50 protein-coding genes and 1 other RNA gene (2 of these 51 running past the window's edge) are annotated in these 57,671 nt (G+C 45.1%); 17 read left to right on the plus strand and 34 right to left on the minus strand.

Going from position 1 to position 57,671, the window contains the following annotated elements:
• The 3 genes in view from cpdA to nudF are tightly spaced (at most 16 nt apart) and all read right to left on the minus strand, a layout consistent with a single transcriptional unit that may run on beyond the window.
• Positions 1-307, minus strand: partial view of a 3',5'-cyclic-AMP phosphodiesterase gene (cpdA, locus tag FKQ60_RS08510; RefSeq protein WP_154170148.1) — the start only. It extends 515 nt beyond the left edge of the window; the window shows 307 of its 822 coding nt (coding positions 1-307); its start codon is at positions 305-307; its stop codon lies beyond the left edge, outside the window.
• A 16-nt stretch (positions 308-323) separates the two neighbouring features.
• Positions 324-773 (minus strand): DUF1249 family protein, encoded by a 450-nt coding sequence (locus tag FKQ60_RS08515; RefSeq protein ID WP_154170146.1) that lies wholly within the window; start codon positions 771-773, stop codon positions 324-326.
• Between the two features lie 7 nt (positions 774-780).
• The gene (gene nudF / locus FKQ60_RS08520) at positions 781-1,410 is read right to left on the minus strand and encodes an ADP-ribose diphosphatase (RefSeq protein WP_154170144.1); all 630 of its coding nucleotides are present in this window, start codon (positions 1,408-1,410) and stop codon (positions 781-783) included.
• 318 nt (positions 1,411-1,728) lie between these two features.
• On the opposite strand from nudF, the gene tolC reads away from it, so the two are divergent.
• Positions 1,729-3,042, plus strand: a complete 1,314-nt coding sequence (gene tolC, locus FKQ60_RS08525; RefSeq protein WP_154170142.1) for an outer membrane channel protein TolC — start codon at positions 1,729-1,731, stop codon at positions 3,040-3,042.
• Positions 3,043-3,147: 105 nt separating this feature from the next.
• On the opposite strand, the gene hldE is transcribed toward tolC, so the two are convergent.
• The 4 genes from hldE to FKQ60_RS08545 form a co-directional block, all read right to left on the minus strand.
• Positions 3,148-4,578 carry a bifunctional D-glycero-beta-D-manno-heptose-7-phosphate kinase/D-glycero-beta-D-manno-heptose 1-phosphate adenylyltransferase HldE gene (gene hldE, locus FKQ60_RS08530; RefSeq protein WP_004394276.1) on the minus strand — a complete coding sequence of 477 codons (1,431 nt, stop codon included), beginning with the start codon at positions 4,576-4,578 and terminating at the stop codon, positions 3,148-3,150.
• A 141-nt stretch (positions 4,579-4,719) separates the two neighbouring features.
• Complete coding sequence (gene glnE, locus FKQ60_RS08535; RefSeq protein ID WP_004394277.1) at positions 4,720-7,563, minus strand: bifunctional [glutamate--ammonia ligase]-adenylyl-L-tyrosine phosphorylase/[glutamate--ammonia-ligase] adenylyltransferase; 2,844 nt, start codon at positions 7,561-7,563, stop codon at positions 4,720-4,722.
• A 105-nt stretch (positions 7,564-7,668) separates the two neighbouring features.
• On the minus strand, positions 7,669-8,925 hold the full coding sequence (locus FKQ60_RS08540) for a methyl-accepting chemotaxis protein (RefSeq protein ID WP_040903825.1): 1,257 nt from the start codon (positions 8,923-8,925) through the stop codon (positions 7,669-7,671).
• 514 nt (positions 8,926-9,439) lie between these two features.
• Positions 9,440-10,960: an inorganic triphosphatase gene (locus FKQ60_RS08545; RefSeq protein WP_170906302.1), complete on the minus strand. Its 1,521-nt coding sequence runs from the start codon at positions 10,958-10,960 to the stop codon at positions 9,440-9,442.
• A gap of 208 nt (positions 10,961-11,168) precedes the next feature.
• Here FKQ60_RS08545 and FKQ60_RS08550 point away from each other — a divergent pair, with 208 nt between their 5' ends.
• From FKQ60_RS08550 to FKQ60_RS08565, 4 genes are all read left to right on the plus strand, one after another.
• On the plus strand, positions 11,169-11,849 hold the full coding sequence (locus FKQ60_RS08550; RefSeq protein ID WP_161425902.1) for a TIGR00153 family protein: 681 nt from the start codon (positions 11,169-11,171) through the stop codon (positions 11,847-11,849).
• 146 nt (positions 11,850-11,995) lie between these two features.
• Entirely contained in the window at positions 11,996-13,255 is a 1,260-nt protein-coding gene (locus FKQ60_RS08555; RefSeq protein WP_158138894.1) for an inorganic phosphate transporter, read from the plus strand.
• A 230-nt stretch (positions 13,256-13,485) separates the two neighbouring features.
• Positions 13,486-14,094 (plus strand): TIGR04211 family SH3 domain-containing protein, encoded by a 609-nt coding sequence (locus FKQ60_RS08560; RefSeq protein WP_004394302.1) that lies wholly within the window; start codon positions 13,486-13,488, stop codon positions 14,092-14,094.
• A gap of 71 nt (positions 14,095-14,165) precedes the next feature.
• Positions 14,166-15,380: a multifunctional CCA addition/repair protein gene (locus FKQ60_RS08565; protein ID WP_170906303.1), complete on the plus strand. Its 1,215-nt coding sequence runs from the start codon at positions 14,166-14,168 to the stop codon at positions 15,378-15,380.
• A 99-nt stretch (positions 15,381-15,479) separates the two neighbouring features.
• On the opposite strand, the gene eno is transcribed toward FKQ60_RS08565, so the two are convergent.
• From eno to rlmD, 5 genes are all read right to left on the minus strand, one after another.
• The gene (eno, locus tag FKQ60_RS08570) at positions 15,480-16,781 is read right to left on the minus strand and encodes a phosphopyruvate hydratase (protein ID WP_004394305.1); all 1,302 of its coding nucleotides are present in this window, start codon (positions 16,779-16,781) and stop codon (positions 15,480-15,482) included.
• A 77-nt stretch (positions 16,782-16,858) separates the two neighbouring features.
• Positions 16,859-18,496 carry a CTP synthase gene (locus FKQ60_RS08575; protein ID WP_154170134.1) on the minus strand — a complete coding sequence of 546 codons (1,638 nt, stop codon included), beginning with the start codon at positions 18,494-18,496 and terminating at the stop codon, positions 16,859-16,861.
• 221 nt (positions 18,497-18,717) lie between these two features.
• On the minus strand, positions 18,718-19,521 hold the full coding sequence (gene mazG, locus FKQ60_RS08580; protein WP_154170132.1) for a nucleoside triphosphate pyrophosphohydrolase: 804 nt from the start codon (positions 19,519-19,521) through the stop codon (positions 18,718-18,720).
• Between the two features lie 122 nt (positions 19,522-19,643).
• The gene (gene relA / locus FKQ60_RS08585) at positions 19,644-21,863 is read right to left on the minus strand and encodes a GTP diphosphokinase (protein WP_004394308.1); all 2,220 of its coding nucleotides are present in this window, start codon (positions 21,861-21,863) and stop codon (positions 19,644-19,646) included.
• A 65-nt stretch (positions 21,864-21,928) separates the two neighbouring features.
• On the minus strand, positions 21,929-23,251 hold the full coding sequence (gene rlmD / locus FKQ60_RS08590) for a 23S rRNA (uracil(1939)-C(5))-methyltransferase RlmD (RefSeq protein WP_154170130.1): 1,323 nt from the start codon (positions 23,249-23,251) through the stop codon (positions 21,929-21,931).
• A gap of 223 nt (positions 23,252-23,474) precedes the next feature.
• Here rlmD and barA point away from each other — a divergent pair, with 223 nt between their 5' ends.
• A complete protein-coding gene (gene barA, locus FKQ60_RS08595) occupies positions 23,475-26,261 on the plus strand; it encodes a two-component sensor histidine kinase BarA (RefSeq protein ID WP_170904993.1) in 2,787 nt (928 codons plus the stop codon).
• Positions 26,262-26,283: 22 nt separating this feature from the next.
• Here barA and acpS read toward each other — a convergent pair whose 3' ends face one another.
• The 11 genes from acpS to rpoE all read right to left on the minus strand — a co-directional run bounded on the left by acpS (position 26,284) and on the right by rpoE (position 35,496).
• Positions 26,284-26,676 carry a holo-ACP synthase gene (acpS, locus tag FKQ60_RS08600; protein WP_154170125.1) on the minus strand — a complete coding sequence of 131 codons (393 nt, stop codon included), beginning with the start codon at positions 26,674-26,676 and terminating at the stop codon, positions 26,284-26,286.
• 6 nt (positions 26,677-26,682) lie between these two features.
• Positions 26,683-27,414, minus strand: a complete 732-nt coding sequence (pdxJ, locus tag FKQ60_RS08605; RefSeq protein WP_154170123.1) for a pyridoxine 5'-phosphate synthase — start codon at positions 27,412-27,414, stop codon at positions 26,683-26,685.
• Positions 27,411-28,136 (minus strand): DNA repair protein RecO, encoded by a 726-nt coding sequence (gene recO / locus FKQ60_RS08610; protein ID WP_004394321.1) that lies wholly within the window; start codon positions 28,134-28,136, stop codon positions 27,411-27,413. Before recO ends, pdxJ begins: the two co-directional genes overlap by 4 nt.
• 142 nt (positions 28,137-28,278) lie before the next feature.
• Positions 28,279-29,244, minus strand: a complete 966-nt coding sequence (gene era / locus FKQ60_RS08615) for a GTPase Era (protein ID WP_004394322.1) — start codon at positions 29,242-29,244, stop codon at positions 28,279-28,281.
• Positions 29,237-29,914 carry a ribonuclease III gene (gene rnc, locus FKQ60_RS08620; protein ID WP_154170121.1) on the minus strand — a complete coding sequence of 226 codons (678 nt, stop codon included), beginning with the start codon at positions 29,912-29,914 and terminating at the stop codon, positions 29,237-29,239. The genes era and rnc overlap by 8 nt, the downstream gene beginning before the upstream one ends.
• 37 nt (positions 29,915-29,951) lie before the next feature.
• Positions 29,952-30,848 carry a signal peptidase I gene (lepB, locus tag FKQ60_RS08625; protein ID WP_004394329.1) on the minus strand — a complete coding sequence of 299 codons (897 nt, stop codon included), beginning with the start codon at positions 30,846-30,848 and terminating at the stop codon, positions 29,952-29,954.
• 84 nt (positions 30,849-30,932) lie between these two features.
• Positions 30,933-32,726 (minus strand): translation elongation factor 4, encoded by a 1,794-nt coding sequence (gene lepA / locus FKQ60_RS08630; protein WP_154170735.1) that lies wholly within the window; start codon positions 32,724-32,726, stop codon positions 30,933-30,935.
• Between the two features lie 113 nt (positions 32,727-32,839).
• The gene (locus FKQ60_RS08635) at positions 32,840-33,310 is read right to left on the minus strand and encodes a SoxR reducing system RseC family protein (protein WP_040903838.1); all 471 of its coding nucleotides are present in this window, start codon (positions 33,308-33,310) and stop codon (positions 32,840-32,842) included.
• Positions 33,307-34,269, minus strand: coding sequence for a sigma-E factor regulatory protein RseB (rseB, locus tag FKQ60_RS08640; protein ID WP_154170117.1), 963 nt, complete (start codon positions 34,267-34,269; stop codon positions 33,307-33,309). Before rseB ends, FKQ60_RS08635 begins: the two co-directional genes overlap by 4 nt.
• Positions 34,266-34,892, minus strand: a complete 627-nt coding sequence (locus FKQ60_RS08645; RefSeq protein ID WP_161426007.1) for a sigma-E factor negative regulatory protein — start codon at positions 34,890-34,892, stop codon at positions 34,266-34,268. The genes rseB and FKQ60_RS08645 overlap by 4 nt, the downstream gene beginning before the upstream one ends.
• Before the next feature lie 31 nt (positions 34,893-34,923).
• Positions 34,924-35,496, minus strand: a complete 573-nt coding sequence (gene rpoE, locus FKQ60_RS08650) for an RNA polymerase sigma factor RpoE (protein ID WP_040903842.1) — start codon at positions 35,494-35,496, stop codon at positions 34,924-34,926.
• A 327-nt stretch (positions 35,497-35,823) separates the two neighbouring features.
• On the opposite strand from rpoE, the gene nadB reads away from it, so the two are divergent.
• Complete coding sequence (gene nadB / locus FKQ60_RS08655) at positions 35,824-37,428, plus strand: L-aspartate oxidase (RefSeq protein ID WP_170906304.1); 1,605 nt, start codon at positions 35,824-35,826, stop codon at positions 37,426-37,428.
• 5 nt (positions 37,429-37,433) lie between these two features.
• Here the strand turns inward: nadB and FKQ60_RS08660 are convergent, their stop codons facing one another.
• Positions 37,434-37,838 carry a protein YgfX gene (locus tag FKQ60_RS08660; protein ID WP_306695167.1) on the minus strand — a complete coding sequence of 135 codons (405 nt, stop codon included), beginning with the start codon at positions 37,836-37,838 and terminating at the stop codon, positions 37,434-37,436.
• A complete protein-coding gene (locus FKQ60_RS08665) occupies positions 37,807-38,067 on the minus strand; it encodes a succinate dehydrogenase assembly factor 2 (protein ID WP_004394337.1) in 261 nt (86 codons plus the stop codon). The genes FKQ60_RS08660 and FKQ60_RS08665 overlap by 32 nt, the downstream gene beginning before the upstream one ends.
• A gap of 147 nt (positions 38,068-38,214) precedes the next feature.
• Here FKQ60_RS08665 and ygfZ point away from each other — a divergent pair, with 147 nt between their 5' ends.
• The 3 genes from ygfZ (at position 38,215) to FKQ60_RS08680 (ending at position 40,420) form a co-directional block, all read left to right on the plus strand.
• Entirely contained in the window at positions 38,215-39,186 is a 972-nt protein-coding gene (gene ygfZ / locus FKQ60_RS08670) for a tRNA-modifying protein YgfZ (protein WP_170906306.1), read from the plus strand.
• Entirely contained in the window at positions 39,179-39,655 is a 477-nt protein-coding gene (locus FKQ60_RS08675) for a YbaK/EbsC family protein (protein ID WP_170906307.1), read from the plus strand. The genes ygfZ and FKQ60_RS08675 overlap by 8 nt, the downstream gene beginning before the upstream one ends.
• Positions 39,656-40,213: 558 nt before the next feature.
• The gene (locus tag FKQ60_RS08680; protein WP_040903845.1) at positions 40,214-40,420 is read left to right on the plus strand and encodes a DUF1107 domain-containing protein; all 207 of its coding nucleotides are present in this window, start codon (positions 40,214-40,216) and stop codon (positions 40,418-40,420) included.
• Positions 40,421-40,521: 101 nt separating this feature from the next.
• Here the strand turns inward: FKQ60_RS08680 and FKQ60_RS08685 are convergent, their stop codons facing one another.
• From FKQ60_RS08685 to FKQ60_RS08695, 3 genes are read right to left on the minus strand one after another with little or no spacing between them, the layout of a single operon-like run.
• Positions 40,522-41,769 carry an FAD-dependent 2-octaprenylphenol hydroxylase gene (locus FKQ60_RS08685; protein ID WP_154170734.1) on the minus strand — a complete coding sequence of 416 codons (1,248 nt, stop codon included), beginning with the start codon at positions 41,767-41,769 and terminating at the stop codon, positions 40,522-40,524.
• Between the two features lie 11 nt (positions 41,770-41,780).
• Positions 41,781-42,959, minus strand: coding sequence for a 2-octaprenyl-6-methoxyphenyl hydroxylase (gene ubiH, locus FKQ60_RS08690; RefSeq protein WP_154170109.1), 1,179 nt, complete (start codon positions 42,957-42,959; stop codon positions 41,781-41,783).
• An 11-nt stretch (positions 42,960-42,970) separates the two neighbouring features.
• Positions 42,971-43,546 (minus strand): YecA family protein, encoded by a 576-nt coding sequence (locus FKQ60_RS08695; RefSeq protein WP_154170733.1) that lies wholly within the window; start codon positions 43,544-43,546, stop codon positions 42,971-42,973.
• A 240-nt stretch (positions 43,547-43,786) separates the two neighbouring features.
• Here FKQ60_RS08695 and zapA point away from each other — a divergent pair, with 240 nt between their 5' ends.
• The 5 genes from zapA to serA all read left to right on the plus strand — a co-directional run bounded on the left by zapA (position 43,787) and on the right by serA (position 47,280).
• Positions 43,787-44,089 (plus strand): cell division protein ZapA, encoded by a 303-nt coding sequence (zapA, locus tag FKQ60_RS08700; protein WP_040903846.1) that lies wholly within the window; start codon positions 43,787-43,789, stop codon positions 44,087-44,089.
• Positions 44,090-44,111: 22 nt separating this feature from the next.
• A non-coding RNA gene (gene ssrS, locus FKQ60_RS08705) (6S RNA) lies at positions 44,112-44,295 on the plus strand.
• A gap of 1 nt (position 44,296) precedes the next feature.
• On the plus strand, positions 44,297-44,887 hold the full coding sequence (locus FKQ60_RS08710) for a 5-formyltetrahydrofolate cyclo-ligase (RefSeq protein WP_154170107.1): 591 nt from the start codon (positions 44,297-44,299) through the stop codon (positions 44,885-44,887).
• 163 nt (positions 44,888-45,050) lie between these two features.
• Positions 45,051-45,707, plus strand: coding sequence for a ribose-5-phosphate isomerase RpiA (gene rpiA, locus FKQ60_RS08715; protein WP_004394347.1), 657 nt, complete (start codon positions 45,051-45,053; stop codon positions 45,705-45,707).
• Between the two features lie 343 nt (positions 45,708-46,050).
• Positions 46,051-47,280, plus strand: a complete 1,230-nt coding sequence (serA, locus tag FKQ60_RS08720; protein ID WP_004394348.1) for a phosphoglycerate dehydrogenase — start codon at positions 46,051-46,053, stop codon at positions 47,278-47,280.
• A gap of 58 nt (positions 47,281-47,338) precedes the next feature.
• Here serA and ilvN read toward each other — a convergent pair whose 3' ends face one another.
• The 6 genes from ilvN to FKQ60_RS08750 all read right to left on the minus strand — a co-directional run bounded on the left by ilvN (position 47,339) and on the right by FKQ60_RS08750 (position 54,967).
• Positions 47,339-47,833, minus strand: coding sequence for an acetolactate synthase small subunit (gene ilvN / locus FKQ60_RS08725; protein ID WP_170906308.1), 495 nt, complete (start codon positions 47,831-47,833; stop codon positions 47,339-47,341).
• Position 47,834: 1 nt separating this feature from the next.
• Entirely contained in the window at positions 47,835-49,574 is a 1,740-nt protein-coding gene (locus tag FKQ60_RS08730; protein ID WP_154170105.1) for an acetolactate synthase 3 large subunit, read from the minus strand.
• Positions 49,575-50,091: 517 nt separating this feature from the next.
• On the minus strand, positions 50,092-51,897 hold the full coding sequence (locus FKQ60_RS08735; protein WP_170906309.1) for a long-chain fatty acid--CoA ligase: 1,806 nt from the start codon (positions 51,895-51,897) through the stop codon (positions 50,092-50,094).
• Between the two features lie 177 nt (positions 51,898-52,074).
• Complete coding sequence (leuO, locus tag FKQ60_RS08740) at positions 52,075-53,034, minus strand: transcriptional regulator LeuO (RefSeq protein WP_004394352.1); 960 nt, start codon at positions 53,032-53,034, stop codon at positions 52,075-52,077.
• A gap of 353 nt (positions 53,035-53,387) precedes the next feature.
• Positions 53,388-54,434: an MJ1255/VC2487 family glycosyltransferase gene (locus FKQ60_RS08745; protein ID WP_154170103.1), complete on the minus strand. Its 1,047-nt coding sequence runs from the start codon at positions 54,432-54,434 to the stop codon at positions 53,388-53,390.
• Entirely contained in the window at positions 54,431-54,967 is a 537-nt protein-coding gene (locus FKQ60_RS08750; protein WP_158138906.1) for a phosphatase PAP2 family protein, read from the minus strand. The genes FKQ60_RS08745 and FKQ60_RS08750 overlap by 4 nt, the downstream gene beginning before the upstream one ends.
• Before the next feature lie 449 nt (positions 54,968-55,416).
• Between FKQ60_RS08750 and leuA the strand changes: the two genes are divergently transcribed.
• The gene (gene leuA / locus FKQ60_RS08755; RefSeq protein ID WP_004394354.1) at positions 55,417-56,967 is read left to right on the plus strand and encodes a 2-isopropylmalate synthase; all 1,551 of its coding nucleotides are present in this window, start codon (positions 55,417-55,419) and stop codon (positions 56,965-56,967) included.
• A 65-nt stretch (positions 56,968-57,032) separates the two neighbouring features.
• Positions 57,033-57,671 carry the 5' portion of a 3-isopropylmalate dehydrogenase gene (gene leuB / locus FKQ60_RS08760; RefSeq protein ID WP_154170099.1) on the plus strand. The gene runs 453 nt beyond the window's last position, so 639 of the gene's 1,092 nt are visible here — the first part of the coding sequence; its start codon is at positions 57,033-57,035; the stop codon falls past the right edge of the window.

A 57,671-nucleotide genomic window follows, 5' to 3' on the forward strand; every position in this document is an offset into this window, starting at 1 on the left:
TAACACTACCCATGTTGGGTTTATAATCATGATTACCCGGTAACCAAAAGCACGCTTTTTGCAAGGCGCTGATCTCAGAAGCAAAACGCTGATAAGACTCCGCGCTATGATCTTGTGAAATATCGCCAGTAGCAAGCAGAGCATCAAAAGCAACCTTTTGCTCAATAATCGCTTGCACAATGGCATGAAAACTGTCTGCTGTATTCACACTAAGTAAACAACCGTCATCAGCCGCAAACAGGTGCGTGTCCGTGATCTGAACAAGCTTAATATTGTCTGATGGGTCTAAACTGGGCGACACGTTCAAATTGATAAACCTAATGCTATGAATAGTTAATATTAATCGGCGCTCGGCTAATGCCTTGTTTCAAACAGAAGGTGAGCCAATCACCTAAAAAACGGTTGATTTGTGCTTTCTCATCTTTTTGCACCATCTTATGGTTAGGATACTCATAACGAGCCGCAATACGCGTTAATTGATCGCTAGCACACACTTCAGCAACTCGTGCATCGTGATACAGCCTGACAGACATCACGGGTAATGAAAACGTTGAAATATCATCACTTTGACAAATTTCCACCAAAGTTGTGTACTTTGTGACCTCGAGCACTTGTAACTGATAAATCAGATCAGCCGCTTGATAACAACGGACTTCACCCACACTCGCTGGTTTTGGCAGCAGAGCATTGAGTTTTGCGTAATTGGTTTCATAAGTTCGCATCAGATCCGCAAGATCCACATGATACGGCTTAGTGGCTATCGATCTGCGCATGAGGTTATCAACTCCGCCATTGAGATTGTAATTGCTGATGATGCAACTCTAACCATTGTAGTGCGATTATTGAGGCACCATTCTCAATTTGGCCATCTTTGATCCATTGATAAGCTTGCTGACGACTGAGTACATGCACTTTAATATCTTCACCTTCAGTGTCCAAACCATGCACACCTCCCGCCAGTGTAGTATCTACTTCACCAATGTAGACATCGAGTTTCTCAGAACATCCCCCTGAAGAAGGGTAATAACTGGTGATTTTTTCTAATCTTGCCACCGAGATCCCAGCCTCTTCGAATGCTTCACGACGTACAACGTCCTGCGCATCCTCACCCGGTTCAATCATGCCTGCGATAATTTCTTTCTGCCATGGCTGATCATGTTCTAGTGCCCCGACCCGGATCTGCTCAATGATCACTACTTCATCACGTTGAGGATCATAAGCTAACAGCGCCGCGGCGTGACCACGCTCGAACATTTCTCGCTCGATCGTCTCACTCCACCCACCTTGGAATAATCGATGCTTAAATTGGTATTTAACCATGCGAAAAAAACCTTGGAACAGTGTCTTTTTTGAGACAATCTGCAGATCATTAACGCTAAAGTGGTCTTTTTCTTGGTTTGTGGGTTGCATAGCCATTCCTTCTCGGTGAATCTATTAGTTTACTCATGAAGGTTTACGACTGCCAACGACATTGCTCAACTTTTTGTATAAAAGTTATGTTTTTTTTTAAGTGATTGCTCTTTTATCATGATAGATAGCTGATTAAATAAACTTTTTTGTGTAATGAACCATTCGCAAGCTCTGTCACTGGTTGGTTAATACATTAATTTATATTGCACAAGTGGATAATTAAGTGTAAAAAAGTGCAAACTTTCGCATGAAATACCAACAATTTGAGTTACACTCTGTCAACGTAACTCCTTTCATATCTAGGCAGGAATAGGACCGATGAAAAAACTGCTTCCTTTTTTAGTGAGTGCAACCCTTGGTAGCTTTAGTATTAACGCATGGGCCGATGATCTTGCACAAATTTATGATCAAGCAAAACAAAATGATCCGCAATTGCTCAGTGCTGCTGCTCGTCGTGAAGCCGCTTTTGAAGCAATCAATTCGAGCCGTAGTTCGTTGTTACCACAGATTAATTTAACGGCTGGGTATAACCTCACTCGTAGCGATGTTGATGCGCGCGATAGCGATCGCCTATCAGCAGGCATCAGTTTTGCTCAAGAACTGTATAACCGCTCAAGTTGGGTATCATTAGATACTACTGAGAAACAAGCTCGCCAAGCCGATGCACAATACGCCGCCGTACAACAAGGATTGATGTTGCGCGTCGCTCAAGCCTACTTCGAAGTGTTGAGTGCACAAGATAACTTAGAATTTGTCCGTGCCGAAAAAGCCGCTGTGGCACGTCAGTTAGAACAAACTAAGCAGCGTTTTGACGTTGGGCTCTCAGCCATTACGGATGTCCATGATGCACAAGCGCAATACGATAGCGTTTTAGCGCAAGAAGTTTTAGCGGATAACACCTTAATCAATAGCTATGAATCATTAAGAGAAATTACTGGTCAAGGCTATTCACAATTAAGCATTCTTGATACTCAACGCTTTTCAGCCAGCCGTAATACGGAATCAATGCAGGCATTGATCGAGCGAGCTCAGCAACAAAACTTAGCCTTGCTTTCTTCGCGTATTGCTCAAGATGTGGCAAAAGATAATATCGCTCTCGCCAGTTCCGGTCATTTACCGTCGTTGAAGTTAAACGGTGGTTATAATTATGCGCGTGAGTCGAATAGCAATAATTCCGCGAATAATACCGATTTTAACGATTTTACCATTGGGCTAAATCTCAATGTTCCGCTGTATACGGGTGGTAACGTAACGTCATTAACCAAACAAGCCGAACATGCGTTTGTCACCGCAAGCCAAGACTTAGAAGCGACCTTCCGCAGCGTGGTCAAAGATGTGCGCGCCTATAACAACAATATCAACGCTTCAATTGGCGCATTACGTGCTTATGAACAATCGGTGATTTCCGCTCGTTCTGCCCTAGAAGCAACCGAAGCCGGTTTTGAAGTTGGTACTCGGACGATTGTTGATGTATTAGATGCAACGCGACGTCTGTATGACGCTAACCGTAATCTCTCTTCAGCGCGCTACGATTATATTTTGAATCGTCTACAACTTAGTCAAGCAATTGGCTCTCTCAGCGAACAAGATATTCTCGATATCAATGCTGGACTACAACGCGTGAGTCGATAAAGCAATCCCAAAATGAAATAAGGGGCTTCAATTGAAGCCCCTTATTTTTATGCGCTTACGCACTGAAAACACAGCGATTGGCTATCTCCATCGAGATCACCGTCGTTAACCTTTACCGCCTTTAATCGCCTTGATAATGTCTGTGGTCGAACAGCCTTCTTCGAAATTCAGTACTTTCACTTCACCACCCGCAGCAATCACTTCTTCACCACCAGCGATATCTTCAGGTTTATAGTCGCCACCTTTAACTAAAATGCTTGGTAACACTTCTGAAATTAAGCGCTGCGGAGTATCTTCGCTAAATGGAACCACCCAATCCACGGCACCTAGCCCGGCTAGCACCGCCATACGACGATCGGTTGGATTGACCGGACGCCCTGGGCCTTTCAAACGTTTCACCGACTCATCGGTATTAACCGCTACAATTAAGCGATCGCCAAGCTCTGCTGCATGGTTCAAATAAGACACATGTCCAGCGTGTAAAATATCAAAACAGCCGTTAGTCATGACAACTTTTTCACCGCGGGCTTTGGCTTTTTTGACCGCTTCAATCAGCGCACTTTCACCAATAATGCCAAAATCCGCCTCTTTGCTGCCATGAATGGCTTCAGCCAACTCAATCGTCGATACCGTCGAAGTTCCCAGTTTTCCAACCACAACGCCAGCGGCAGCATTGGCTAAAACACACGCTTCATCCAAAGATTTACCCGCAGCCACCGACGCAGCAAGCACCGAAATCACCGTATCACCAGCACCGGTTACATCAAAGACTTCTTTGGCTTGCGTTGGCAAATGGAAAGGCTCCATACCACGACGCAACAAGGTCATACCATGCTCACTGCGAGTCACCAACAACGCTTGTAGATCAAACTGTTCAATAAGCCCCAAGCCTTTTTCAACCAACTCTTGATCCGACTTAACTTTTCCTACTACCTGCTCAAACTCACCCATATTCGGTGTCAATAAGGTTGCACCACGATAGCGTTCAAAATCAGCCCCTTTAGGATCAATAAACACTGGGACATTGGCCATGCGTGCTTTTTGAATCAACTGCTGAACGTGCTCCAAAGCGCCTTTCGCATAGTCAGATAAAATCACCGCGTTCACGCTCGCCAGAGAACGTTCCATGCGCGACAGGATCAGCTGAGCATCAATATTCTCAAATTTGTCTTCAAAATCAAGACGGATCAATTGCTGTCCACGACTTAACACTCGTAATTTGGTGATGGTGGGGTAATCAGCTAAACCAACGAAGTCACACTGCACATTCAGCGAGGTTAATTTTTCTTGCAGCACTTGTGCTGGCTCGTCAATGCCAGTTAAACCTATGATATGCGCCAAACCACCTAAAGAGGCAATGTTCATCGCCACGTTAGCAGCGCCACCAGGACGCTCTTCGTTATGCTCAACTTTTACCACTGGCACTGGCGCTTCAGGGGAAATACGTCCCGTTGGACCATACCAATAACGATCAAGCATGACGTCACCAATGATAAGCACACCCGCTTTGCTGTAGTCAGGTAGGATTGGTTTCATTATCGATCTTCTCCACTATTAATCTATGGCGCAGTGTAACATAGCCCTCTATCGGCAAACTACTTTGAGTTACCGCTAAGCGGTGTCAGTACGACCAATCTTTATCGGGTTCAGTAGGCAGCGTTTCCTCGCTGACAGCGTTCAGCCTAACCAGTGATGCCAAGTTTCAATCACCCATTCTCGCTGAGCTACCCATTGTGCTTCATCCACATCCGCATCAAGATTCAATAAGTTACGATGATGGATTTGATCTCGCATCTCGGTATACGCGCGAGTTAATGCCTCAGCTGATGCGGGACCCAGTACCGCTTCGTTCATCAGCGATTCAAAAATACGCACATTATCCGACCAACGCGTTAACTTTGGATGCTGGTGACTATAACGTAAGACAAAATATTGCGCGAGAAACTCAATATCGGTGATCCCACCTTGATCGTGCTTTAACATGAAACGTCCGGCTTTTTTGCTGGCCAAGTGTTGACGCATTTTGTCACGCATCTCGACCACTTGCTGTTGCAAAGTGTTTGGATCTCGCGGCAAACAGAGTACAGAATGTCTGACATGATTAAATTTGGCTTGTAAATCCGCTTCACCGTAAATCATTCTTGCTCGGACCAAGGCTTGATGCTCCCACGTCCAAGCCTCTTGATGCTGATAATCGGCAAAAGCGTCTATCGAGCTGACCAATAACCCCGAAGCGCCGGAAGGACGTAGACGGGTATCGACTTCGTACAAAATACCGGAAGCGGTACGGGTCGAAAAAAGGTGAATGATCCGCTGAGCAAGACGCAGATAAAATTGTCGCCCATCAATCGGTTTGATCCCTTGAGTCATGGAAGAAGCCGGACAATCATGAATAAAGACAATATCTAAATCGGAGTTATAACCCAGCTCCCAGCCCCCCACTTTGCCATACCCTACCACAGCAAAGCCTTTACCAGCTTGTTGGGTTAAATGATCCGGCACACCATGTTTGGCACTGACTTGCAACCAAGCTTGATTAACGACGGCATCGACGATGGCTTCAGCTAAATACGTTAAATGATCACTGACTTTCATCACTGGCAACACACCCGCGATATCAGCAGCAGCGATTTTCAATATCCCGATCTGCTTAAATTGACGCAGCGCTTCCATTTGCTGCTCCATGTCCTCTTCTGGAATACGAGCAAGAAAATCACGCAGCTCGGTTTTATAACTACCAAGATCGATCGGATGATAAAGATGCTGCGGATCAATCAACTCATCCAATAAAATCGGGTAACGAGCCAGTTGCTCGGAAATCATCGGGCTGGCTGTGCACAAACGAACCAGTTGATGCAGTGCTGCTGGATATTCATCCAACAGCTCTAAATAGGTGGTGCGCGTGGCAATACTATTCAGTAAATGCAGCACTCGCGCTAAACCAAATTGCGCATCGGGATGAGAGAATATGGCTTGATAAACCTTAGGCATTAAGCGATTTAATACCTCTCGGCCACGTGGACCAATGGTTTTTTTAGCTAAATCCTGCTTAAACGTTAAGCAGCAATGCGCCAAATTCGAAGGATCTTCAATCGCCAACTCCTGCCTAAAAATAGGTACAATCACATCCAGCTTATCTGCCATGTCCCACAGTTCATGAAAATGCTCAGCCGTGGTGCTTTCTTCATCATCATCCTCACCAATCAAAGTGATGAACACTTGATGAACCTGCGTCATATGATGTTGTAACTGGCTAAGTAACGCATCCCAACATTCATAGCCCATCGCAATGGCCAGACGCCATTGATCGTCTTCTTTCTCTGGCAGCGTTTGCGTCTGTTTGTCTTCCATAGCCTGCATTAGGTTTTCTAATCGGCGCAAAAAACGATACGCTGCCACTAATTGCACGACTTGTTCGGTGGTTAATAGTTCAAGTTCGGCAATCGCCTGTAGTGTTTCTAACAATCCTCGCTGGCGCAAACTGGGCTCTCGTCCGCCACGAATGAGCTGGAAAACTTGGGCAATAAATTCAATCTCCCGAATACCACCAGCACCCAGTTTAATGTTATTACTCAATCCACGACGACGTACCTCACTACGGATCATCGATTTCATTCGCCGCAGCGATTGAATCGCACTAAAATCGATATAACGACGAAACACAAAAGGCCGCAGCATTTGCCGTAGTTCTTGATACTGATGATGCATTTCACGGCCCATCACCCGCGCTTTGACCATCGCATAGCGTTCCCAATCACGTCCTTGTTCTTGGTAGTAATCCTCTAATGCGGCGTAGCTCATCACTAAAGGACCACTTTCGCCAAACGGACGCAAACGCATATCAACCCGATAACAAAAACCATCGAGTGTCGGTTGATCAAGCATTTTTATGATCCGCTGGCCTAAACGGGTAAAGAACTGTCCGTTATCAATACTGCGCCTGACGCCTTGAGTTTGACCGTTTTCAGGATAAGTAAAAATCAGATCGATATCCGAAGAGAAATTGAGCTCCCCACCACCTAATTTACCCATGCCGATAATCAGCATCGGTTGAGCCTCACCTTGCGCATTGCATGGCGTTCCCCACTCTTGACAGCACAGTGAATATTGCCATTGATACGTCTCGACGATCAGCGCTTCCGCCAGTTCAGAAAGATGCTCAAGGCTCTGCTCGACAGGCCAAGTGGCTAAAAAATCACGCCAAGCAATATAGACCATCTCTCGATAACGAAACTGACGTAAAATCCGTTGTCCGGTTTGTTCATCAGGGCACGACGTTAATAAAGCCTGTAATCGCTCGCGATAAGTCTCTGCTCTCGATTCACTTTGTAACCAATTAGGAAATTCATCGACCAGCCACTCATCACGAGAGAAGGTCTGGGTGACAAAACGGCTCAACGTGGTCACATAACGAAGTGATTGCTGTAATTCAGACGGCCACTGACTCAGCTTAGGCTGCTCAGCAAGCAACTGTTGGTAGGCGTTATCGGCATGAGTCATTAAGTGTTCGGGGAGCTGCATAAATCATCCTTGTCTCTCATCATCGACTCACTCTATCGCAGTCTGAGATAAATAAAAACGCCCACTAAACAGTGAGCGTCGTTGATATCAATTAATCTGAACCGATCACACCTTGAAGACGGTGATTTTTCGATCCAGCTCTTCAGCATTATTTTGCATTAGCTCAGAAGTTTCCAGCAACTCACTGACTACCGTAACCGATGCTTCGACTAACTCTCTCACATTGGTGATATTTTGATTGATCTCCACCGCGACACTGCTTTGTTGCCCCGCTGCTGTCGCAATCTGTAAGTTCATATCATTGATGAGTTTGACTTGTTGGACAATACCGTCCAACTCTGTGCCGGCATTGGTGATTAATTCAACGCCATCAGCCGCTTCAACGACACTTTTTTCCATTAAATCCACTGCCGAGTTAGCACTGCTTTGTAGATGGCTAATCATATCTTGAATTTCAACCGTTGCCGTCTGAGTACGCTGAGCTAAGTTACGAACTTCATCGGCAACCACAGCAAAACCGCGCCCCGCCTCGCCAGCACGAGCGGCTTCAATCGCGGCATTTAACGCCAATAAATTGGTTTGTTCAGAAATACTTTGAATGGTACCGACCACACTGCCAATCGCAACGACTCGCTCTTCAACTTGGTTTACGGCTGAAGCTGAAGCGGCAATATCTTTTGATAACTGATCAATTTTACGAATGGTTTTTTGAACAAACTGCTGCCCCGTAGCCGCACTATGAGAAGCGGTCTCGGTCAATGAAGACGCACTTTGTGCATGATCGGCGACCGTTTGTACCGTTGACGACATTTGATTCATCGCCGTAGCAATTTGGTCAATCTCATGGAACTCTTCCTGCGCGGAGTCTTTCGTCTCTGACATACTGATCGTCATGACTTCCGTCAAGGTGGTTAATTCTTGTGATGTAGTGATCTGCACTTTAATTAAATCTTGCAGTTGGCGGCGAGTTTTCTCTAACTCACGAGCGACATCACCATACTCATCTTTACAGTCCATAAAAATAGGTTCAGATAAATCGCGTTCAGCCATCTGTTTGATTGACTGACTAAGAAATTGGGTTTGACGTAACATCACTCGCGCGGCAAACATCAGTAATGAAACAAAAGTGACGATCATAAACCCAGTTTGCCAAATGACCTGCACGATATAAGTGTCATAGTGCAATTTGGCAATTTCCGTACTTTGAGTCGCAGCAAGTAAAGAGTCATAGAACAAGCTCGCATCCCACAGTTGCTTGCCGATCACTAAAATCGTACTAAAAAACATTAGCATGACCATTTTAGGGATCAAACGTATGTCTGTGATCACCCGTTCCCACGGTTTAAATGCCATCCTCGCCATGACTGATTCTCCACTCTGTTTTTATGCTCGCCCATCATGGTGTGATGCCCACCTACCACGTATGAATTATTTCGAGCTTCGTATGAAATTAATACTATCAAAAACCAGCGGCTCTCGATGTGTATTACCTCGCGAATTTGCAGATTGATGGTGTGATTTGTCTAAGCCGATGGATTATGCATTACACACTCTTTAATGCAGTATATATCCAACCATCACCGTTTTTATCGGCGACACATCAAATGGCTACAATGGAATAAACCAGCGGTTACGCTATTTGTGAGTTAACTCTAGTTTTTTCAACAAAGAGAGAAGTAACGGAAAGATAGGATGAAAGTGGCACATTCCCGAAGTGAAAGTTCAGAAATGTGCTTGATGAGCGTATACCCAAACGACTTGAAGTTGCAGGTAGGCGGCAAGTGAGTGAATCCCCATGAGCATAGGCAAACGATGTGATTGGGGTGAACGAACGTAGCCAACACCGCTGCAGCTGCAAGTACGAAGGGGATAGGCACTATTCACGCCAATAAGGCGTCGCTTCTATCCCAATGCGACGCGTTTGCTCCATGGCGTGCAAAATCGAGTTTTCTTGACGATTAAGCCAACGGGTTAACTGCTCTTGATCTTGTTCATCTTGTAACAGATCAAGCAGTTGCTCTAACGTTTTTAAGGTTAATAAGTCATCGATACCATGTAATAAATCAATCCATGGCATCCGAAACGCTAAACGCTGCTCGGCATCATATAAACGCGCGAAACTGACCCCAGTATAAAGCGCGCGTATCAAACGATATTGCTGTTCAATGTAATCATCAGCTGAGAGTGCCTCCTCTGGCGGAAAGACCTCAACCAACTCCGCCCACGCTCGGTCAAGCTGTTTGACAGAAAAAGGCCCCACCAGTCGAGCCATTCGCTCACGAGCTTTATCATCCAAAAACGGCTGCCATCCGCGGGTTAAAATCCAACGGCTGAGATCCAGCAATAACGCAGTATAACGGGCACTGTGTAATAATTTTAATGACGCTTCACGTTGAGGTAAGGCTTCTTGGCGCTGCTTAAGCTCGTTGACTAAAAACTTACGGGCATCCAGCTTACGTAACGCATAGCCCTTATCTTTGAGTAAGTCTTCTAGATAGTCATACTGTTTTAACCACGCCAATTCACCATCTAACCATTTAAGTTCTTGACGTAAAATCGCACTGGTTCGGCGTGGAACAATACCACCGTATACGCTGAGTAATTGGCGAATAAAACTGATTGCATGACGAATCTCATGCAAAGCGGCTATCGAGTCTTGTTCGGTATAAATTTGTTCATGGCGATGCCAATGGGCAAGAGCGTGCTCGAGTGAGCGAATAAAGCAAGATTCAACGTTATCATTGCTCTGGGTATTCACCAGTGTAAGCCCTTGCACCTCGTCACCTTCGTACCCCATCGCTAAACGATAACCTTTTGCCGCTTTACTCTGGTTCCCCAACCGCATACCACCTTGTTCAGAGAGGTGACGAGCAAGCAAAAATAGCGCATCTATCTGTCCCGATTTAAGCTCTAACTCAACCTCACAAATCGGCGCTTGTTTATCGCCAGCCTCGACAACGCCTTGATCAAACGCCACTTCAATTTGACTACCATCATTCATGGCGACTAGCCACTGTTCACGGGTAAAATTGGTCGAAAATAAAGCGACCAATTGCGATTGCAGCGTTTCAGCATCGCGCCCTTGAGGCCAAATATCTTCAGGATGTAAGGTTAAATCGGGATGATTGCCCGTGTGCTCTGCATTGTATTCCGGCCTTTGATGCAAGCCTGCAACGACTCGTCCTGCAGTTTTGACGGTTTGCACGTACACCTCATCAAAACGACGAATACGTAGCCCAATATCGTGTTGACGTAACCAATGGTCAGCAGAATCAAAATAGGTGTTACCCAGTTGCCGACAATGGTGCTGAAGCACTTTGGTTTCGGAAATTTTATTACGCAAAACGTCTGAAAAATCAGGAGAAACAAAAAACTTCAGTTCTATCTCGGTTTCCATAGTTATACCTTTCACAGCAGATAGCGACAGGATATTGCCTAATAGACAGCGGGGCAAGTGAGAAATATCGTCCTATTGATGATCTAAAACAGTTTTAATGATTCTATTATTAGGTTACCATGCGCGCCTTTATAGCCAACGCTCAACATTTCACCAGGCTATCGTGGTGTCTGTTTTTTCTCGGTTATAGTAATTAGGTTGAATGACCATGCCAGTAAATACCATTATGGGGTTATTTGCAAAGTCCCCCATTAAGCCTTTGCAACGACACGTTGTGTGTGTCAATGAATGCTGCTCGCACCTGATCAACTTCTTTGAAGTTTGTGCTCAAGGTGATTGGGAAAAAGCGGCAGAAATACGTGCACAAATTTCTCATTTAGAGAAAGAAGCCGACGTGTTAAAACGCGAAATTCGTCTGAAACTCCCTCGCGGTCTGTTTCTGCCGGTTGATCGTACTGACATGCTTGAGCTTCTCACTCAACAAGATAAGCTGGCAAATCTTGCTAAAGACATTTCTGGCCGTGTTTACGGTCGTCAGCTTATTATCCCTAAACCTCTCCAAGATAATTTCCTCGCTTATGTTCAACGCTGTCTTGACGCGGCGACACAAGCACAGAAGGTGATCAATGAACTTGACGAGTTATTGGAAACCGGATTTAAAGGTCGTGAAGTCACGCTCGTGGCGGAAATGATTAATCAACTGGATGTCATAGAAGATGATACGGACAACATGCAGATTCGCTTACGCCAACAGTTAATGGCTATCGAGTCAACCATGAATCCGATTGACGTCATATTCTTGTACAAAATCTTTGAATGGGTCGGCGGTATCGCTGATCAAGCTCAGCGAGTCGGTGCTCGACTTGAACTGATGCTTTCCCGTTCTTAAATCATTTAAGTTAACCAAATAACTAAGAGTCATAATCGTGTTTCCCACCATTCAAGCGCTGACTATATTCTTGCGCTAATGGTTTTTTTCGTGCCTAAAAAGCACCACGATGAGTCTCCGCTTGTTATCAACAACTAGGTATTACGATGGATATCCTTGCGAACTACGGCATTGTCCTGATTATTGTTGCAGCGATCTTCGGTTTATTAATGGCCATTGGTATTGGTGCAAATGACGTCGCCAATGCGATGGGCACATCTGTTGGCTCAAAAGCTCTCACCGTCAAGCAAGCGATCATCATTGCGATGATCTTTGAATTTGCTGGCGCTTATTTAGCCGGAGGCGAGGTCACCGATACGATTCGCCAAGGTGTTATTGACACCACCCTGTTTGCCGATCAACCAGACCTGCTGGTCTATGGCATGATGTCATCCCTGCTCGCCGCAGGTACTTGGCTGCTTGTTGCCTCTTATATGGGCTGGCCAGTCTCAACTACCCATTCGATTATTGGTGCGATTATTGGTTTCGCAACAATTTCTGTCGGTACAGAAGCTGTTGATTGGAGCTCAGTACAAGGCATCGTTGGCAGTTGGGTTATCACGCCATTTATTTCCGGCTTATTGGCTTACGCTATTTTTGTCAGTGCACAAAAACTGATCTTTGATACAGAAACGCCGCTGATTAATGCCAAGCGTTTCGTCCCCGTTTACATGTTTATTACCACCATGGTGATCGCCTTAGTGACCATTAAAAAAGGCTTAAAACATGTTGGACTACACTTAACCAGTAGTGAAGCTTGGATCTGTTCGATTCTGGTTTCAGGCATTGTCATGGTTATTGGCTATCTGTACATTTATAAGAAATTTGCCGATACCGAAGAGAACCATGGTTTTTCTAATGTTGAGCGTATTTTCTCTGTTTTAATGGTTATTACCGCCTGTGCGATGGCGTTTGCCCATGGTTCAAACGATGTAGCGAATGCGATTGGTCCCCTAGCCGCGGTGGTTTCTACGGTTGAAAGCCTAGGTAATGTCGCCTCTAAAAGTGCGATTGCCTGGTGGATATTACCACTCGGTGGTATTGGGATTGTGATCGGTCTAGCGACACTGGGTCATAAAGTGATGGCTACCGTCGGAACAGGGATCACTGAATTAACACCAAGTCGTGGTTTTGCCGCTCAGTTAGCTACCGCTTCGACGGTGGTACTCGCTTCAGGCACTGGCTTACCGATTTCAACCACTCAGACCTTAGTCGGTGCCGTGTTAGGAGTAGGCTTTGCTCGTGGTATCGCCGCGCTCAATTTAGGTGTGGTGCGTAATATTGTCGCGTCATGGATTGTGACTTTACCCGCCGGTGCTTTACTGGCCGTGATCTTCTTCTATGCGATTCAAGCGGCGTTTACTTAATCGATTCGTCAATCCAATGTAAACGGATTGTCATTATTGACTCAAACGCACAGAAAGGGAGGCTCAGCCTCCCTTCTTTGTTGCGCCGCGCGCAGAAAGTTTTTACTATTTGTAAAACAAACCTTAAGACTGATAATAAAGTCGTACATAACCCTATTGCGCGCCCATCAACAGAATGAGATGATTCAAAGCTCTCACGCGCAATATTGACCATAATTAAGGGATCTACCGTGAAAAAACTCATCTGCATGGTGCTATTTTCTTTATTAGCAGCACCAGCGCTCGCCCAAGACCGTTATGTCGCAGATAAACTGTTTACTTATATGCATTCCGGCCCAAGTAATCAGTTTCGTATTATTGGATCGATTGATGCGGGAGAGAAAGTTAAACTGCTCAACACCAATAAAGAGACAGGTTATAGCCAAATTGTTGATGAACGAGGACGCAATGGTTGGATAGAAAGCCGCTTTGTGACTCGTGAAGTCAGCATGGCGGTTCGCCTGCCATTACTTGAAAAAGAACTCAAAGAAGTGAAGAACCAACTGGCCAATGCTCGCCAAAATGCCGATAGTGAAAAAGCGGGACTGGTCGATTCATTAGAAATTCGTAACAAACAAATCGCCGATCTAGAGCAAAGTTATAGCGATATCAGTCAGCAACTGATTGCTTCGCAAACTGAAATCCGTGAACTGCGTGCTCGCCTAGATACCCAAAAAGAGGATTTACTCTTGAAATACTTTATCTATGGCGGTGGCGTTGCTGGCGGCGGCTTGCTGTTTGGTCTAGTGCTACCACACATTATCCCTCGCCGTAAGCGTAATCCTGCCGGATGGGCATAATAACACGATCAACGGTCACCTAAGGTGGCCGTTTTTGTCTTCGCACTTGTTTGTCTCAATAAGGAGCCTCTGTGCAAGTTTATCTCGTTGGTGGCGCGGTGCGCGATCAATTACTCTCTTTGCCAGTACATGATCAAGATTGGGTCGTCGTCGGCAGCAGCCCAGAACAAATGCGTCAAGCCGGCTATCAAGCGGTCGGTAAAGATTTCCCTGTCTTCTTACACCCTAAGACAAAACAAGAATATGCACTGGCTCGTACTGAGCGTAAAACAGGATCAGGCTATACCGGATTTGCTTGTTATTACGCCCCAGATGTCAGTCTTGAAGAAGACCTCGCTCGACGCGATCTGACGATTAATGCCATAGCACAAGATAACACTGGCAAGCTGATTGATCCTTACGGTGGCCAGCGTGATTTGCACAATCGTCTCTTACGCCACGTTTCTGATGCCTTTATCGAAGATCCGCTTCGTGTCCTTCGCGTCGCACGATTTGCGGCAAAGTTGGCGCACCTTGGGTTTGTGATTGCTAACGAGACAATGCAATTAATGACACAGATCGCTCAATCTGGAGAGTTGCATCATTTAACAGCAGAACGCATCTGGCAAGAGTGGCATAAATCGCTTTCGACCGCGAATCCAGAGGTCTTTCTCTCTACACTGCGCGAATGTGGGGCGCTGGCGATCATATTACCTGAAATTGACCGCTTATTCGGTGTACCACAACCAAAGCAGTGGCACCCTGAAATAGATACCGGAGTACACACGTTAATGGTCGCCGCACAAGCGGCAAAGCTCTCTCCATCCATTGCGGTGCGTTTTGCTGCGCAAGTACATGATGTTGGCAAAGGAGTAACACCGCAGAGTGAATGGCCAAGCCACAAAATGCACTGCCATACCGGAGTTAAAATTATTAACGCGTTATGCGAACGTGTCCGCATTCCTAATGAGTGCAAAGATCTAGCATTATTAGTCTGTGAGCAGCATTCAAACATTCATCGAGCGGCAGAGCTTAAAGCGAGCACCAAGCTTAAGATACTCGATAAACTCGATGTCTGGCGTAAACCCGAGCGTTTATATGACGTTTTGCTCTGTTGTCAGGCGGATCACGCAGGTCGATTAGGCTGCGAAGCAAACGCTTATCCGCAACGCGATCTATTTCTTAATGCTTATCAAGCGGCTCTAAGTGTCGAGGTACAGCAGGTGATCGCTGATGGTTTTCAGGGTAAAGCCATTAAAGAAGAGCTTAATAAACGGCGAATACAAGCGATTAGCGCAGCGGCATAAGCCCTACTGTACCGGCCTTGTTCCTATCTTCAATACAAAAAAACGCCCTGCTAGGCAGGGCGTTCTCTAAGCGATGATGCTAAGCCGTATCCAAAAGGATTACGCTTGGCCTTTCACTTCTTTTAGACCGTTGAAAGGAGCACGACCAGCTAGTGCTTCTTCAATACGGATCAATTGGTTGTACTTAGCAACGCGATCAGAACGGCTCATAGAACCCGTTTTGATTTGACCGGCAGCAGTACCTACCGCTAGATCAGCAATCGTTGCATCTTCAGTTTCGCCTGAACGGTGAGAGATAACAGCAGTGTAACCAGCATCTTTCGCCATCTTGATAGCAGCCAATGTTTCAGTTAGTGAACCGATTTGGTTAAACTTGATCAGGATTGAGTTAACAATACCTTTCTCAATACCTTCTTTCAGGATCTTAGTGTTGGTTACAAACAGATCATCACCCACTAATTGCAGCTTGTCACCAAGTAGTTCAGTTTGGTGCTTGAAGCCATCCCAATCTGACTCATCAAGACCGTCTTCGATAGATACGATTGGGAACTTGTTAGCTAGCTCAGCAAGGTAGTGGTTGAACTCTTCTGAAGTGAAGGTTTTACCTTCACCTTTCATGTTGTAGATGCCGGCTTCTTTGTCGAAGAACTCAGATGCTGCACAGTCCATCGCTAGAGTGATGTCTTTACCTAACACGTAGCCAGCCGCTGCAACCGCTTCTGCGATAACTTCTAGCGCTTCAGCGTTAGATTTTAGGTTAGGAGCGAAACCACCTTCGTCACCAACAGCAGTGTTGTAGCCTTTAGATTTAAGAACTTTAGCTAGGTTATGGAACACTTCTGCGCCCATACGTACTGCTTCTTTTAGCGTTTTTGCGCCAACAGGTTGGATCATGAACTCTTGGATATCTACGTTGTTATCGGCGTGCTCACCACCGTTGATGATGTTCATCATTGGTAGAGGCATAGAGAATTGACCAGGAGTGCCGTTTAACTCAGCGATGTGCTCATACAAAGGCATACCTTTAGCGGCAGCGGCTGCTTTCGCGTTCGCTAGTGATACCGCAAGAATCGCGTTCGCACCAAACTTAGATTTGTTTTCCGTGCCATCAAGGTCGATCATCACTTGGTCAATCGTCGCTTGATCTTTTGCGTCTTTACCGACAAGAGCATCAGCAATTGGGCCATTAACCGCAGCAATCGCTTTAAGAACACCTTTACCTAGGAAACGAGACTTGTCGCCGTCACGTAGCTCAAGCGCTTCGCGAGAACCAGTAGATGCACCAGATGGAGCAGCTGCCATACCAACGAAACCGCCTTCTAGGTGTACTTCAGCTTCTACTGTTGGGTTACCACGTGAGTCGATGATTTCACGACCTAGAACTTTAACGATCTTAGACATTAATGTTTCCTCTCATTGAATTTAAATGTCAAAACTAAAAGGATAGCCGCACAACTTAAGCCGCTACCCATATCCTTTTACTTTAATTCACCGCGTTGGAACTGACCGGCTGCTTTCACAAAACCTGCAAATAATGGATGACCATCACGAGGCGTCGATGTGAATTCTGGGTGGAATTGAGCCGCAACAAACCATGGATGAGCTGGGTTTTCAATCACTTCCACCAGTTTCTTGTCTGCTGACAATCCAGACACTTTCAAGCCTGCTTTTTCAATTTTTGGACGAAGATGGTTATTCACTTCATAACGATGGCGATGACGCTCATGAATCGTCGCGCTACCATAAAGCTCATAAGCTTTGGTGCCTTTCGTCAAGTGACAAAGCTGCGAACCTAAACGCATGGTGCCGCCCAAATCGGAACTTTCGGTACGCTCTTCTACGTTACCTTCACCATCAACCCACTCGGTAATTAAGCCTACCACAGGGAATGGGGTTTCTTTGTTAAATTCTGTTGAATGCGCGCCTTCCATACCCGCAACATTACGTGCGTATTCAATCAACGCCACTTGCATCCCCAGACAGATGCCTAAATAAGGGACATTATTTTCACGTGCATATTGAGCAGCAAGGATTTTACCTTCAATACCACGATCACCAAAGCCACCTGGAACCAAAATAGCGTCAACACCTTCTAAGATTTCAACACCTTTGGTTTCAACATCTTGCGAATCGATGTATTTGATATGCACGCTTAAACGGTTTTTAAGGCCCGCGTGTTTCAGTGCTTCGTTAACCGATTTATACGCATCCGGTAACTCGATGTATTTGCCGACCATGCCAATCGTCACTTCACCCGTTGGGTTAGCATCTTCATAAATGACTCGTTCCCACTCGGTAAGATCGGCTTCTGGAGCGGTAATACCAAAACGTGCACATACCAAGTCATCTAAACCTTGTGACTTGATAAGCTGAGGGATTTTGTAGATCGAATCAACATCCTTCATTGAGATAACGGCTTTTTCAGGGACGTTACAGAATAGAGCAATTTTCTTACGCTCATTCGCAGGGATCACTCGATCACTACGACAAACCAGAATATCAGGTTGAATACCAATCGAGAGTAGCTCTTTAACCGAATGTTGGGTTGGTTTGGTTTTTACTTCACCAGCGGCAGCAAGATAAGGCACTAACGTCAGATGCATAAACATCGCCCGCTCACGACCGACTTCGATCGCTAACTGACGGATAGCTTCCATGAAAGGTAAAGACTCGATATCACCGACGGTACCACCAACTTCAACAATCGCGATTTCATGGCCTTCAGAGCCAGCAAGAACACGATCTTTGATCGCATTGGTAATATGAGGAATAACCTGAATCGTTGCACCTAGGTAATCACCACGACGCTCTTTACGCAATACATCAGCATAAACACGACCAGCAGTAAAGTTATTGCGCTTAGTCATTTTGGTACGAATAAAACGTTCGTAGTGACCAAGGTCAAGGTCAGTTTCAGCGCCATCTTCCGTGACAAACACTTCACCATGTTGGGTTGGGCTCATTGTGCCCGGATCAACGTTGATGTAAGGGTCAAGCTTCATCATGGTCACTTTAAGACCACGAGCTTCTAAAATCGCCGCAAGCGATGCTGCTGCAATACCTTTACCTAGAGAGGATACAACCCCGCCAGTAACAAAAATATAATTTGTTGTCATGTTTAACCTGAAATTGGTTGAATGAGGGAAATGGATTTCTTCTGGACGGGATAAAACTATACCAGAACCCATTTATCGCCACAACGTGAAATCTATCACACTCAGTTTTTTATTTTTTGCTTCAAATCAAACAGATTGAAGTCGGTGCTTTTTCTTGGCTCACCACGGTTGATTAACTCGCTCAAAATGACGCAGTGAGAAGATCCATGCGATACATAGAGTCAACGAACCTTTTTCTCTTGTCGTTTTACTTGTTCCCATAACGCATCTAACTCGTTTAATGTCAAACTGGTTAGTGGCTGCTCAGCTAATGATGCTAATTGCTCTACGGCTTGAAAACGGCGTACAAACTTATGATTGGCTTTATTTAAGGCCAGTTCAGGATCCTTACCTAAATGACGAACCAGATTAACCGTCGCAAACAGTAAATCCCCAAGCTCTTCTTCTACCTTTTGCTCATCGACGGGCACTTGCAGCACTTCCGCCATCACCTCATCCAACTCTTCCTGCACCTTCTCCGCCACAGGGCCGACACTTGACCAATCAAAACCAAATTGAGCGCATTTCTTTTGGATTTTATTAGCCCGCGACAAGGCCGGTAACGCTTGTGGTATTGAGTCTAGAATACTTTGTTCTGTTTTGCCTGCTTGCTGCTTTTCTTTATGTTTTTCGGCCTGCCAATGGGCAGCCAGTTGCTGCTCATCGGCAAACTTTGCGTCAGAAAAGACGTGCGGATGACGGCGAGTGAGCTTTTCATTGACGGTGTCTACCACATCAGAAAACTCGAATAATCCTTGCTCTTTAGCCAGCTGGCTATAAAAAATCACTTGGAACAATAAATCGCCGAGTTCTTCTTGTAAGTTAGGCCAATCTTGCTGGACTATCGCATCGACGACTTCATAGGTTTCTTCGATGGTATGCGGAATAATCGTTTCAAAGGTTTGTTGTTTATCCCATGGGCAGCCATGCTCTTTATCACGTAACTGCGCCATAATCTGTTCAAGTTGTACAATAGGATGAGACATACTTTCTCTTTACTGATACGTAATAACGAGGCCAATGAGCATCATCGCACCTCGTTATTGATTAAGGACTAATCAGCGACACGACGCCATCGCCACTCGCACTGATCGGCGTAGGTCATGGTTCAGCCCAATCGTTTGACGAGCATAACGTCTTTGATTTGCTCCGTTCGCTTCATGATCCGCTGTAGAACTTCAACACTATTGACCTCTAACTCAAAGTCCATGATCGTCAATTGACGTTTATAATCACTGCGGTTTTTCATGCTGATCACTTTCACTTTCTCGTTAGCCAGTAATGTGGTGATGTCTTTTAATAACCCGCTGCGTTCCATCGCTTCAATCCGTAACGTCAAGCGATAAGTTCCCACAAAACCTCGCCCCCAAACCGTTTCAATGATGCGTTCAGGCGCATGGTGACTGAGTTCTTCAAGCTGCTCGCAATCGCTACGATGTACCGAAATACCGCGTCCTTGAGTGATATAACCGCGAATATCATCACCAGGAATCGGCTGACAGCAACGAGCAAGATGGGTCATTAAATTATCCACCCCTTGCACCACGACCGCATCCTTGTGAGTGGTTTGAGTGGTGGTCGTTTTTACTTCACCGGCTAATTTTTCTAAGGCGATCTTATCTTCTTCTTCAGCGGTGGGCTTATTCACTAATGCATTGATATGATTAATGATTTGATTGATGCGCAGATCACCACTGCCAACACCAACGTAAAGCTCATCGGCGCTATTAACATTAAAGCGCTTTAACGCGTACGCTTCGGCATCTTTTAACTTAGCGCCAATTTTTGCCAATTCGTTTTCGAGAATTTCACGTCCCGCTTCGAGGTTTTTCTCTCGGCTCTGTTTACGAAACCAAGCGTTGATTTTGGCTCGAGCCCGACCAGAATGCACAAAGCCCAGTGATGGATTTAACCAATCACGAGAAGGATTAGGCTCTTTAGCGGTAATAATTTCTACCTGATCTCCCATGTGTAATTTATGGGTAAACGGCACAATTCGCCCTGCCACTTTAGCGCCAATGCAGCGATGACCTACTTCTGAGTGAATATGGTAAGCAAAATCGAGCGGTGTTGCGCCCATCGGTAAATCGACGACGTCACCACGCGGCGTAAAGGCATAGACCCGATCGTCAAAGACTTGACTGCGCAGTTCATCAAGCATTTCCCCTGAGTCGGACATCTCTTCTTGCCAATCAAGCAGCTTACGTAGCCAGGTGATTTTTTCATCATAACCACTACGAGCCGTCGATGCGCCTTCTTTATATTTCCAGTGCGCGGCAACGCCAAGCTCAGACTCTTCATGCATCTGCTTAGTTCGGATCTGAATCTCAATGGTTTTGCCTTCGGGGCCTAAAATCACCGTATGAATCGACTGATAACCATTAGGTTTCGGATTGGCCACATAGTCGTCAAATTCGCCCGGCAAGTGTTTATATTTAGTATGCACAATGCCTAAAGCGGCGTAACAGTCTTGCAATTTATCAGCGATGATCCGCACCGCGCGCACATCAAACAGCTCATCAAACGCGAGGTTTTTCTTCTGCATTTTGCGCCAAATGCTGTAGATATGCTTAGGACGACCACTCACCTCAGCATTGATATTCAATGCTTGCATCTCTTGGCGAAGATCATTGACGAAATCACGGATGTATTGTTCACGGACAATACGCCGCTCAGAGAGCTGTTTAGCGATTTGTTTATAAGTATCTGGTTGTTGATAACGAAACGCGTAATCTTCAATTTCCCATTTTAACTGACCAATCCCCAAACGGTTCGCTAGTGGCGCATAGATATTGGCGCACTCTTTAGCTGCGGCGCGACGCACTTCATCAGGCTGGTCTTTTACTTCACGTAAATTGCAAATTCGTTCTGCTAACTTAATGACTACACAACGAAAATCATCAACCATCGCCAACAACATACGGCGAACATTATCAACTTGTGCCGACGCTTCACTGCCTTGCATGGTGATATTGAGTTGCCCAATCGCTGCCATCTCTTCAACACCATGAATCAACTTGATGATCTCTTTGCCGTAATGCTCTTCGAGTTCTTCTTGATCCAACAAACCGCTGGTGGCAATCGGAAACAGTAGCGCTGCCACTAAGGTGGGTTTATCCATCGACAAAGTGATCAATATTTCGATCATTTCCCGTCCACGCCATAGCAACATTGGACCTTGAGAGTGCCCCTCAAGCCAATGATCACACTGACGATAGACTTCCATCAGTCTCGCCGTCGTTTTGCTATCTTGCTGCAAACTAGCAATCCATTTTTCTAGTTCAAACTGTTCGTCTGGGTTTAAATGTGCGCTACGAACCGCAACCATAGGGATAATCCTAATTTTTAGATTTTAGGGTATCGACTGACTTTCGCTCCCGAAAGTTCAGCCGCTTACCGATTTTTTACAAACAGAGCCATCGATTCTAAATGACTAGTATGAGGAAACATATCAAGCATAGCCAATTTCGCCAAATGATAACCTTGATTGAGTAAGCTTTGGCTATCACGCGCTAAAGTTGCGGGGTTACACGAGACATAAACAATACGTTGAGCCGATAATTGTCCCAACTGTTCAACAATCCCTGCTGCGCCCGCTCGCGCCGGATCAAGCAGTATTTTATCAAACTTTTCAGCCGCCCACGTTGCCTTGGTCATATCTTGTTCCAAATTGGCTTGGTAAAAGGCGCTATTATTGATCTGGTTCAAATGAGCATTCTCACTGGCCACTGAAACCATCTCATCGACGCCTTCAACCCCAACCACATAGTGAGCAATGCGTGCCAGCGGTAAACTAAAATTGCCTAAGCCACAAAAGAGATCAAGCACTCGGTCATTGGCTTGAATCTCTAACCATTCGATAGCTTGGTCAACCATGCGCTGGTTGATGGATTGATTAACCTGAATGAAGTGAGTGGGCAAAAAATGCATCGTCACTCCCGTCTCTTGATAGTAAGGCGTTTCACCTTGCACATGCTCCAACGGGTGATCATCGGTCAACAAATACAATGCCAATTGATGACGCTGAGCGAATTCAGACAAACGTTGCTTATCGGCACTCGGTAACGGCGCTAAATGGCGCAATAAAAGCACACTGGTATTATCGGCTTTGATCAACTCAACATGCCCCAGTTGTTCTGGCTGCTTAAACCCACTCAGTAAAGGTTTTAACTCAGCTAAGCATTGATTAAGATGAGGTTCAAGGACTGGGCAATCCGTCACATTGACAATACTTTTACTCTGCTTACGCCGAAACCCAACCTGCAATTGCCGTGTTTTTTTATCCCACCATAAACTGAGTCGCGCTCGGCGACGGTAGCCTTTATCTTCATCAATGATCGACGCTGACAATGGTACCGCTTGCTTAGCGAACTTGCTCATTAAATGGCTAAGAGTTTGCTGTTTATGAGTAATTTGCGCTTCACGAGATAAGTGTTGCAAATCGCATCCGCCACACTGCTGATAATATTGGCAAAATGGCACGACGCGTTCGGGACTAGGGGCAAGCACCTTGATAAGCTTTGCCCGCGAAAATTTGCTTTTACTTTCAGTGATTTGAATCACAACTTCTTCACCAGGCAACGCTCCGTCAATAAAAGTCGGTTTGTCTTGCTGATACGCAATCCCCGCGCCAAGATGATCCAGCTTAGTCACCATGACTGACTGATGTTTAGATTGAATCGAGGTGTTCTTCTTCGCTTGGAAAAAACGTGCCATGCTCTGTGCCTAAGTGTGATTTATAAAAAGGTTTTTGCCCCAGCATCACTATTCTGTGTGGGGAAGATTGTCGAAGCCATTACTCTTGCATTAAGCTATAGTGGCTTAGCGTTGTAGGTAGACAACCGCCGTCTGACTCAACCACGATAGCGACTTATTGAATAGCTTCGCCACTGTAATGCGGGTTATTTTCCCATATCCACACCACGATGTTTAGACAATAATGACCAAATATGGCTTACGTGCGCGTGTTATTACCCTGACTTTAGCACCAACCTTAATTATTGGGTTACTGCTTAGCGCTTTATTCTCATTCAATCGTTACCACGATTTGGAAATTCAGGTTCTCAATTCTGGGGCAAGTATCATTGAACCACTGGCGATTGCCAGCGAAGAAGCGTTAAAAAACCAAAGTAGAGAATCGGTACGACGGATCATTAGTTATGCTCATCGTAAACATTCCAAATTAGTACGCAGTATTGCGGTATTCGATGCTCGCCATGAGTTATTTGTTACCTCCAACTTTCATCCCAACTTTGAAAGCTTGATGTACCCTAAAGAGCAACCGATCCCCGTCCTCGGCAGCGCTCAGCAACATGATAACACCCTGATTCTCCGTACACCGATTTTGGCAGAAAGTCGCCTACTCGAAGATAATACCAACAGCGCGCGATCGGTACCGGTACTGGGTTATATTGCCATTGAATTAGATCTCTCCTCGTTGCGTTTACAACAATATCAAGAGATTTTCTCCGCCTGCTTAGTATTAATTATGGGCTTAGTGCTCTCTAGCGTTTTCGCCGTTCGCCTCATGCACGACGTGACTCGTCCCATTACCCATATGAAAAACATGGTTGACCGCATTCGGCGCGGCCATTTAGATGTTCGAATTGAAGGGAGAATGCATGGTGAGTTGGACTCGCTACGTAAAGGCATTAATGCCATGGCGGTCTCGCTATCCGAATACCATGTAGAAATGCAACACAGTATTGATCAAGCCACCTCAGATCTGCGCGAAACCCTTGAGCAATTAGAGATCCAAAACGTTGAACTGGATATTGCCAAAAAGCGCGCTCAAGAAGCCGCTCGAATTAAATCTGAGTTTTTAGCCAATATGTCACACGAACTGCGTACTCCGCTCAATGGGGTGATCGGCTTTACGCGTCAAATGCTGAAAACCCAGTTAACCAACAGTCAAACTGACTACCTACAAACCATTGAGAAATCAGCCAATAACTTATTAACCATCATTAATGACATCCTTGATTTCTCAAAACTCGAAGCGGGCAAGCTCGCTCTGGAAAATATTCCTTTTGAATTTCAAGAAACCTTAGAAGAAGTGGTTAATCTCCAGGCCACCAGCGCCCATGAAAAAGGCTTAGAAATCACGCTCAAAGTTGATCCAAAGATCCCGTTAGGCCTCGTCGGCGATCCACTACGCATTCAACAAGTCTTAACCAATTTAGTCGGCAACTCGATTAAGTTTACCGAACGTGGCAACATTGATATCAGCGTCGAAATGCGCTCACAACGGGATGATATGGTTGAGTTGCAGTTTATGGTCCGCGACACCGGAATCGGCATTTCAGAACGTCAGCAGGCCCAGCTCTTCCAAGCCTTTAGTCAAGCGGATGCGAGCATTTCGCGTCGTTACGGTGGCACAGGTTTGGGCTTAGTCATCACGCAAAAGTTAGTCGGGCAAATGGGCGGCGAAATCAGTTTAACCAGCCGGCTGCATCAAGGTTCGACATTCTGGTTTACGTTGCGTTTACCTGCGACAACCATGCCAATCAGTGATTGGGTCGATCCGCAGGCGCTATTAGATAAACAGTTATTACTTGTTGAACCTAATATGCAGGCCGCTTCTATTGTTCAGCAGCAGTTAGTGCAAGCCGGGTTAAGCGTTACCTATCGCTCATCGATGCCTGAAGAATCGGAACACTACGATTATATTTTACTGAATTTATCACCAACGAAAGAAACCGACAGCACCATCGTGGAGCAATGGATTCAACAAGCATTGCAATCTGCACCACATGTCATTATTGGTACACCAAGTACCGAGCTGGCATTGGCAGACCAACTGATGAAGCATTATCCGGTACAATGCGTCACTAAACCGTTGTCACGCCGCAAACTATTGCAAACCTTATTAGCTCATCAGCCGACACGAGCGACGCCTATAGAGCAACCGCGTGAAATAGATAAACTGCCCTTGACCGTGATGGCGGTTGATGACAACCCAGCCAACTTAAAACTGATCAGCGCCCTACTGCAGGAAAGGGTTGCACAGGTGGTCACTTGCAGCGATGGAATAAGCGCAGTGGAGCAAGCGACGCTGCGCGCCTTTGATATCATTTTAATGGATATTCAGATGCCACATATGGATGGGGTTAGCGCTTGTAAAGCAATTAAACAGTTACCGCTCAATGCCACCACACCGATTATTGCGGTAACCGCACACGCCATGGCCGGAGAGCGAGATCGGCTGCTAAAAGCGGGCATGGACGATTACCTAACCAAACCGATTGAAGAGCATATTTTACAACAAGTACTGGTGCACTGGAGTCCAACCCACTTAACTCATGGTGTAGAGAAACTTCCCTTGAGCCACCATCAAGCAGAGCCGATCCTCTCGCCCCACTCTACCGCCAATCTATCCTCTTCAATGGTGATTGATTGGCCACTGGCCTTAAAGCAAGCCGCAGGCAAAGAAGACTTAGCTAAAGAGATGCTACAACTGTTGGTCAATTATCTTCCTGATGTTATTCAAGTGGTGAATCAAGCACAGCAAGATGATCAATATGCGTTAGACGATTTACTGCATCATATCCATAAACTACACGGTAGCTGCTCTTACAGCGGTACGCCATCACTAAAAGCCATCTGTGCAACCTTGGAACACATGTTGCGCTCAGGGAGCCAACTCAGTGATATCGAACCAGAATTATTTGAACTGCAAGATGAAATGGAGAAGCTACTCAGCGAAGCGCCACAATACCTTCACTAGTACGCGTAGTGGAGATAGGCGGTTAATTCGAAGGCACCAATGACTCAAAAATCACCGTAGCGACAGCATAATGTCGCTCATCGGAAAGCGATAGATGAATGGATGTGACTTGCATGGCTTCGGCGAGTTGCTTCGCTCGCCCATGCAGAATTAGATGAGGTTTACCTTGGGCATCATTGGTAATTTGAAAATCATGGAACGTGACACCATTGGCGATCCCAGTACCTAAGGCTTTGGCCGCCGCTTCTTTGGCGGCAAAACGTTTGGCTAAAAAGCGCGCGGGCTGTTTTAAAGCCGCACATTTAACCTGCTCTTCAGGGGTGAGGATCCGCGCCGCAAAGGCACTACCACTGCGGGTAAGCACCTTCTCAATGCGTTCAATCTCAGTAATGTCTGTGCCTAAGCCTACAATCATCGACGATTAACGACGTACGTTATCCATGATGGCTTTCATATCTGCAACCGCTTTACTCAAACCATCAAACACCGCTCGGCCTACAATCGCATGACCAATGTTCAGCTCATAAATTTCAGGGATAGCAGCAATTGCCGCTACGTTGTGGTACGTCAAACCATGTCCGGCATTGACCGTAATACCAAGATCGCTGGCGTAGGCTGCTGCTGCCGCGATTTTTTTCAATTCATTTTGCTGTTCTGTCTCATTAGAGGCTTCTGCATAATGCCCAGTGTGCAATTCAATAAAAGGCGCACCGCATGCTTTCGCGGCGTCAATTTGCTCACGATCGGCATCGATAAATAGAGAGACTTTAATTCCTGCAGCGGTCAATTTTTCGGTCGCGGCTTTCACTTTCTCTAACTGTCCTAGTACGTCCAGACCGCCTTCAGTGGTCAGCTCTTCACGCTTTTCTGGTACCAAGCAAACAAATTCAGGCTGAGTGTTTAAAGCGATTTCGAGCATCTCATCGGTCACCGCCATCTCAAGGTTCATCCGCGTTTGCAAGGTTTCGCGCAAAATACGCACATCACGGTCTTGAATATGGCGACGATCTTCTCGCAGGTGAATGGTAATGCCATCCGCTCCCGCTCGCTCAGCGATCTCTGCCGCATGCACAGGATCAGGGTAACGGGTACCACGCGCGTTACGTAACGTGGCAACGTGGTCAATATTGACACCTAAAAGAATTGAGCTCATGTTTCTATACTCCGTGCTCTAGATAGCGTTGTGGGTCGGAATAACTCCCGACTTTTTAAAGGTTTGCCGCCAAGATACGGCTTTAAGGCGATACGTGTAAAGCGCTTTGCGGCTTGCAATTGATTTTTGGTGGTAAAGCGTCGCTCACTGATCGCAATCAGCTCATCGCCATAAAAGGTTAAATTATCGCGTCTTACCGATGCAATAAAGCCTTTTTGTTCACGATAACGATAGGTCATCGTCGGAGTGATTGGCTCACCGGTGCCCGCACAATGTAAAAAATCAACGCCATAGCCAAGAGAGGACAATAATGCCAGTTCGAAACGACGCAAGGCTGGCTCAGGATTATCACTTTGCGCTAACTCAGTCAGCGCAAACAAATAATCATGAAATAGTGCGGGACTGGGAACGTCATTCGCTAAGACCCGGCCAACCAATTCATTGACGTACATCGCCGAGTAGAGACTGATGCCACTTAAAGGAAGACCTAAGCTTATCGACTCAGCCTGACGTAATGTCTTCATAGTGCTGTTGCCAGACCATTTCAGCAATAGTGGAGTAAACGGCTGTAAAGCGCCTTTAAGCTGAGAGCGCTTGCCACGAGCCCCCTTCGCCATCAACGTTAATCGACCATACTCTTCACTAAATACATCTAAAATTAAGCTTGATTCGCTATAAGGACGGCGATTAAGGACAAAGCAACGCTGAAAACCATCAATCATAACGACACCAACCACTCCAATCAAAGTACAGCGTAGAAGGCCAAATGTACGATGCAAAGAGCCGCATAAAGCGACTCTGTCTTATTCGTTAAGCTCATTGTGGATCATCTTCTGGTGCGCCGTTTAATCCACCAGAAACGATTTATAAATCGTCAATATAGCCTAATGAACGTAAAGCTCGCTCATCATCAGCCCAACCAGATTTCACTTTGACCCACGTTTCTAAATAGACTTTACGTCCAAACAACTCTTCCATATCGAGGCGGGCTTCACGACCAATGGTTTTGATTTTCTCACCCTTTTTACCAATGACCATTTTTTTCTGGCCAATCCGTTCGACCAAAATCAGGGCATTAATATGGAAACCATCGGTTTCTGGGTTGTAATCAAAACGCTCAATCTCTACGGTAACCGAGTAAGGTAATTCCTCTCCCGTAAAACGCATTAATTTCTCGCGGATAATTTCCGAAGCCATAAAACGCTGTGAACGATCGGTCACATACTCTTCAGGGAAATGGTGCGTTGCTTTCGGTAAATGATGACGAACATGCTGATGGAGCACATCAATATTTTTCCCCAACTTAGCCGAAATAGGCACAATATCGACAAAGTTCATCAAGCTGGAAAGATCCTGCATGTGTCGCATCACATCGTTACGATCTTTGACGTTATCGACCTTATTGATGCACAGCACGACCGGAAAATTGGCTTGACGCAGTTTATTGAGCACCATCTCATCATCGGCAGTCCAGTGCGTCCCATCCACCACAAACAGTACTAAATTGACATCACTGAGTGAGCTACTGGCGGCACGATTCATTAAACGGTTGATCGCCCGCTTTTCTTCAATATGCAGCCCGGGAGTATCAACATAAACCGCTTGATAATCGCCCTTGGTGTCTACACCCATAATACGATGGCGAGTGGTCTGTGGTTTACGTGAGGTAATGGAAATTTTTTGCCCAAGAATATTATTTAACAGCGTCGATTTACCAACGTTAGGGCGACCAACAATAGCGATAAAACCACAATGTTGGTTATCCGGTGATGAGCTCGGTTGTTGATCTGATGAAAAGTACGCATCAATATCGAATTCTTTATCAGCCATGGTTTAATTGCTCCAGAGCGGTTTCAGCCGCTGCTTGTTCGGCTTTACGTCGGCTAGTGCCTTTACCTATAACGGGTGTGGCAATGCCAGCAACATCACACGATACCGTAAACTCTTGGTTGTGTGCTTCCCCTTTAATATTAGTCACAATATAGATAGGGAGCGGGCTACGTTTACCTTGTAAAAACTCTTGTAAACGCGTTTTAGGATCTTTTTGCGATACGCCGGGTTTGATGGCATCTAATCTCGGCTGATACCAATTTAAGATAATCCCGCGCACCATCTCGATATCACTATCCAGATAAATCGCACCGATAATCGCTTCTACGGCATCAGCTAAAATTGAATCACGACGAAAACCGCCGCTTTTCAGTTCACCTGGACCTAATTTTAAGTAATCTCCCAAGCCAAATTCTCGGCCTAACTCCGCAAGGGTATTTCCGCGTACGAGTGTGGCACGCATGCGGCTCATATCACCTTCATTGATCTTAGGAAAGCGACGATATAATTCGTCAGCAATGACAAAACTTAAAATTGAATCGCCCAGAAACTCAAGACGTTCATTGTGTTTACCATTGGCGCTACGATGGGTAAGCGCCAATTCCATAAACTCGGGATCATTAAATTGATAACCGAGTTTGGGTTCTAATCTACTAATTGGAGAATTCATGCTCTCTCGATGTGTTACGGGTCAGCGAAATGCTGACCTAATTAATGCCACCTATACGATTAAATCGCACTCCGGTTGGGATCCAAGCTGGCAAGATGCTATCTGCAGATCGTTCAAATTCAAAACTGATCCAAATAGCAACGGCTTTACCCACTAAGTTTTCTTCTGGTACAAAGCCCCAAAAACGGCTGTCAGCACTATTGTCACGGTTATCACCCATCACAAAATAGTGCCCTTGTGGAACAATCCACTCATTAACACCCGCGCGAGGTTGATAATCTCGAATATTATCCATCCGTAACGGGTTAACTAAAATACTGTGTGCCTGCTGGCCCAGCTGTTCATCCATCTGCATTAATGGAATATTATTCTGTACAAATTCGCTTTCAAGCACATTAGATAATTTCACCGTTTGGCAACGGGAATCTTGTTGAGTCTGAATGCAAATCTCTTTCGTAGGGCTGTAGCGAACAATATCGCCCGGCATGCCAACCACACGCTTAATATAGTCAATACTTGGGTTAGGTGGGTATTTAAATACCACCACATCGCCGCGCTCAGGCTTGCCAGTTTCCACTAATTGTGTGCGCCATACAGGATCTTTAAGACCATAGGCGTATTTTTCAACCAGAATAAAATCCCCAACCAATAACGTTGGCATCATCGAGCCGGATGGGATTTGAAATGGTTCAAAAATAAACGAGCGTAATACTAAGACAAAAGCGATCACTGGAAAAATCGAGACCGCATTTTCTACCCACCAAGGTTGTGGCGCGATTTTGCTAACCACTGCCGCATCAATCCCATTGGTTTCGTTCTGCACTTGAGCTTGTTTTTGTAGACGTTTTTTTGACCACAGCCACTTTTCCAACGCCCAGATGATCCCGGTCACGAGAGTAACGATCACCAAAATGAGTGAAAATGTATTCGCCATTGACTTCCCTTATCTAAAAATACGAAAGTGAAAGGGCCAAGACCCTTTCACTTGAGAGCAAATGCTGAACGCACGAGTAAAAGATTAATCTTTACCTACGTGCAAGATAGCCAAGAACGCTTCTTGTGGTAACTCTACGTTACCAATCTGCTTCATGCGTTTCTTACCTTCTTTCTGCTTCTTCAACAGTTTTTTCTTACGGCTAATATCACCACCGTAACATTTCGCTAATACGTTTTTACGTAACTGCTTAACCGTTGAACGGGCAATAATATGGTTGCCAATCGCCGCTTGAATTGCGATATCAAACATCTGACGAGGAATGAACTCTTTCATTTTCTCGACCAACTGACGACCACGATTTTGAGCAAGATCTTTATGGGTGATGATTGCCAACGCATCGACTTTCTCTCCGTTAAGGAGTACATCGACTCGAACCATGCTCGATTCTTCAAAACGTTGGAAACCATAATCCAGTGATGCATAACCACGTGATGTCGATTTCAAACGGTCAAAGAAGTCTAAAACCACTTCTGCCATAGGAATATCGTAGGTCAACGCCACTTGATTACCATGATAAATCATATCCACCTGAGTACCGCGTTTTTCAATACATAAGGTGATAACACTACCTAGGTAATCCGATGGCACTAAGATATTACAACGCGCAATCGGTTCACGAATTTCTTCTATGTCATTGATCGCTGGTAATTTCGCCGGACTATCAACGTAGAGTGTCTCTTTATCGGTTTTAAGCACTTCATAGACAACGGTTGGTGCCGTCGTGATCAAGTCCAGATCGTACTCACGTTCTAAACGCTCTTGGATGATCTCCATGTGCAGCATTCCTAAGAAGCCACAACGGAAACCAAACCCTAGCGCCGCAGACGTTTCTGGTTCATAAAACAGTGACGCATCATTGAGGCTCAATTTACCCAAAGCATCACGGAAGTTTTCATAATCATCCGATGAAACAGGGAAAAGTCCTGCGTAGACTTGTGGTTTTACTTTCTTAAAACCCGGTAATGGCTTTTCACTGCCATTCTTGGCGAGCGTTAATGTATCACCAACAGGAGCACCTAAAATATCTTTAATACCGCAGACGACCCAGCCTACTTCACCACAACCCAATCCGTTGGTATCCACCTGTTTTGGAGTAAAGATACCAATTCGATCCACGCCCCAGATTTGGCCAGTGCTCATGACTTTGATCTTGTCGTTTTTCTTCAAGCTGCCATTTTTGATACGCACTAAAGAAACCACACCAAGGTAGTTATCAAACCAAGAGTCAATGATCAACGCCTGTAACGGTGCCTCTGGGTCCCCTTCTGGTGACGGTATTTGAGAAACAATTTTCTCTAATACATCATCGACACCTAAACCGGTTTTAGCGGAACAACGAACGGCATCGATCGCATCAATCCCGACAATGTCTTCGATCTCTTCCGCAACCCGCTCAGGCTCAGCCGCTGGTAGATCGATTTTATTAAGGATCGGTACCACTTCGAGATCCATTTCAATGGCCGTGTAACAGTTAGCCAAGGTTTGAGCTTCAACCCCTTGACCAGCATCCACCACCAACAGGGCACCTTCACACGCGGCAAGGGAGCGCGATACTTCATAAGAGAAATCAACGTGTCCGGGGGTATCAATAAAGTTAAGCTGATAGGTTTGGCCATCTTTAGCGAGATAATCGAGTGTCACACTCTGCGCTTTGATGGTGATACCACGTTCACGCTCAAGATCCATGGAATCAAGAACTTGCTCTGACATTTCACGCGAGGTTAATCCGCCACAAACTTGGATTAATCGGTCAGATAACGTCGATTTACCATGGTCAATATGGGCGATGATCGAAAAGTTACGAATGTGCTTCATAGGCTTGGGATGACTAAACTCTTTGCTGATTAGGGAATAAGAAACGCCACCGAAGTGGCATTTCATTTAAGTTGGCCGATTCTACCCAATTTCGCTAGGCTTCGCACCATAATTTAGGCGATCGGCTCACCAAGAACACGCAACAAGATCACCTGCTGTGATGAGTCATTTTCTAACTGAGTAGAAAAATATTTTGCAATCACAACGCCTAAGCCCATAAACAGTAGCGCACAAGCAATCACGATACCTTCCGATGCTCCTAACAATGGCGCAAACCACAGTTCTCCCAATACCGCTCCCACAATCATCATCAATAGTGGGACTAAGTAGACCAAGGCTGCCGACTGCAGCAGGCTTTTTTCGGGTAAACCAATCTCGACGATTTGTCCGATGGTGACTGGTTTATCGGTCACTAAGCGCCAAAATAAGGCTTTATTGCCTATCGCTTTTGAGACAATACCTGTTCCACAGCTTTTAACCGAAGCACATTGGTTACAGCTGGTTTGCTGATCACAACTCAACGCAACGAGATAACCACTGGGTTGGGGCTTTACCTCAGTCACGGTGGCTAGCGCGGTCATCATGGTGAGACCTCAGTACGACTAAACGTGATCGATTGAGCAATACGCTGCGCAGTTGCTGGAGGAATATCACCGACCACGGAAATTTCGTTATCGCCATTAATCACACTGTGTAAGGTACGTCGACCTTGCCGAACCAACTGGCCTTTGAGCGAATGGTCATCACGAACAGAGACATACACAGAAAAATTAAACAGGCCGTCGGAAAACATCTGGCTCTCGACTAAACGCTCTGTCATCGCCATCCGATAGCGATTTAGCTCAAGAGGTTGAAACCCATCAGGCTTCCAACCCACGGTCCAAAAAGTTTGCTGAATATTACCTTTAGGCAATGATAACACTTCAGGCAGTTGAACCTTATTCAGTCCAGACATCAGCGTAGCTAATTGATCATTAATTGAATAAGAAATAGTGCGGTACTGTTCAAGCACTTCTCCATCGCGATCGACTAAATCGGCACGTAAAGGCAGCGAACTGTGCTCATCTATCCACAATACATAGGAATAGCGCAAACCATCTTTAGGAACAATCCGTAATACTTGGCAGGCGGCCCCAGCTTCACGAGCGCGCCCCATCTTAACAAAATCATAGTATTGACCAAGTTTAGCCACATCACTGTTGAGCATCGGAATGGTTGGAGCGACCATAGTGCCAGATTCAATCGTAAAAGGCTCAACACCGGGTTCGATGTAGCTAACTTCATTACCACGGCGAATCACTTCTCGTACAGGACCGCTCAGATAAATTAAATGTGCAAATTGTTGGTCATCTTGCCGAGCGTGACGATACAGCAAAGGCTCAATGCTGTTTTTCTTCAGCAGAATATAAGAGAGTTCATAATTAAGATGCTGACTTGCGTCGTTCATCTGATGCAACAAAGCCTCCGCAGATAATTCCTCTGCAAAGGCCTGAGTTACATGCAAACTGAACAGTGCCAGCACACTGATCAGGATTTTTTTCATTCCACTACCGGTTCAGTTAGGTGAGTGTGAGGGGCTAGATTATCACTGTTTAATCTTAGCTGTAGTTCGTAATCTTGCAGTAACGCATTAATTCGCCGACGCTGCTCTTGCATGCTGGCTTCATTACTGGAGTGTCGATTGACGGAATCACGTGTCAAACTCACTGGCTCAGCGCTGCCTGAAAATGGGATCGTCTGTAAAACCGGAATTTGATCATCTTGCGCGCCAACAGTATCGCTGCCACCGTATTGCTGAACACCAATAATCACCGCTAACGACACACTGGCCGCAATCGCCACTTGTCCAAGCTGACTAAGCCAAGCAGGCAACTGACGACGAGCTTTTTGCGCTGAAGGCTGCTCCTCAAGTCGAGGCTCAGCAGATTCACTTGTTGTGACGGCGCTTAACCGAGTATGAGCTGGTTCATTTTCTAGAGCGAAAGCGACGCTTCCAGCAATATTCCATTCTGAACTCACGGGGGCATCGCCACGCATGACATCACCGATCAAGTGGTAGTTTTTCCACGTATCGAGACTTTCATCATCGTGAGCAATCGTTTGTAACAACGATTTATCGACCACTTCGCCATCCATAAGCGCTGAAAGCTTTTCTTTGTCAGCCATTATTTTCACCATGTTTATTGCTCATTATCGGTTACAAAAGCGGTTTAATCCGCTTTTCGACCGCTTCACGAGCACGGAAGATACGAGAACGCACCGTACCAACGGGGCAATCCATGACTTCGGCGATCTCTTCGTAGCTTAAACCTTCCAGCTCTCGCAACGTCATCGCAGTTTTTAAATCTTCAGGCAACGCCTCTATCGCATTAAACACCGCCTGCTTCAACTCTTTGGACAGCGTAATGTTTTCAGGGTTCGATATTTCTTTTAATGCATTATTAGTTTCGTAAAATTCAGCGTCTTCAGCATCAATATCATTCGCGGGTGGCCGGCGGCTTTGAGCGACGATATGATTTTTCGCAGTATTGACAGCAATGCGATATAACCAAGTATAAAACGCACTCTCACCGCGAAACGTCGGAATCGCACGATACGCTTTAATAAACGCTTCTTGTGCGACATCGGGCACGTCTCCAGCGTTGCTCACATACCGCGAAATAAGATTGCACACCTTATTTTGGTATCTCAACACCAAAAGATTAAATGCCTGCTTATCTCCGTTCTGAACTCGCTCAATCAACACTTGATCGGTCAGCTGCTCGTTCATTCGAGCGGTTACTCCTATTGTTATCCCCCTACCTTCTCAGATATGGGCTCTAATTATGCAGAATGCTTGCTTGACACCACTGCTTACATGAGCACTATTGTGACTCAATTACACACAGAAAGTTCAATGCCAGGTAAAATTTTCCTTTACGCTGCGCATTATGCTGTAATGAACAACGGATACCTAAGTTAGATTACTTGAGGTATAGGCAGCAAGGTATAAAGATCTTAAAGGTTAGTCACGTTTACAACAAGTAAATACCTTGTCAGCTTTAGTTTAATTTCAAGTGGGCGTGTTCCACTTAAAATTCAGGAAGTAAACCATCTTATGAACGACTCTCGAGAACATCAATGCGACGTATTGATAGTAGGTAGTGGCGCGGCAGGCTTATCTTTAGCGCTGCAAGTAGCCGAGCACTGTCATGTGATTGTATTGAGCAAAGGACCTCGTAGTGAAGGGGCGACCTATTACGCACAAGGCGGTATTGCGGCGGTGTTTGACGAATCCGATAGTATCGAATCTCATGTGCAAGACACGCTGATCGCTGGCGCAGGGATCTGCGACCAAGAGACGGTACAATTTATCGCTGAGCATGCCAAAGCGTGTGTTCAGTGGCTTATCGATGGCGGCGTTCCTTTTGATAGAGAAGAGAACGATCCCGCGGGGCAGCCACGTTACCATTTAACCCGTGAAGGTGGTCATAGCCATCGACGTATTTTGCACGCCGCTGACGCCACCGGCATGGCGATGCAAACCTCGCTGCAAGATAATATTCTCCATCATCCTAATATTCGCCTGTTTGAGCGCTACAATGCGCTCGATTTGATCACCGAAGATAAAATTGGTGGCGATGCAGATAAAGTGGTCGGGGCTTATGTCTGGAATCGTAACGATGAACACGTTGAGACGATTCGAGCTAAATTTGTTGTGCTCGCGACCGGCGGAGCATCAAAGGTATATCAATACACCTCAAATCCAGACGTCTCTTCGGGAGATGGTATCGCAATGGCATGGCGCGCAGGTTGCCGAGTCGCCAATCTGGAATTTAACCAATTTCATCCAACGTGTTTGTATCATCCAGAGGCTCGTAATTTCCTGCTTACCGAAGCACTGCGCGGTGAAGGCGCTTATTTACGTCGCCCCGATGGCAGCCGCTTTATGATCGATTTTGATCCGCGGGCCGAACTAGCCCCACGGGATATCGTCGCTCGAGCCATCGACTATGAGATGAAACGCTTAGGCGCTGATTGTATGTATCTTGACATCAGCCATAAGCCTGCTGAGTTTATAGAGAAGCATTTTCCAACCATACATAGCCGACTGATGGATTTGGGCATTGATATGACCAAAGAACCGATCCCGATTGTCCCAGCGGCTCATTACACCTGTGGTGGTGTGGTTATCAATCAACAGGGCCAAACCGATCTTAAACAGTTGTATGCGATTGGTGAAGTCAGTTATACCGGTTTGCATGGTGCCAACCGCATGGCGTCTAACTCTTTGTTAGAGTGTGTGGTTTATGCTTGGTCTGCGGCGCAGGATATTTTACGTCTGCATCCTCAAGCCCAGATGCCGCCGTCACTGCCTCATTGGGATGAAAGTAAAGTGACTTGCTCGGATGAAGAAGTCGTCATTCAACACAATTGGCATGAACTCCGTCTATTTATGTGGGATTACATGGGCATTGTTCGTACCGATAAACGCTTAGCACGAGCTTTACGACGCATTCAGTTATTGCAGCAAGAAACCCATGAATACTACAGTCATTTCCGAGTATCCAATAACCTCCTTGAGCTGCGTAACTTATTGCAGGTCGCAGAGCTCATGGTCCGCTGTGCGATGCAACGCAAAGAGAGCCGAGGGTTACACTACACGTTAGACTATCCGCAACCACTAGAAAAGAGTGGCCCAACCATTCTCTCACCAAGATGATAGCGTCAACGGGAGCCTGAGTGCTCCCGTTTTAAGCGCCCCAGCAACTGACGATAATCCGTTTCAGGACAGCTATCTCGCCATAAGAGTACTGATCGCTGTCGACCATAAAAACGAATGAATAATCCTCGATATAATAACGATACACCTTGGTAGGAAAACTCTTGGTCTGCCCATCGCAGCCGTCCGGAAAAATCAATCTCGAACTCTTCTGACAAGGTGACTGGCAGCCAATCTAATAAAGGCGTCTTTAACCAATAACACAGAATAACCACTGCGGCCACGAGAGGGATGGGTGAAATTAATAATGCCCATATCAGCAGCATCAACAGACACCACGCGGTAATATGGGCAAACAGGGAAGGAGTTAAAGCAAGCTTAACGGACTTTGCTGAGATTATAAGCGACAATCTTGTCTACCATGGCAGCGTGACCGAGATTTTCTGAGCGACCATGCCCCATGATCCAAGTAAAAAGATCCGGATCATCGCACTCAAGTAAAGAGACAAAATCTTGCTGTTCTGATTCACTCAAGGCTTCAAAACACTCCTCGAAAAAGGGCATGACAACCACATCAAGCTCTAACATGCCACGACGGCATGCCCATTTCACTCGTGCTTTCTCTTGCGTAGTGTACATCGACTTTCCTCACCTTAGGTAGATTTTCAGCAAGTGTAACAAGCAACCCTCAATACAACTAGTAGCTTAGTCACAGTCCCTATTCAAGCTGACAAAAAACTTGATCCAGATTAACATAGTGAAAATCATTTCAGTTAGGTGAAGGATATGAGCTGGAAAAATACATTTACCCCTCTTTTAGTGACCGCCAACGATCGATTGCCTGAATTGATGGTGACCCATCTCGAACAATGGGCCGCCATCTACGTTTCAGGCATCGACAGTAAACCTTACTTACAAGGACAGCTCACCTGTAATGTGGTTGCATTACCTGCACAACAAATGGTTTACGGCGCCCACTGCGACGCGAAAGGCAAAGTATGGAGCGCTTTTCGTTTATTTCATCATCGAGATGGCTACGCCATGTTCCAACCCGCTTCAGCGGTTGACGTCGAATTACGAGAACTCAAAAAGTACGCGATTTTTTCTAAAGTGACCATCGAGCAAAGCCAAGATATCGCTTTAGGCCTGATCGGGAAACAAGCTGAGCTGTGGCTCAACCAATTCAATGATTGTCGCGATGACGTACGCGTTTTAGAGCAAGGTACAGCGGTAAAAATCAGTGCTCAACGTTGGTTACTGTTAGTTAAGCCGGATTCTGTAGAAGCCTTACTGGAAAGCATGCCGGCCCAACGGGTCAACTCAGAGATCTGGACTCGTTTTGAGATTCAAGAAGCACTGCCGATCGTCACTCAAGACCAGCAAAATGAACATATCCCGCAAGCGTTAAACTTACAGGCTTTAGGTGGCATCAGTTTTAATAAAGGTTGCTATACCGGGCAAGAAACCGTAGCACGAGCCAAATATCGTGGGATCAACAAACGGGCTTTATGTCTGGTCGCCGGTGATATCCATCAGCCGTTAAACGCCAATCAAAGCATAGAATTAGAGCGAGCGGTTGGTGATAACTGGCGCAGCGCTGGAGTGCTCATGGCTCATTACACCTTTACTGATCAGCGTGCCATCGGGCTTATCGTTCTGCCTAATAACCTAGAGGCTGATACTCTGTTACGCATCAAGTCTCAGCCAGAGACACGTTGGACACTGCAACCTTTACCTTATTCACTGGATAATGCTTAAACCACTTTCAACCCCAATCATCCGCTATCTAGAGCAACAAGGAATCGATCATCAGCTACTGCACCATCAGTCAGCCGCAATCAGCATCGAAGATACCGCTCGTCAGCGCGGCATCCATCCTAGTCAAATGGTCAAATGTCTTTTATTGCGCGACATGAGTAACCGCTTAGCTTTAGCTTGTGTACCAGGTGATCGCTCTGTCGACCCTAAGCGAGTTCGCAAAATATTGGATTGGCGAAGAATGACTTGTGTCGACCGATCTCAAGTTGAAGCGTTAACAGGCTATACGATAGGGACCGTCACTCCATTATGCTTGAGCCTATCGCTGCCGATTATTTTTGATTATTCATTAATGCAACACACGCTGGTAACCATCAGCAGTGGCTCAGCGTATGCTGGGATAGCGTTAGCACTGAATGACTTAGTGAAATTATGCCAACCTCAATTTGCAGATATTGTTCGCGATTAGCGCTATTCATGGTCAAAATAGTGTGATCACACCTAAATTATTCAGTGTATTCATGTGAATATTAAATCACTTTTCAATCATAAATAGTTAATGGTGTAATTTTCAGTTACCCTAATTTTACTGATGAAGGCCAGTCCGTTCGCTTGATATCAAAGTACCGATTAAGTGTTCAGTAGCATCGTCAGTAAAAAGTGATTAGCAGGGTTTGCCTGTAACTCGCTTTGTGTGTAATGCATCTGTGATTATTTAGCCCGCAACCTTGCGGGCGTTTTTTACAAAAAAATCACTCACCTATCACTCGTTTTTATTTTCTTCCGCTATTCTTATTACTGTCATATTCATTTGGCTCAATAGGTGCCACAAAAAATCATTACTGCTGTCGAAACCTAAACCATGGTCTATCCTATCGCCAAATGATCATCAACCGAAACGGGATAGGTAGTACGGCAAATTATTAAACTCGTCAGTCAATGCAGTAAGTATAGCTGCCTTCATCACACTATTTTTCTGTGATTTAACTTATACTTACTAATATGGAAACAAAGAAAGGATCGAAATATGAGACTGTTTAAGCGCTATACACCCAGTATGATTGCTAAGCACGTAAGTCGTCTTTTTAAAGGAAGAATCTATATCTACGGTGTCGGTCGATTTGAGTTTGACCATGGAAAACTGATTTTACCTGAACGTGCTGAACAACGACATTTCCAGACCGTCAATGAGGTCAACCAAGAAATCCGTCGCTTACGTTGTGCTTACGCTTAATTCCCTCATTACCTCATTCATCGAAAAAGGGTTGGCTTTAAGGCCAACCCTTTTTTTATGCGTCATCGACACACGAAACTCTGGTTCAGCGAACCGTTCCGCTAGCGACATGGGTTGTGATCACGGTGATGATCCGCATTAAAGCACTGGGCAATTTTAGGTAGTTCTCCTTTTAAACCAAGCGCATGCATCATCATCATCTGTTTCCCCCCGGGAAGCTGACCCGCCAAATGCATGCCCATACCACGCAGCCATTTCTTAGCCGGATGACTCCCGGAAAATAATTCTTTAAAACCTTGCATACTAGCAAGCATTTTGGCGGCTTCTGCTTTACGCCAACGTTCGTAAGGTCGTAAATGGCGATGATGGCCAATATCAAATCCTTGCTGCCAAGTGATCAGTATATGCTCAGCTAAACTTGCCGCATCAAGTAGCCCCAAATTAGCGCCCTGCCCAGCAAGAGGATGAATCGTATGCGCCGCATCACCCACTAACGCGATACGCGGTCTAGCAAAATCACGAGCATAACGCGCCGTCAAAGGAATCACATGTCGTATTCCGACGACTTCACATCGCCCAAGACGAGCGTCAAACTCAACCGTCAGTGCTTTATTAAATTCCAGATCATCTAGCGCCATCAATCGCTGCGCACGACTCGATTCAGTTGACCACACAATCGAACTCATGTGCTCTTCACTCATCGGCAAAAAGGCTAACGGCCCTTGGGGAGTGAAAATTTGTCGAGCCATCGCCTGATGCGCCAGTTCAGTGCGCACGTTAGCAACCAAAGCATGATGCCCGTAATCCCAATACGTTAAGGGGATATCGACTTGGCGACGCACCCAAGAGTGAGCACCATCCGCCCCCACGACCAGTTTCGCGGTCAACGCTTGGCCATCACTGAGAGTTAGCCACGCTTCATTCTCACCAATAGCCAATTGTTGGCAATTGGCTGGCATATATAAACTGACATTGGCTTGTTTTTTTACTTCATCCAGCAGTGCCAACTGAATGACTCTATTTTCAACAATATGCCCAAGGTTGGGCTGGGTAATCTGCTGCGCAGAAAACGCTATCTGAGCGAAGCTATCTTGCTCCCACACTTCCATACCCAAGTATGGTGTCGCTCGACGAGCGAGGATCCCCGACCACACGCCAAGGTTTTTCAATACCGTTTCACTCGCGCGGCTCAAAGCAGACACTCGAACATCTGGCAAAGCATCAAGCTGAGTGTCGGGGGCTTTACTTTCAATGATCGCGATTCTCAAATCGGAATCTTTTAGCGCTGCCGCAAGTGTTAACCCAACCATACCGCCACCGACGATGGCAATATCCACACTTTGCATCATATTCATTACCTTTATCCTAAAGTGCGATTGAGCAAGGGGGTTTTTAGCAAGGGAAGCATTTCCATCGCCATTAATCCCAGGTTACGTCCCACTCGTAATGTCAGCCAATCATTAGAAAATAGATGAACTAATGTCGACGTTAATTGAATCGTTGCTTGACGATCCGTTTCACGGCGCTGACGAAACGTCGCTAATTGGCGATAGTCCCCCATCAACCGGGTATCTTCTTCGCTAAGCACTTGCGCCAGTGTGGCAATATCTCGGATCCCCAAATTAAAACCTTGCCCGGCAATCGGATGCAGCGTTTGCGCCGCATTACCAATGGTGACAAATCGATGCGCGATAGTCTGGGGATGATAACGTAGGAGTAATGGGTAAGTAGAACGCTGTCCAACCTGTAAAAATCGCCCCAAACGCCAACCAAACGTCGCTTGTAATTGGGTAAGAAACTCACTGTCTGAGACATGCTGCATCCGTTCAGCTTGCTCGGCAGATAAGCACCAGACTAACGATAAACGATTGTCACTCATGGGTAATAGCGCTAAAGGCCCAGATGAAGTAAAACGTTCAAAGGCTCGTCCCTGATGTGCCTGATCAGAAAGTACATTGGCAATTAAGGCCACCTGTTCAAAATCATGCTCTTGGCGAACGAATCCTATTTGGGAACTGGATGTCGACAGCGCACCATCGGCGGCAACTAATAACTTCCCTGTAATTATCTGCTGATCAGATAAGGTCACGCTAACCTGTTCTGACGTCCGCTCAACATGCTCAACGCTAAGCGGACAATAGTAAGTTATATTATCGCAGGCGTTAATTTTCTCAGCGTACTGTTGACCGACTTTAGACAGTTCGACCACATACCCTAAAGCGTCTAAACCAAGCTGCGCGGAATCGAAGTTAACCATCCCAGCATGAGAGCGGTCAGAAACGTGGATCTGGGAGATGGGTGTTGCAAAAGGATATAGGCTATCCCACACCCCCCAGCTTTTTAATAATTCTACCGTACCATGAGCCAATGCAATCGAGCGAGAATCAAACCCAGGATGTGCATGATGGTCCGTTTGAAACGGTTCGATGATGGCGATCGATAGAGGTTGCTGACTTAACGCGTTCAGCGCTAACGCCAATGTCGACCCCGCCATTGCACCACCAGCAATAATCACATCAAAAGATTGCACCTCTCTCACAGCTTCCTCACTTAATGCACAATAGGTTTGGTATCAGGATTCACGGTTCCTTTGAACTCGATGTACAACATAAACACACACGCTTTGATATGTTCAATCACATGCTCAAGTAACTGTGCTTGCTGATCGAGATCATCTTCTTCATCAATACCTAATTTTGCGATCTCTTCTAAATCTTGCAGTGCTTCTTTGGCATGCGAGGACAAACCGGACATCGTAACGGCCATTAAACCCAGTCCAGAAATGAAGTGATTAACCCAATCAGCGACGCCATCCGCAAACTGAAATAAGGCATTCGTATCATCGGTGATCGGTACCAATAAGGTTAACTTAAAATCGTCACTGGCGAGCTCGGCTTGAGTCGCTAACAGTAACTGTTTCGCTTTTTCTAATGCGCTCGTCGGCCAGCCCATGCCATCATTGGTATAATCAAAAAGCAGCGGCTGCCAGCTTTGATCGTTCAAAGTTAAGCCTCCGGCTAACATCCCTGCGATCAAACCATGCAGTTCAGCTGGATTTATCGCTAACGATGCCGCTTGGAGTTCGCTGGCTAGTTGGTTATAACTGGGAAACGTTGTATCGCTCATGGTCACTTCATCATGGTAAATAATTGCCATCCTATCACTTCAAGGTCATCGGGAAAATCCTCAGTGTAGGGTTTGTGCTTCGCTTTAACGCAAATTGGTTAATAAGTCGGTGTTTGCTTTACCAATTACTATTTATCCACGTGAAAAGCTTGAATCTTGTGACCACTTTACCTATAGTTTGCCCCTCGATGGTTGCTCAGATAGAATCATCATTAGTTACGCGAATAGAGTTCACTTATCATGAGTAATCAAGCGGTTGACGTTGAAATTTTAGGCAAAACAACGCGTGTCAATTGTCCCTCTGGACAAGAAGCATCGTTAATACGTGCCGCACAAGATCTCGATCAACGATTGAAAGATATGGCTGAACGTACTAAGGTAACTAATGAGGTTAAGCTACTTACCATTGCCGCTCTCAATATCTGCTATGAGCTACAAACGGAACGGCAAAAGCAGAATGAACAACAGCAACAAATCAGTGAGCGAGTGGAAGAGCTGACTGCATCGCTACAAGCAGTACTCAATAAAGTACCACACGGATAGTGTTATTTTTATCTGCACAAGTTTTACCCTGGAGTGTTTGTCAGAGGATGTACGTCCCTGAGCCGATAAGCAACACATAAGGGTTGGTACTTGGTCACTATTGAGCAGGCTCGGCTTGTACCGAGAAGCCTACGGTAGCCATTGCTAATCCGCCTTGAACCAGCTGGTTCAAGGGCCACAGTCCTCAACGGCACTCTGGGGTTCCTAATGTTACACACCCGTCAACAGCTGCGTGGATTGATTCGTCAACGACGCAATCAACTGTCTCAGGCCGAGCAGCAACAAGCCAGTCAAGCCTTAATCCAACGCTTTATCGAGCTTCCTGAAGCGCAAACAAGCCAACATATTGCCCTATATCTGGCTACTGATGGCGAATTAAATACTCAACCTCTGATTGAACGGTTATGGGCCCAAGGTAAATATGTTTATCTACCGGTATTGCACCCATTTTCTCCCGGTCACCTTCTTTTTTTACGTTATCAACCGACCACGCCCATGGTGCGTAATCGTTTTGCGATTCTTGAGCCGCGACTCAATCAACAGCTGATTCAACCACTGAAACAGCTGGATCTGATTTGCACCCCGTTAGTGGCCTTTGATGCTCATGGTCAACGCTTAGGGATGGGCGGAGGATATTATGATCGCACTCTCGCTAATTGGTTTGTAACTGGGCAAGGAGCCACACCGATTGGTCTTGCGCATGACTGCCAATATCTAGAGCAATTACCTCACGAAAGTTGGGATGTCCCATTACCTAAAATCGTCACTCCCACCCGACTTTGGCAGTGGAAAGCGTGATCAGCGTAGACATAAACGACTCGATAGTTGCCTTCTCTCAGTACAGCTGAACACCATTTGAGTATATAATCTCGCCCTTATTCCCCCTTTATGGTTAATGTATTGGCAGGGTTACTTGTTCAATACCAATCAACATTCAATGACTCACAATCAGGAGATAGGCATGACTCAAGATGAAATGAAAAAAGCCGCCGGCTGGGCTGCACTTAACTATGTCAAAAAAGGCAGTATTGTTGGTGTCGGTACAGGCTCAACTGTTAATCACTTCATCGATGCCTTAGGCTCTATTAAGGATGATATTCAAGGCGCAGTCTCGAGCTCATTGGCTTCAACAGAAAAACTCCAAGCACTTGGTATCAAAGTTTATGACTGTAATGACATTGAAGCATTAGATGTTTACGTGGATGGGGCTGATGAAATCAACGCTCAACGCGAAATGATTAAGGGCGGTGGTGCGGCCTTAACGCGAGAAAAAATTGTTGCAGCGATTGCTAAACAATTTATCTGTATCGTCGATGGCAGCAAAGCCGTTCCCGTGCTAGGGAAATTTCCACTGCCAGTTGAAGTTATCCCAATGGCACGTAGCTACGTTAGCCGTGAATTAAGCAAATTGGGCGGAAAACCTGTCTATCGTGAAGGGGTGATTACTGATAACGGTAATATTATTTTGGATGTGCACGATCTGCACATTACTCAAGCCAAAGCGCTGGAAGATAAAATTAACTCGATTACCGGTGTCGTGACCAATGGTTTATTTGCTCATCGTGGTGCCGATGTGGTGATCACGGGAACTGAGCAAGGTGCCAAAATCGAAGAATAAGATTGAGAAAATCACCACCTTTTTGGTTATTTGATTACAAACGGCACCTTGAGTGCCGTTTTTATTGCTTTTCATTAAAGAATATTCTCGCTTATTCCGTAATTTTCTTACCCAAACCGGAAAATATTTGTTAGTTTATTGGAGCAAAGACACACAAGGAAAACGTTTGCGTTGAATAAAACAAGTCCAATAATTGACGTTTGATACCCAAACCATTTGAAAAATAGCTCTATGACCGATTTATCACGCAATCATCAACGACGTGAAGCGGTGACTTCAAACGGAATGGGGATACTTGTGGTTCACTCAATAAGCCCATTTCCCATATTTAAGGACGAGTATCATGGCCAAAGTTTCACTAGAAAAAGATAAAATTAAAATCTTACTGCTGGAAGGATTACACCCTTCAACCGTCGAAGTTTTACAAGCTGCTGGTTACAGCAATATTGAATATCACAAAGGTTCGCTCGAAGAAGCCGAGCTACTGGAAGCCGTCAAAGACGTCCATTTTATCGGTATTCGCTCGCGAACCAATCTCACCGAGTCGGTGATTAACGCCGCTAATAAGCTGGTTGCTATCGGTTGTTTTTGTATTGGTACCAACCAAGTTAATTTAAAGGCCGCAGCCCAACGTGGTATTCCGGTATTTAATGCTCCCTTTTCTAACACACGCAGTGTGGCCGAATTGGTTTTAGGCGAAATCCTCTTGTTGTTGCGCGGTATTCCAGAGAAAAATGCTTTGGCTCATCGTGGCATCTGGAAAAAAAGTGCCGACAATTCCTATGAAGCGCGCGGTAAACGCTTAGGGATTATTGGTTATGGTCATATTGGTACTCAGCTCGGAATTATTGCTGAAAACCTCGGTATGCATGTCTATTTCTATGACATTGAGAATAAACTCTCTTTGGGCAATGCCACTCAAGTACATACCATGAGTGAGCTACTCAATAAGTGTGATGTTATCTCTTTGCATGTCCCAGAAACGCCGGAAACCAAAAATATGATGGGCGTAGAAGAGTTCGCCCGCATGAAACCAGGCGCTATATTTATCAACGCTGCTCGGGGTACCGTGGTTGATATTCCGGCACTGTGTGGCGCTCTTGAATCTGGCCATATTGCCGGAGCCGCGATTGATGTTTTCCCAACGGAGCCGGCGTCAAACAAAGAACGCTTTGAGTCACCACTCACTGCATTTGATAATGTCCTTCTTACCCCACACGTTGGCGGTTCAACTCAAGAAGCGCAAGAAAACATTGGTATCGAAGTCGCTGGTAAGCTCACCAAATACTCAGATAACGGCTCAACCCTATCGAGTGTTAACTTCCCTGAAGTATCACTACCTCAGCATCGTGATTGTTCTCGTTTATTGCATATCCATGAGAATCGCCCCGGTATCCTAACCCAAATCAACACCATTTTTGCCCAAGATGGGATCAATATTGCCGCGCAATATTTACAAACTAGCGCCAATATTGGCTATGTGGTTATCGATGTCGAAACGGCACGCTCCGAAGAAGCCTTAATCAAGCTTAAGGCTATTGATGGCACCATTCGTGCGCGTATTCTTCATTAATCAAACCATACAACGAAAAAAACCAGCCGAGGCTGGTTTTTTTCGTTTTTAGCTTGCCTTAACCGCGCAGCGCTCGCTCGCCACGAGTCATGCCAACCACACCGCTTCGCGCCACTTCAATCACTTCCGTGACTTCGGTGATCGCCGCGATAAAGGCGTCCAATTTATCGCTGGTTCCGGTTAATTGAACCGTATATTGCGCAGCAGTCACATCAACAATCTGACCACGAAAGATATCAGCCGTGCGCTTAACTTCAGCCCGAGCAAAACCGCTGGCTTTGACTTTAACCAACATCAATTCACGCTCGATATGCTCAAACTCCGAGACTTCTTGCACTTTCAAAACATCGATCAATTTATGCAGTTGCTTTTGAATCTGCTCTAACTGCATCTGATCCGATTTCGCGGTGATGTTCAAACGCGACAATGTCGCATCATCCGTGGGCGAGACGTTTAACGTTTCAATGTTATAACCACGCTGAGAGAACAAGCCAACCACACGAGAAAGCGCACCAGGCTGGTTTTCCAACAGTAAGGAAATGATATATCTCATTTTAGGTTCTCTCCGTTCTGCTTAACCACATTTTATCCATGCCTTCACCCTTAATTTGCATTGGGTAAACATGCTCGGTCTCATCAACGTTAATATCAACAAACACTAAACGATCTTTCATCGCGAGCGCTTTAGCCAGTCCTGATTCCAGTTCATCAGGGGATGAAATGCGCATCCCAACATGGCCATACGCTTCCGCTATCGCGGCAAAATCAGGGACTGAACTCATGTAAGAGTTAGAGTAGCGGCCTTGATAAATAATATCTTGCCACTGTTTGACCATGCCTAAAAAACGGTTATTGAGGTTGATGATCTTGACCGGAATACCATACTGCAATGCGGTAGAAAGCTCTTGGATATTCATTTGAATACTGCCATCACCCGTCACCACCACCACTTCTTCCTCTGGAAGCGCAAACTTAACACCAAGCGCCGCGGGTAAACCAAACCCCATCGTGCCAAGACCACCAGAGTTAATCCAGCGACGCGGCTTATCAAATGGATAGTAAAGCGCAGCAAACATTTGATGCTGACCAACATCAGAGGCTACATAAGCATTGCCTTCGGTAAGCCGAAATAAGCTTTCGATCACTTGCTGAGGTTTGATACGTTCGGCAGAAGTTTCATAGCGTAAACATTGACGCTCTCGCCACTGCTCTATCTCTTGCCACCACAAGGCTAATGCTTGATGATCATTAGCTTCTTCTTGCTCGTGCAATAATTTGAGCATGGTCGTTAAAACTTGTTCAGCTGAGCCGACGATCGGTAAATCAACTTTGACATTTTTTGAGATAGAAGATGGATCAATATCGATATGCATGATCTTGGCATTAGGACAATATTTTTCCAAATTATTCGTCGTACGATCATCAAACCGAACTCCGACCCCAAAAATTAAATCCGCATGATGCATCGCCATATTGGCTTCATACAAACCATGCATACCCAACATGCCTAAACTATTTTTATGGGTACCAGGAAAAGCGCCCAATCCCATCAATGTACTGACCACAGGAAGATTGAGCTGTTCGGCTAAGGCTCTGATAGGTTTATCGGCTTGTGAAATGATCGCCCCACCACCGATATACAGTACCGGTTTTTTAGCAGCGAGCAGCGCTTTCAAGGCTTTTTTAATCTGCCCTTTATGACCAGCAGTCGTTGGGTTATAGGAGCGTAGATGGATAGAATCTGGGTATTGATAGGGTAATTTAACCAAAGGGTTCATTACATCTTTGGGAATATCAATCACCACAGGACCAGGACGTCCAGTGGCAGCGATGTAAAACGCTTTTTTGATCGTTTCTGGGATATCTTGCGCTTTTTTAACTAAAAAACTGTGTTTTACAATCGGCCTTGACACACCAACAATGTCACACTCCTGAAAAGCATCATTACCAATTAAATTGGTGGCAACGTTACCAGAGATAACAATCATTGGAATGGAATCCATATACGCGGTGGCAATACCGGTGATGGTATTGGTCGCACCAGGTCCAGAGCAGACCAATACCACTCCCGTCTTTCCTGTGGCTCGAGCATAACCATCCGCCATGTGCGTGGCGGCTTGTTCGTGCCGAACCAATACATGCTTAATTTGATCAGCTTTGAGATGTAATGCATCGTAAATATCTAATACGGAACCACCGGGATAGCCAAAAATCTGCTCCACCCCTTCTTCTATCAGCGATTGCACGACCATTTCAGCGCCAGATAACATCGCTCTATTGGGTAATTCTACCATTTTCTTCTCCTTGACCAATCTTCTACACCGGGTCAGTGCATAAAGCTGGTTTTACATAGTCTAGGGCTTATTTGTAGCCTGATGTGGAAGCCTTCCGCTTTCCGCTATGTCCCGCACCGGTCATAACAAGTGCTAAGGTAACGCAACAACTGTAACGGTTTATTTTCATTAGGTCTAATGGCATAAAACGCCAGCAAACAATAAGATAAGGTAAATAAATGTATAAAAGGCGCTCAATGTTGAATTTATCATCATACACAGAGTAGAGAGGCAGAAAGGGGATAAAAAACAGAGTAATATTTTGTTACGTTAGTCCATCGGTCTCTTCTTGATGCAGCAATACATCCAGACTCACACGCGAACGCCACGCAAGATGGTTTAAAGCACTAGAAAACGTAGTCAATCAAAATACAGTGGCTATAAGCTATCATTACTTCCGCCCCTGTCATCGAGCGATCGGGGCGGAGAACATTCTGGCTTAACGGATAATCATATCGCGTGACAAGCGTTCGAGAATTTACTCTTTTGATTTATCACGATACATGTCTTCAATTTCGTGTTGATAGCGATCATTAATCACTTTACGACGTAGTTTCTGGGTTGGGGTTAATTCACCTTCATCCATAGAAAAGGCTTTAGGCAGCAGTTTAAACTGTTTTACCTGCTCAAATTTAGCCAAGCCTTGTTGTAAATCATGTACTCGTTTTTCGAACATTTCCAACACTTGGCTATGTTTGATCAGTTCAAGACGATCGTGATACTTAATATTTAATTCTTTCGCGTAGCTCTCCAGTGTATCAAAACACGGAACAATCAATGCAGAAACAAACTTACGCGTATCAGCGATTACGGCAATTTGTTCAATAAAATGATCTTTGCCTATCGTGCCTTCAACAAGCTGAGGTGCAATGTATTTACCATTCGAGGTTTTCATTAACTCTTTAATGCGATCGGTAATAAAAACGTTACCGTATTCATCAATATGTCCAGCATCACCAGTTTTTAAAAAGCCTTGTTCATCAAAACTATTCGCGGTTTCTTGCGGCATTTTGTAATAACCACGCATCACCATCGGCCCGCGAACCAAAATTTCATTATTTTCACCAATTTTAAGCTGCACATTCGGCATACTGATACCAATAGAATCAGGATTAAACTGGTGATCGTTCCAACAAGAGACGGTGGCAGTGGTTTCCGTCATGCCATAACCCAATTTGACATTGATGCCAATCGCATGGAAAAAGCGTCCGATCGTTTCATCCAATTTTGCGCCACCACATGGCATAAAATGGATTCGTCCGCCCAATAAAGCTCTTAACTTAACCAACACCAATTTATCCGCAAGCTGATAGCTACGCACTAACAACCATGACGGTTGACGATTCTCTTGACGACATAAGGCCATTTTGGCTCCCATGTTGACCGCCCAAGTAAACAAAGCTTTGCGATGAAATGGCGCTTTCGCGACTTTTTCATGGATAGCAGAGAAAATCTTTTCGTAAAAACGCGGTACAGCACACATCACCGTAGGGCGCACCTCACTCAATGCCTCACGGACTTGAGATACCTCTTGCAAATAAACGTTGGTCGCTCCTTTATACAGAACATAACAACTCCACGCGCGCTCAAAGACATGCGAAAGTGGTAAGAAACACAAAGAGATGTCCTGATCAGAAAGAGTTAACCGTTGATCATGCCCTTCTAATTGAGCACCAATGTTACGGTAATCAAGCATCACCCCTTTAGGTTGTCCGGTCGTGCCTGATGTATAAATTAGGGTATAAAGATCATCATAGTTAGCCTTTGCGATACGTGTCGATAGCTCAGCTTGCTGAGCAGTAGAACCTTGAGCAATAAAATCACTCCAAGTAAAAGCATGGCAAAAACCCTGTAAATCAATGTCATCACTCATGGCGATGATCAATTGTAAGGTCTCACATTGTTCAAAAATAGCGAGAGCCACATCATACTGTGCTTGCTCACCGACAAATAATACTTTGGCATCTGCGTTGTGCAAAATATAAGCACACTGCTCTGGTGTATTGGTGGGGTAAATCGGCACCGTCACCAATCTTGCTTGCAAGGCAGCAAAATCGGCAATTGTCCATCGTGGCATGTTGGGGGAACAAATTGCGACTTTATCTTGAACATCCAAACCTAACGATAATAATGCTAAGGACAGTTGATCCATTTGTTGACCAAATTGATGCCAAGTAATGTCCTGCCACGCTTTATCCACTTTATGCTGTAATGCAATACGATTGCCACCGCGCGAAATTTGCTCACGAATACAGTTAACGATATGAAAATCTAAATTGACCATGTCTCTTACCTATGGCTTACACTTGTAAGCTATTTTTTGAGCGAACAAGTGTACATTTAACCGTTCAAAAGACAATGGCACGGTATCAAACTTTTACGAAAAGATTGTCTCTTAAAACAAAAAGAACTTCAGGTTAAGGCTTTCCCTAACCTGAAGTTCACGCCACGCCAATATTATTTACGACAAGGCAACGACATTGCCACAAGTCATCATTAATTGGTCACGTAACCAAATATGGCCTTTGTCTTTTTCACTTGATTCGTGCCAGCTTAAATAACCGCTGATACTTGCATGATCAAATGGAAAATCTAGAATTTGCAACTGCTCTTTATTCGCTGCGTGTTCAACGACCCAACGTGGAGCAATCGTCACAAGTTCAGATTGACCAACGACATAAAGTACATTGCTCAAGCTGGTTCCTTCGTAGTTTGCTTGGCAATCTAATTCACGATATGCCTGCTCAGAAAAACTGCGTTGACCATGAACTTTTGACAGCTTAGCGTGTTGTTCACTCGCCAGTAACTCACGAGTGATCGATCCTTGAATTCGTGGATGAGATTTGGCAGCGACCACCACTAACTCATCTTGGAATATTTCGGTACTGGAAAAACCTTGTTCATCAAATCGAGCGTAGTCAATAACAAAATCAATCTCTTGATAACGCATGCGCTCAGCTAATTGACGATCAAACTCCGCATCAAGATGCAATTGAACGTGAGGCGCTTGCTCATGAATGGTCGCCATAATTTGCGGTGCAAAACGAATATCACAAGGGCTACAAATCGCTAGTTTGAATAAACGAGTCGAGGTCAGAGGAGAAAACACCGAGCTTGGTAATTCATTACGAATTAACTGTAATGCTTGGCGAATCGGGCCAAATAACTGACGAGCACGTGGTGTGGGTTGAATCCCTCGTCCTTGGCGCATAAACAGTTCGTCATTAAACATCACTTTTAAACGCGCAACCGCATTGCTCACTGCAGGTTGAGACATGCCTAAATTATGGGCAGCTCGAGTAATATTTTGCTCTTGCATCACCGCATCGAACACAGTGAGTAAATTTAAATCAACGCTACGCAGAGTGCTTTCCATACGGTAACTAGCAATTGCGCTCATTGGATCTTTTTTGTTAAGCATAAAGTACGCCTCTTTTTTTATTATCATCTACCTCAATTTTCACCGCAATGAGTGGTAACCCATCTCAAGCAAAAAAAGAATGCAGAAGTATTTATTACCCAGATAATTTCTGGTGAGACCTACTATCAACGATTCATTTAACTAATAGCAATAGGATTGAGAAAAAGTCAGTAAATTTTACCATAAGCAAATAAACCACCTTTAATTTCAATTGGTTAGTTTTTTATAAAAAAAGATAAAGTTTATTTTCCGGTGTTTTTTATAAAACATTGACCTCGCGAATACTTTAAGACGTAAACAAAAACTAATATTCACACAACAAATATCATTCGATGTAAGAATAATTTAGTGAATTAATTTAACGCGGCATAATTAGGGAAATCGACTTGCTTCCAAAGCTGTTGTGATAATTCCGAGTGACAAGCCCAGTTTCCGTTAAGCAACCAGTCAACGATTGCCCCCGCCACATCGGGGTAATGTACGCGCTCAATGTCTTGTTCATTCAGCCATTCACTGATCACAAAAGCATCCAATGAGTTCATGCTCGCTGCAAGTCCAAGCAACTCTAAAGTGGCCACATTGCTTTGTTGTTCAAATTGACCGATTAATGGCTTTAACAGGAGCTTTTTTCCTAACGACAAGGCTTCAGAAGGTAATTCAAACCCACCATTAGCGATAACACCTGAACAACGGTGTAAATCAATCTGAAATGATTGGTGAGACAATGGCTTTAAATGCAGATTATCAACTTGCAGGCTCTGCTCAATCGCTGGGTGATAGCAGATAAAAGATTGGTGAGTAAAACGGGTCAATAATTCACACACTTGTTCCAAGTCTTCAAAAGGCAAATAAACCAAGATAAATCCCTGATTAGTAATCGATTGATTTGACGAATGAATGATCGGCGGCAAAATAGGCTGATTGAAGTGGTACCAATGCAAAGCGAGATAATAATTAGCAGGAGAAAAATGCTGCATGATCGATTTGTCCAACCAACTGGCTCCTTTAATAGGTACTGAATAACGAAACGCATTCTGGTGACTTAAGCTAATAGACGTAATCCCTTGTTGTTTCGCCGCCCAAGCCGTCACTGGTTCAAAATCGTTGATCACTAAATCATAGCCACTTAAATCAAGGTTTGTTACCTCTTGGTAATATCGTCCAAGACGATTCGCGCAAAGCGTCTTTAAGTAACTCACCTTTCCTCGCTGAGAAATAAAAGTCAAACCATGCCGTGTCTGATAATGACCAAAACACTCCATCGAAAAATAGTGTTGGGCATCTCGACCAGAAAACAAGAAGTCGACTTCGATATGACGTTGCTTAAAGGCATTGCTCATCGCGCGTGCACGAGCAATATGCCCATTTCCCGTTCCTTGGACACCATAAAGTATTTTCATAATAATGCCCCCTCGAGAATAATCATCGCTATCACAGCCGAGCCATACCCCAACAACGCACCAGCGACGACATCTGTAAAAAAATGAACGCCTAATACAATACGCGAACTACCGATCAATCCTGCCCAAATCAGAGCAGCAGGATAAAGGCTCGGGTAAAACTGCCCTATCAATGTTGCCATTAAAAAAGCGGCGGCGGTGTGGCCTGAGGGTAAGCTGTAACGATCAGAGGGAGTAATAGAGGCGGTAAAACAAGGCGAATAGTCTTGTGGTCTACGTCGCTGAACCGCATTTTTCACCACCCAATAAACCGGTAATTCGATGGCAAAAGCCGCCATACCAATAATGAGAAATTGACTACCATGATTCCTATCAAGCCCCCAAGCCAATAAGCCTAATATTAAATAAAGATGGCCATCTCCCGTATGAGAGACCGCCTTACTTACATTCGTTAAGGATGAAGTCGCTTGATGTCGTAAACAATAGGTCGATAAAGCTAAATCTAACTTAATCAGTGGTTCAATGGTGCGCATGCTCTATTCCTTGCTTAATCTACTCAATGTTTATTGAGCATAGGTAAGGCAAATGACAACACCGTGATCCTTTGTTTGAAAATAGATGACAGACCGACCTCACTCTAATCGCTTAATATCACCGTTAATCAATAAAAATAGATTTAGGGGTTGACGAGTTCAGTGGAGTGCGGTACTAATTTGTTAACTTAATCGTGTGGAATGTTAATAATGATATTACGTATTTCTCTTCTGCTAGGCCTACTTCTGATCGTGAACCAATCGCGCGGGTAGCTTGTGGAAGAAAAATAACACACTGATTACATAGAACCCGCACAGAGATGCGGGTTTTTTTATATCAATATTCAGGAAGTCAACCAGAAACCATCGGCTTAATCCAGTGCTAAGACACCAAGAACATCAGTCTAGCTAAATTAAACCGACAGGCACAACACTATCAGGGAGCAAACATGAGTGATCAGGTCATTATCTTCGATACCACATTACGTGATGGCGAACAGGCGTTATCAGCGAGTCTAACCGTCAAAGAAAAGCTACAAATCGCTTATGCTCTTGAGCGCTTAGGCGTTGATATAATCGAAGCCGGATTTCCTGTCTCCTCTCCTGGTGATTTTGAATCGGTCCAAACCATTGCTAAACACATCAAAAATAGCCGAGTCTGTGCCCTTTCGCGTGCCGTTGCGAAAGATATCGATGCTGCCGCCGAAGCATTAAAAGTCGCCGACGCTTTTCGTATTCACACCTTCATTTCAACATCCACGATTCACGTACAAGATAAATTGCGCCGCAGTTACGATGATGTGGTGGACATGGCGGTGCAAGCCGTCAAACATGCCAGAAACTATACCGATGACGTCGAATTTTCCTGTGAAGATGCTGGACGCACTCCCATAGATAACCTTTGTCGCATGGTAGAAGCAGCGATCAATGCTGGAGCACGTACCATTAATATTCCCGATACGGTTGGCTATACCGTACCTAGCGAGTTTGGTGGCATCATTCAAACCTTATTTAATCGTGTTCCCAACATCGACAAGGCGATAATTTCCGTTCATTGTCATGATGACTTAGGCATGTCGGTTGCCAACTCGATTGCAGCGGTTCAAGCCGGTGCAAGGCAGATAGAAGGCACGATCAATGGTATCGGTGAACGTGCTGGTAACTGTGCCCTTGAAGAAATCGCCATGATATTGAAAACTCGTCACGACCTATTAGGCGTTAAAACCAATATTCGTCATGAAGAAATCAGTCGGACAAGTAAATTAGTCAGCCAACTGTGTAATATGCCTATCCAAAGCAATAAAGCGATTGTTGGAGCGAATGCATTTAGCCACTCATCGGGTATTCATCAAGATGGGGTATTAAAAAATAAGAATACCTACGAAATCATTACCCCTGAATCGATTGGTTTGAAAAACCAAGCGCTGAATTTGACCAGTCGTAGTGGTCGGGCGGCCGTGAAAAGTCATATGGAATCGATGGGCTATCATGAACATGAGTATAATTTAGATGCGTTATATGAAGACTTCCTCAAATTGGCTGATCGTAAAGGTCAGGTATTCGACTACGACTTAGAAGCCTTAATGCACTTTTCGAATTTACGTGAAGAAGACGATTTCTATAAGTTGAATTATCTTAGTGTGCAATCTGGCAGTGTCATGGCCACCACCACAATTAAACTTAAGTGTGGTGATGAAGAACATTGCGAAGCCGCCGTCGGTAATGGTCCGGTTGATGCGCTCTATCAATGTATTTATCGTCTCACAGGTTATGACATCGTCTTGGATAAATTCGATTTAACCGCAAAAGGCGAAGGAGAGGATGGCCTTGGCCAAGCCGACATTATTGCCAACTATAAAAATAGAAAATACCACGGCACAGGGGTTTCTACGGATATCGTTGAAGCATCAGGTCAAGCACTACTGCATGTGATCAATAGCATTCATCGTGCAAACCAGATTGACCAAATTAAACAAAAGAAAAACGTCGTCACGGTATAAATCCCGCAACGACGGATTCGCAAACACAGATCAATAAAAATTAGACAAATAGATAAAGGACGACCATGACAGACAAACACTACCGCATTGCTGTTTTACCCGGTGATGGAATTGGACCAGAAGTAATGCAACAAGCCGAAAAAGTGCTTGATGCTATTGAACAAAAGTACTCATTCACCTTTAGCCGCGAATATCATGATGTCGGCGGAATTGCCATTGATAATCATGGATGCCCATTACCCCAAAGCACCTTAGATGCCTGTGAAGAAGCTGATGCGGTACTTTTTGGTTCTGTTGGCGGCCCCCAATGGGAGCATCTGCCACCAAACGAACAACCAGAGCGTGGTGCATTACTGCCTTTACGTAAACATTTCCAGCTATTTTGTAATTTGCGCCCTGCACAAATTCATCCTGGATTAGAGAGCTTTTCACCTTTGCGTGCCGATATTTCTGAGCGAGGCTTTGATATTGTGGTCGTTCGTGAGCTGACTGGCGGTATTTATTTTGGACAACCAAAAGGACGTGAAGGAGAAGGCGCGAATGAAAAAGCCTTTGATACTGAAGTCTATCATCGTTATGAAATCGAACGTATCGCAAAAATTGCTTTTGAATCGGCTCGCTTACGTCGTAAAAAAGTCTGTTCGGTAGATAAAGCTAACGTTTTACAAAGCTCTATTTTATGGCGTGAGGTGGTTGAACAGGTA

The sequence above is a fragment of the Vibrio sp. A11 genome, from assembly GCF_013048705.1.
Classification (GTDB): domain Bacteria; phylum Pseudomonadota; class Gammaproteobacteria; order Enterobacterales; family Vibrionaceae; genus Vibrio; species Vibrio metschnikovii.

Bases quoted from the DNA above. Each gene is read 5' to 3' on its own strand.
- tolC (WP_154170142.1), top strand. From the start codon at position 1,729: ATGAAAAAACTGCTTCCTTTTTTAGTGAGTGCAACCCTTGGTAGCTTT.
- acpS (WP_154170125.1), bottom strand. From the start codon at position 26,676: ATGATTGTAGGCTTAGGCACAGACATTACTGAGATTGAACGCATTGAG.
- eno (WP_004394305.1), bottom strand. From the start codon at position 16,781: ATGTCTAAGATCGTTAAAGTTCTAGGTCGTGAAATCATCGACTCACGT.
- FKQ60_RS08745 (WP_154170103.1), bottom strand. From the start codon at position 54,434: ATGAAAATACTTTATGGTGTCCAAGGAACGGGAAATGGGCATATTGCT.
- rnc (WP_154170121.1), bottom strand. From the start codon at position 29,914: ATGAATTCTCCAATTAGTAGATTAGAACCCAAACTCGGTTATCAATTT.
- barA (WP_170904993.1), top strand. From the start codon at position 23,475: ATGACCAAATATGGCTTACGTGCGCGTGTTATTACCCTGACTTTAGCA.
- era (WP_004394322.1), bottom strand. From the start codon at position 29,244: ATGGCTGATAAAGAATTCGATATTGATGCGTACTTTTCATCAGATCAA.
- FKQ60_RS08545 (WP_170906302.1), bottom strand. From the start codon at position 10,960: ATGGAAACCGAGATAGAACTGAAGTTTTTTGTTTCTCCTGATTTTTCA.
- recO (WP_004394321.1), bottom strand. From the start codon at position 28,136: ATGATTGATGGTTTTCAGCGTTGCTTTGTCCTTAATCGCCGTCCTTAT.
- FKQ60_RS08675 (WP_170906307.1), top strand. From the start codon at position 39,179: ATGCTTAAACCACTTTCAACCCCAATCATCCGCTATCTAGAGCAACAA.
- ygfZ (WP_170906306.1), top strand. From the start codon at position 38,215: ATGAGCTGGAAAAATACATTTACCCCTCTTTTAGTGACCGCCAACGAT.
- glnE (WP_004394277.1), bottom strand. From the start codon at position 7,563: ATGCAGCTCCCCGAACACTTAATGACTCATGCCGATAACGCCTACCAA.
- hldE (WP_004394276.1), bottom strand. From the start codon at position 4,578: ATGAAACCAATCCTACCTGACTACAGCAAAGCGGGTGTGCTTATCATT.
- FKQ60_RS08550 (WP_161425902.1), top strand. From the start codon at position 11,169: ATGCCAGTAAATACCATTATGGGGTTATTTGCAAAGTCCCCCATTAAG.
- FKQ60_RS08635 (WP_040903838.1), bottom strand. From the start codon at position 33,310: ATGATGACCGCGCTAGCCACCGTGACTGAGGTAAAGCCCCAACCCAGT.
- FKQ60_RS08540 (WP_040903825.1), bottom strand. From the start codon at position 8,925: ATGGCGAGGATGGCATTTAAACCGTGGGAACGGGTGATCACAGACATA.
- rpoE (WP_040903842.1), bottom strand. From the start codon at position 35,496: ATGAACGAGCAGCTGACCGATCAAGTGTTGATTGAGCGAGTTCAGAAC.
- FKQ60_RS08710 (WP_154170107.1), top strand. From the start codon at position 44,297: ATGTTACACACCCGTCAACAGCTGCGTGGATTGATTCGTCAACGACGC.
- lepA (WP_154170735.1), bottom strand. From the start codon at position 32,726: ATGAAGCACATTCGTAACTTTTCGATCATCGCCCATATTGACCATGGT.
- FKQ60_RS08575 (WP_154170134.1), bottom strand. From the start codon at position 18,496: ATGACAACAAATTATATTTTTGTTACTGGCGGGGTTGTATCCTCTCTA.
- lepB (WP_004394329.1), bottom strand. From the start codon at position 30,848: ATGGCGAATACATTTTCACTCATTTTGGTGATCGTTACTCTCGTGACC.
- FKQ60_RS08665 (WP_004394337.1), bottom strand. From the start codon at position 38,067: ATGTACACTACGCAAGAGAAAGCACGAGTGAAATGGGCATGCCGTCGT.
- nadB (WP_170906304.1), top strand. From the start codon at position 35,824: ATGAACGACTCTCGAGAACATCAATGCGACGTATTGATAGTAGGTAGT.
- FKQ60_RS08680 (WP_040903845.1), top strand. From the start codon at position 40,214: ATGAGACTGTTTAAGCGCTATACACCCAGTATGATTGCTAAGCACGTA.
- FKQ60_RS08735 (WP_170906309.1), bottom strand. From the start codon at position 51,897: ATGGTCAATTTAGATTTTCATATCGTTAACTGTATTCGTGAGCAAATT.
- rpiA (WP_004394347.1), top strand. From the start codon at position 45,051: ATGACTCAAGATGAAATGAAAAAAGCCGCCGGCTGGGCTGCACTTAAC.
- FKQ60_RS08515 (WP_154170146.1), bottom strand. From the start codon at position 773: ATGCGCAGATCGATAGCCACTAAGCCGTATCATGTGGATCTTGCGGAT.
- FKQ60_RS08685 (WP_154170734.1), bottom strand. From the start codon at position 41,769: ATGATGCAAAGTGTGGATATTGCCATCGTCGGTGGCGGTATGGTTGGG.
- nudF (WP_154170144.1), bottom strand. From the start codon at position 1,410: ATGCAACCCACAAACCAAGAAAAAGACCACTTTAGCGTTAATGATCTG.
- ilvN (WP_170906308.1), bottom strand. From the start codon at position 47,833: ATGAGATATATCATTTCCTTACTGTTGGAAAACCAGCCTGGTGCGCTT.
- FKQ60_RS08645 (WP_161426007.1), bottom strand. From the start codon at position 34,892: ATGGCTGACAAAGAAAAGCTTTCAGCGCTTATGGATGGCGAAGTGGTC.
- mazG (WP_154170132.1), bottom strand. From the start codon at position 19,521: ATGTCTCATCCTATTGTACAACTTGAACAGATTATGGCGCAGTTACGT.
- pdxJ (WP_154170123.1), bottom strand. From the start codon at position 27,414: ATGAGCTCAATTCTTTTAGGTGTCAATATTGACCACGTTGCCACGTTA.
- zapA (WP_040903846.1), top strand. From the start codon at position 43,787: ATGAGTAATCAAGCGGTTGACGTTGAAATTTTAGGCAAAACAACGCGT.
- rseB (WP_154170117.1), bottom strand. From the start codon at position 34,269: ATGAAAAAAATCCTGATCAGTGTGCTGGCACTGTTCAGTTTGCATGTA.
- leuA (WP_004394354.1), top strand. From the start codon at position 55,417: ATGAGTGATCAGGTCATTATCTTCGATACCACATTACGTGATGGCGAA.
- rlmD (WP_154170130.1), bottom strand. From the start codon at position 23,251: ATGGCACGTTTTTTCCAAGCGAAGAAGAACACCTCGATTCAATCTAAA.
- serA (WP_004394348.1), top strand. From the start codon at position 46,051: ATGGCCAAAGTTTCACTAGAAAAAGATAAAATTAAAATCTTACTGCTG.
- relA (WP_004394308.1), bottom strand. From the start codon at position 21,863: ATGGTTGCGGTTCGTAGCGCACATTTAAACCCAGACGAACAGTTTGAA.
- FKQ60_RS08555 (WP_158138894.1), top strand. From the start codon at position 11,996: ATGGATATCCTTGCGAACTACGGCATTGTCCTGATTATTGTTGCAGCG.
- FKQ60_RS08750 (WP_158138906.1), bottom strand. From the start codon at position 54,967: ATGCGCACCATTGAACCACTGATTAAGTTAGATTTAGCTTTATCGACC.
- leuO (WP_004394352.1), bottom strand. From the start codon at position 53,034: ATGCTTAACAAAAAAGATCCAATGAGCGCAATTGCTAGTTACCGTATG.
- FKQ60_RS08730 (WP_154170105.1), bottom strand. From the start codon at position 49,574: ATGGTAGAATTACCCAATAGAGCGATGTTATCTGGCGCTGAAATGGTC.
- FKQ60_RS08695 (WP_154170733.1), bottom strand. From the start codon at position 43,546: ATGAGCGATACAACGTTTCCCAGTTATAACCAACTAGCCAGCGAACTC.